Origin of the sequence: Streptomyces sp. NPDC007164 (assembly GCF_040634135.1) — a bacterium.
In the GTDB taxonomy this organism is placed as follows: domain Bacteria; phylum Actinomycetota; class Actinomycetes; order Streptomycetales; family Streptomycetaceae; genus Streptomyces; species Streptomyces sanglieri.
The window spans coordinates 1-44,569 of the sequence record NZ_JBEYFB010000049.1 but is presented as its reverse complement, the minus strand read 5'-3'; the positions used below and the strand labels follow the sequence as shown (position 1 = coordinate 44,569).

General features: G+C 71.9%; 38 protein-coding genes and 1 pseudogene. 20 read left to right on the top strand and 19 right to left on the bottom strand.

Annotated features, from left to right (window positions below):
* Positions 1 to 186: 186 nt before the first annotated feature.
* Positions 187 to 1,296: pseudogene (locus ABZ622_RS35320) on the top strand (site-specific integrase); the annotation flags it as partial.
* 52 nt (positions 1,297 to 1,348) lie between these two features.
* Here the strand turns inward: ABZ622_RS35320 and sodN are convergent.
* On the bottom strand, positions 1,349 to 1,744 hold the full coding sequence (sodN, locus tag ABZ622_RS35315) for a superoxide dismutase, Ni (RefSeq protein WP_072483792.1): 396 nt from the start codon (positions 1,742 to 1,744) through the stop codon (positions 1,349 to 1,351).
* 180 nt (positions 1,745 to 1,924) lie between these two features.
* Between sodN and sodX the strand changes: the two genes are divergently transcribed.
* On the top strand, positions 1,925 to 2,383 hold the full coding sequence (sodX, locus tag ABZ622_RS35310; protein ID WP_360550369.1) for a nickel-type superoxide dismutase maturation protease: 459 nt from the start codon (positions 1,925 to 1,927) through the stop codon (positions 2,381 to 2,383).
* On the opposite strand, the gene ABZ622_RS35305 is transcribed toward sodX, so the two are convergent.
* On the bottom strand, positions 2,287 to 2,916 hold the full coding sequence (locus ABZ622_RS35305) for a CGNR zinc finger domain-containing protein (protein ID WP_360550367.1): 630 nt from the start codon (positions 2,914 to 2,916) through the stop codon (positions 2,287 to 2,289). The genes sodX and ABZ622_RS35305 overlap by 97 nt on opposite strands.
* Positions 2,917 to 3,005: 89 nt before the next feature.
* On the opposite strand from ABZ622_RS35305, the gene ABZ622_RS35300 reads away from it, so the two are divergent.
* The 3 genes from ABZ622_RS35300 (at position 3,006) to ABZ622_RS35290 (ending at position 5,151) form a co-directional block, all read left to right on the top strand.
* The gene (locus tag ABZ622_RS35300) at positions 3,006 to 3,767 is read left to right on the top strand and encodes a class I SAM-dependent methyltransferase (RefSeq protein ID WP_360550365.1); all 762 of its coding nucleotides are present in this window, start codon (positions 3,006 to 3,008) and stop codon (positions 3,765 to 3,767) included.
* A gap of 146 nt (positions 3,768 to 3,913) precedes the next feature.
* The gene (locus ABZ622_RS35295) at positions 3,914 to 4,402 is read left to right on the top strand and encodes a SigE family RNA polymerase sigma factor (protein ID WP_360550363.1); all 489 of its coding nucleotides are present in this window, start codon (positions 3,914 to 3,916) and stop codon (positions 4,400 to 4,402) included.
* Complete coding sequence (locus ABZ622_RS35290) at positions 4,399 to 5,151, top strand: hypothetical protein (RefSeq protein ID WP_360550361.1); 753 nt, start codon at positions 4,399 to 4,401, stop codon at positions 5,149 to 5,151. Before ABZ622_RS35295 ends, ABZ622_RS35290 begins: the two co-directional genes overlap by 4 nt.
* Positions 5,152 to 5,234: 83 nt before the next feature.
* On the opposite strand, the gene ABZ622_RS35285 is transcribed toward ABZ622_RS35290, so the two are convergent.
* From ABZ622_RS35285 to ABZ622_RS35275, 3 genes are read right to left on the bottom strand one after another with little or no spacing between them, the layout of a single operon-like run.
* The gene (locus tag ABZ622_RS35285; protein ID WP_360550359.1) at positions 5,235 to 6,002 is read right to left on the bottom strand and encodes an amino acid ABC transporter ATP-binding protein; all 768 of its coding nucleotides are present in this window, start codon (positions 6,000 to 6,002) and stop codon (positions 5,235 to 5,237) included.
* Positions 5,999 to 6,949, bottom strand: a complete 951-nt coding sequence (locus ABZ622_RS35280) for an amino acid ABC transporter permease (RefSeq protein WP_360550357.1) — start codon at positions 6,947 to 6,949, stop codon at positions 5,999 to 6,001. Before ABZ622_RS35280 ends, ABZ622_RS35285 begins: the two co-directional genes overlap by 4 nt.
* A 29-nt stretch (positions 6,950 to 6,978) precedes the next feature.
* Entirely contained in the window at positions 6,979 to 7,926 is a 948-nt protein-coding gene (locus tag ABZ622_RS35275; RefSeq protein WP_360550353.1) for an ABC transporter substrate-binding protein, read from the bottom strand.
* A 522-nt stretch (positions 7,927 to 8,448) separates the two neighbouring features.
* On the opposite strand from ABZ622_RS35275, the gene ABZ622_RS35270 reads away from it, so the two are divergent.
* The 5 genes from ABZ622_RS35270 to ABZ622_RS35250 all read left to right on the top strand — a co-directional run bounded on the left by ABZ622_RS35270 (position 8,449) and on the right by ABZ622_RS35250 (position 13,257).
* Complete coding sequence (locus tag ABZ622_RS35270) at positions 8,449 to 9,660, top strand: NADP-dependent malic enzyme (RefSeq protein WP_360550351.1); 1,212 nt, start codon at positions 8,449 to 8,451, stop codon at positions 9,658 to 9,660.
* A gap of 313 nt (positions 9,661 to 9,973) precedes the next feature.
* Positions 9,974 to 10,939: a zinc-binding dehydrogenase gene (locus tag ABZ622_RS35265; protein ID WP_360550349.1), complete on the top strand. Its 966-nt coding sequence runs from the start codon at positions 9,974 to 9,976 to the stop codon at positions 10,937 to 10,939.
* 56 nt (positions 10,940 to 10,995) lie between these two features.
* Entirely contained in the window at positions 10,996 to 12,390 is a 1,395-nt protein-coding gene (locus ABZ622_RS35260) for a cellulase family glycosylhydrolase (RefSeq protein ID WP_360550375.1), read from the top strand.
* 82 nt (positions 12,391 to 12,472) lie between these two features.
* Complete coding sequence (locus ABZ622_RS35255) at positions 12,473 to 12,682, top strand: sigma factor-like helix-turn-helix DNA-binding protein (RefSeq protein ID WP_114249297.1); 210 nt, start codon at positions 12,473 to 12,475, stop codon at positions 12,680 to 12,682.
* Positions 12,682 to 13,257 (top strand): Clp protease N-terminal domain-containing protein, encoded by a 576-nt coding sequence (locus ABZ622_RS35250; RefSeq protein ID WP_360550346.1) that lies wholly within the window; start codon positions 12,682 to 12,684, stop codon positions 13,255 to 13,257. Before ABZ622_RS35255 ends, ABZ622_RS35250 begins: the two co-directional genes overlap by 1 nt.
* A 110-nt stretch (positions 13,258 to 13,367) precedes the next feature.
* On the opposite strand, the gene ABZ622_RS35245 is transcribed toward ABZ622_RS35250, so the two are convergent.
* Together ABZ622_RS35245 and ABZ622_RS35240 are read right to left on the bottom strand one after the other, a co-directional pair.
* The gene (locus ABZ622_RS35245) at positions 13,368 to 14,399 is read right to left on the bottom strand and encodes a helix-turn-helix transcriptional regulator (RefSeq protein WP_360550344.1); all 1,032 of its coding nucleotides are present in this window, start codon (positions 14,397 to 14,399) and stop codon (positions 13,368 to 13,370) included.
* A 1-nt stretch (position 14,400) separates the two neighbouring features.
* Positions 14,401 to 15,258: a DUF4097 family beta strand repeat-containing protein gene (locus ABZ622_RS35240; protein ID WP_360550342.1), complete on the bottom strand. Its 858-nt coding sequence runs from the start codon at positions 15,256 to 15,258 to the stop codon at positions 14,401 to 14,403.
* 278 nt (positions 15,259 to 15,536) lie between these two features.
* Between ABZ622_RS35240 and ABZ622_RS35235 the strand changes: the two genes are divergently transcribed.
* Positions 15,537 to 16,436, top strand: coding sequence for a hypothetical protein (locus tag ABZ622_RS35235; RefSeq protein ID WP_360550340.1), 900 nt, complete (start codon positions 15,537 to 15,539; stop codon positions 16,434 to 16,436).
* On the opposite strand, the gene ABZ622_RS35230 is transcribed toward ABZ622_RS35235, so the two are convergent.
* Positions 16,437 to 16,619 (bottom strand): DUF6104 family protein, encoded by a 183-nt coding sequence (locus ABZ622_RS35230; protein WP_019075209.1) that lies wholly within the window; start codon positions 16,617 to 16,619, stop codon positions 16,437 to 16,439.
* 229 nt (positions 16,620 to 16,848) lie between these two features.
* On the opposite strand from ABZ622_RS35230, the gene ABZ622_RS35225 reads away from it, so the two are divergent.
* From ABZ622_RS35225 to fxsT, 8 genes are all read left to right on the top strand, one after another.
* Complete coding sequence (locus ABZ622_RS35225) at positions 16,849 to 17,343, top strand: CU044_2847 family protein (protein WP_360550338.1); 495 nt, start codon at positions 16,849 to 16,851, stop codon at positions 17,341 to 17,343.
* A complete protein-coding gene (locus tag ABZ622_RS35220; RefSeq protein WP_360550336.1) occupies positions 17,340 to 19,406 on the top strand; it encodes a trypsin-like peptidase domain-containing protein in 2,067 nt (688 codons plus the stop codon). Before ABZ622_RS35225 ends, ABZ622_RS35220 begins: the two co-directional genes overlap by 4 nt.
* An 89-nt stretch (positions 19,407 to 19,495) precedes the next feature.
* Complete coding sequence (locus tag ABZ622_RS35215) at positions 19,496 to 20,527, top strand: MoxR family ATPase (RefSeq protein ID WP_360550334.1); 1,032 nt, start codon at positions 19,496 to 19,498, stop codon at positions 20,525 to 20,527.
* 7 nt (positions 20,528 to 20,534) lie between these two features.
* Entirely contained in the window at positions 20,535 to 23,969 is a 3,435-nt protein-coding gene (locus ABZ622_RS35210; RefSeq protein ID WP_360550332.1) for an SAV_2336 N-terminal domain-related protein, read from the top strand.
* 306 nt (positions 23,970 to 24,275) lie between these two features.
* The gene (gene fxsA / locus ABZ622_RS35205; RefSeq protein ID WP_360550330.1) at positions 24,276 to 24,485 is read left to right on the top strand and encodes an FxSxx-COOH cyclophane-containing RiPP peptide; all 210 of its coding nucleotides are present in this window, start codon (positions 24,276 to 24,278) and stop codon (positions 24,483 to 24,485) included.
* A 250-nt stretch (positions 24,486 to 24,735) separates the two neighbouring features.
* The gene (locus ABZ622_RS35200) at positions 24,736 to 25,881 is read left to right on the top strand and encodes an FxsB family cyclophane-forming radical SAM/SPASM peptide maturase (RefSeq protein WP_360550373.1); all 1,146 of its coding nucleotides are present in this window, start codon (positions 24,736 to 24,738) and stop codon (positions 25,879 to 25,881) included.
* The gene (locus ABZ622_RS35195) at positions 25,878 to 27,287 is read left to right on the top strand and encodes an HEXXH motif domain-containing protein (RefSeq protein WP_360550328.1); all 1,410 of its coding nucleotides are present in this window, start codon (positions 25,878 to 25,880) and stop codon (positions 27,285 to 27,287) included. Before ABZ622_RS35200 ends, ABZ622_RS35195 begins: the two co-directional genes overlap by 4 nt.
* Positions 27,288 to 27,377: 90 nt before the next feature.
* A complete protein-coding gene (gene fxsT, locus ABZ622_RS35190; protein WP_360550326.1) occupies positions 27,378 to 30,371 on the top strand; it encodes an FxSxx-COOH system tetratricopeptide repeat protein in 2,994 nt (997 codons plus the stop codon).
* Between the two features lie 78 nt (positions 30,372 to 30,449).
* On the opposite strand, the gene ABZ622_RS35185 is transcribed toward fxsT, so the two are convergent.
* The 9 genes from ABZ622_RS35185 to ABZ622_RS35145 form a co-directional block, all read right to left on the bottom strand.
* On the bottom strand, positions 30,450 to 34,274 hold the full coding sequence (locus ABZ622_RS35185) for a multifunctional oxoglutarate decarboxylase/oxoglutarate dehydrogenase thiamine pyrophosphate-binding subunit/dihydrolipoyllysine-residue succinyltransferase subunit (protein ID WP_360550324.1): 3,825 nt from the start codon (positions 34,272 to 34,274) through the stop codon (positions 30,450 to 30,452).
* Between the two features lie 257 nt (positions 34,275 to 34,531).
* Positions 34,532 to 35,608 (bottom strand): ATP-binding protein, encoded by a 1,077-nt coding sequence (locus ABZ622_RS35180; RefSeq protein WP_360550322.1) that lies wholly within the window; start codon positions 35,606 to 35,608, stop codon positions 34,532 to 34,534.
* Entirely contained in the window at positions 35,605 to 36,342 is a 738-nt protein-coding gene (locus ABZ622_RS35175) for a response regulator transcription factor (protein ID WP_124716425.1), read from the bottom strand. The genes ABZ622_RS35180 and ABZ622_RS35175 overlap by 4 nt, the downstream gene beginning before the upstream one ends.
* A 223-nt stretch (positions 36,343 to 36,565) precedes the next feature.
* Positions 36,566 to 37,258 carry a spermidine synthase gene (locus ABZ622_RS35170; RefSeq protein WP_360550320.1) on the bottom strand — a complete coding sequence of 231 codons (693 nt, stop codon included), beginning with the start codon at positions 37,256 to 37,258 and terminating at the stop codon, positions 36,566 to 36,568.
* A 130-nt stretch (positions 37,259 to 37,388) separates the two neighbouring features.
* Complete coding sequence (locus tag ABZ622_RS35165; RefSeq protein ID WP_360550318.1) at positions 37,389 to 37,994, bottom strand: hypothetical protein; 606 nt, start codon at positions 37,992 to 37,994, stop codon at positions 37,389 to 37,391.
* On the bottom strand, positions 37,991 to 39,292 hold the full coding sequence (locus tag ABZ622_RS35160; RefSeq protein ID WP_360550316.1) for a hypothetical protein: 1,302 nt from the start codon (positions 39,290 to 39,292) through the stop codon (positions 37,991 to 37,993). The genes ABZ622_RS35165 and ABZ622_RS35160 overlap by 4 nt, the downstream gene beginning before the upstream one ends.
* Entirely contained in the window at positions 39,289 to 40,092 is an 804-nt protein-coding gene (locus ABZ622_RS35155; RefSeq protein ID WP_360550314.1) for an ABC transporter ATP-binding protein, read from the bottom strand. Before ABZ622_RS35155 ends, ABZ622_RS35160 begins: the two co-directional genes overlap by 4 nt.
* A gap of 10 nt (positions 40,093 to 40,102) precedes the next feature.
* Positions 40,103 to 41,170, bottom strand: a complete 1,068-nt coding sequence (locus ABZ622_RS35150; RefSeq protein ID WP_360550312.1) for a zf-HC2 domain-containing protein — start codon at positions 41,168 to 41,170, stop codon at positions 40,103 to 40,105.
* Entirely contained in the window at positions 41,167 to 41,772 is a 606-nt protein-coding gene (locus tag ABZ622_RS35145; RefSeq protein ID WP_360550310.1) for an RNA polymerase sigma factor, read from the bottom strand. The genes ABZ622_RS35150 and ABZ622_RS35145 overlap by 4 nt, the downstream gene beginning before the upstream one ends.
* Before the next feature lie 137 nt (positions 41,773 to 41,909).
* Here ABZ622_RS35145 and ABZ622_RS35140 point away from each other — a divergent pair, with 137 nt between their 5' ends.
* Positions 41,910 to 42,791 (top strand): rhomboid-like protein, encoded by an 882-nt coding sequence (locus ABZ622_RS35140; RefSeq protein ID WP_360550308.1) that lies wholly within the window; start codon positions 41,910 to 41,912, stop codon positions 42,789 to 42,791.
* Here ABZ622_RS35140 and ABZ622_RS35135 read toward each other — a convergent pair.
* Together ABZ622_RS35135 and ABZ622_RS35130 are read right to left on the bottom strand one after the other, a co-directional pair.
* Positions 42,718 to 43,557 carry a nucleotidyltransferase gene (locus ABZ622_RS35135; RefSeq protein WP_360550306.1) on the bottom strand — a complete coding sequence of 280 codons (840 nt, stop codon included), beginning with the start codon at positions 43,555 to 43,557 and terminating at the stop codon, positions 42,718 to 42,720. The genes ABZ622_RS35140 and ABZ622_RS35135 overlap by 74 nt on opposite strands.
* A gap of 73 nt (positions 43,558 to 43,630) precedes the next feature.
* Positions 43,631 to 44,281 carry a DNA alkylation repair protein gene (locus tag ABZ622_RS35130; RefSeq protein ID WP_360550371.1) on the bottom strand — a complete coding sequence of 217 codons (651 nt, stop codon included), beginning with the start codon at positions 44,279 to 44,281 and terminating at the stop codon, positions 43,631 to 43,633.
* Between the last annotated feature and the right edge of the window lie 288 nt (positions 44,282 to 44,569).

Below are 44,569 nucleotides of genomic sequence, written 5' to 3'. Positions count from 1 at the left end.
TCCACGGCGGCCTCCCCGGCCTCGATGTCACTCATCACGTCAGTCATCAACTGTCGCTTCCAGCTCGGGAGTTACACCGTTGACCGTACAGACCCCCTCATGGGCGACGAGCGGGACGCCCGCGTCCTCAGCGGCGACATCGAGGACGGGGGCCACTACTGACAACCAGCACGAAGGAGAAGCCACTTGGCGAACATCCAGAAGCGTCCCAACGGCAAATGGCGGGCCCGATACCGTGACCTCGACGGCAAGGAGCACGCCCGCCACTTCGATCGGAAGCTCGACGCCCAGCGCTGGCTCGACGAGGTCACGGCCAGCGTGGTCACCGGTCAGTACGTCGACCCGCGTGCCGGTCGCATTACCTTCGAGAAGTACGCCGAGAGGTGGCAGGGCTCGCTCATTGCGAGCGAGGCGGGTGAGCGCATCACGGACAATGCGCTGCGGCTCCACCTCGTACCGGCGTTGGGCGCCCGCTCGCTGGCGGCAATACGCCGCAACGACATACAGGTGCTCTTCAAGCACCTGTCCGACCAGCTCGGCCCCGGTAGCGTCCGGAACGTCCACGACGTCCTCGTACGCGTCATGACGGCGGCCGTGGACGACAAGGTCATCGCCTCCAGCCCGTGCCGCCGGATCACCCTTCCGGTCATGCCGGACGAGGAGGTCACCCCGCCCACCGTCGCCCAGGTCGAGGCCATGGCGCGCGTGATGCCGCCGTACATCCGCGCGGCTGTCGTCACGCTTGCCGGATCAGGTCTGCGGATAGGGGAGTTGCTCGGCCTCAAGGTGTCGGACGTCGACTTCAAGTCCGGCAGCATCCGCGTGGAGCGGCAGCGGCTCCAGTCGGGGAAGGTCGGTCCGCCGAAGACCGTCAAGTCGCGGCGGACGGTTCCGGTCGGGGAGGTTGTCACCGACGCGCTCCTCGGGCACCTCGCCGCACGCCCCTCCACGGAGTGGCTGTTCACGATGGAGGAGGGGAAGCCGCTCAACTACCGACGTTGGAAGACCGAGTGGAACTGCGCCCGCAGGGCGCTCCAGGCGGAGGAGAACAAGGTGGCCGGGCGAGCGGAGCGCAAGTCCGTCACGTTGCCGCACCTGGTGACGCACGACCTGCGGCACTTCTACGCCTCCGCGCTCATCGGCGGCGGGGCCAGCGTCAAACAAGTCCAGCTCGTCCTCGGCCATGCGTCCGCCGTCATCACCCTGCGGATTTACGCGCACCTGTGGCCGGGCGAAGAAGACCGCACCCGGGCCGTCATGGACGCCGTGCTCGGCGGCCTGCGGACCGGGTGCGGACAGGTAGGCGACATGACCAGCGAAACCGCAGGTCAGACGGCCTGGCCAGAGATCAAGCCTTCTTGGTCTCCCAGAAGATCTTGTCGATCTGGGCGATGTAGTCCAGCGCCTTCTGGCCCGTCGCCGGGTCCGTGGAGGCCTTCGCGGCCGACAGGGCCTTCAGGGCGTCGTTGACCAGCTGGTGCAGCTCCGGGTACTTCTCGAAGTGCGGGGGCTTGAAGTAGTCGCTCCACAGCACCGAGATGTGGTGCTTGGCGAGCTCGGCGCGCTGCTCCTTGATGACCACCGCGCGGGCCCGGAAGTGCGGGTCCTCGTTGGCCTGGTACTTCTCCTGGACGGCCTTGACGGACTCCGCCTCGATGCGGGCCTGGGCCGGGTCGTACACGCCGCAGGGCAGGTCGCAGTGGGCGCTGACCTTCACCTTGGGGGCAAACAGGCGGGAAAGCATTGAGCTGTCCTTCCTCGTGATCGTCTTCTCAGGTGGGACATTACTCCGTGAGAGACGTGTTTTCGTGGGTGCCCCCATGGGCTTAGGCCAAAAGTCCAGGGCGAGGATGGGACCAGTGGCCGAATGTACGTAACGCTGTACGGGACGGTGTACTGGACGGATCGGGGAGGTGCCGGAGAGATGCGGGAGGTGCCGGAGGTGCCTGAGCTGACGCAGGAGCAGCCCGGGCGAGGGCTGGCTGCGCGTGTGCCGTTCCAGGTGGTGGAGGTGACCGGGCCGTCGATGGTGCCCACGCTCCATCACGGGGACTGGCTGCTGGTGCAGTACGGGGCGGCGGTGCGCCCCGGGGACGTGGTGATTCTGCGGCATCCGTTCCAGCAGGACCTGTTGGTGGTCAAGCGGGCCGCCGAACGCCGCCGGGGCGGCTGGTGGGTGCTGGCCGACAACACCTTCGCGGGCGGGGACAGCACGGACTACGGGACGGTGCCCGAGGAGTTCGTACTGGCCAGGGTCCGGGCGCGCTACCGGCCGCTGAAGAAGGATCAGCGCTCGGTGCTGGGCGTGGTGGCCTGGGTGGTCTCCGCGCTGCGGCCGGTGTCGGCCGCCCGTTCCGTCTCCAGGCGCTTGCGGGCCCGGTAGGCGGCCACATTGGCGCGGGTCGCGCAGCGGTCCGAGCAGTAGCGGCGGGACCGGTTGGTCGAGGTGTCGAGGTAGGCGTTGAGGCACGGCGATGCCTCGCAGAGGCCGAGCCGGTCGACCCCGTACGAGGTGAGGTGGAAGGCGAGGCCCATCGTCGCGATGGCGGCGTACCCGGCCGTCGCGTTCGACGGATGGTCGGCCAGGTGCATGTGCCAGTCCGGCTTTCCGTCCTCGTCCCGGGTCTCGTGGCCGGAGATCTGCGGGCTGACCGGGAACTCCAGCAGCAGTGAGTTGAGCAGGTCGACGGCGAGTGTCTCGTCCCCGCCGTCGGCCGCCTCGAAGACCGAGCGCAGCCGTGCCCGTACCGACCTGAAGCGGGTCACGTCCGCGTCGGTCGCCCGCCGGGCCGCCTGGCCGTTGGCGCCGAACAGTTCGCGGACCGCGTCCACGGAGGTGAGGGAGTCCTTGTTGCGGGCCGGCTCCTCGGTGTTGACCAGACGCACGGCGTAGTCCGAGTAATAGGCCAGTTCCACTTGTAGTCCTTACGGCGTCGGTCTATGGTCGTTGCAGCGAGCGATGTAATGGGCCTTTTCGGGTCCAGGGTATTACATGGAGGTTCCTGGTGGCTGAGACATCGACAGGTATGGACTGGCGGGCCTGGCAGGAGAGCTGGGACCGGCAGCAGGAGTGGTACATGCCCGACCGCGAGGAGCGGTTCCGGGTGATGCTGGACATGGTCGAGGCCCTCGTCGGGCCGCGGCCGAGGGTGCTCGATCTCGCATGCGGTACGGGAAGTATTACGGACAGGCTGCTCAAGCGGTTCCCGGAAGCGACCAGTACCGGTGTGGATCTCGACCCGGCGCTGCTCGCCATCGCGCGCGGCTACTTCGACGGCGACGAGCGCGTCACCTTCGTCACCGCCGACCTCAAGGACCCCGACTGGGCCGGGCGGTTGCCGTACGACTCGTACGACGCGGTCCTCACCGCCACCGCCCTGCACTGGCTGCACACCGAACCCCTCACCGCGCTCTACGGGCACATCGGCGGGCTCGTCCGGGACGGCGGGGTGTTCATGAACGCGGACCACATGATCGACACCGCGACACCCCGGATCAACGCCGCCGAACGCGCCCACCGGCACGCCGTCATGGACCGCGCCAAGGCCGCCGGCGCGGTCGACTGGGCCGACTGGTGGGCGCTGGCCGCCAAGGACCCGGTCCTCGCCGGGCCGACCGCCGAACGGTACGAGATCTACGGCGAGCACGCGGACGGCGACATGCCCCCGGTGCGGTGGCACATCGACACCCTGCGCGGGGCGGGATTCGGGGAGGCGCGGACCGTCTGGGCGTCGCCCTCGGACACCCTGGTGCTCGCCGTGAAGTAGCGGCGTAGGAGGAGGCATGGGCGGTACGGCCGGTGGCCGTACCGCCCATGATTTATTTCCTGGCGTTGCCGCAACCCGCCGTGCACCCCACCGCACTGGAAGGGTGAGACGGTCCGCACCCGCGGACCCGGAGAGGGGCGCCGACGATGCGGATCGAAGACGATGCCGCGCTGCACGCCTTCGTGGAAGGCAGACGTACCGCGCTGTTCCGCAGCGCGTATCTGCTCTGCGGCGACCGGCACGAGGCCGATGACCTGGTCCAGGCGACATTGGTCAAGGTGGTGCTCGGGGGGCGGCGGTACGGACGGCTCGACAACATCGAGGCGTACGCGCGCAAGACGCTGGTCAACACCTTCATCGCATCCCGCCGCAGGTTCTGGCGGCGCGAGCAGTCCTACGGCGAACTGCCCGACCGCGCCGGCCGGGCACCGGACACGGACACCGGGCTGGCGGTGCGGGCGGCACTCGCCCGGCTCACCGACAAGCAGCGGGCCGTACTGGTCCTGCGCTACTGGGAGGACCTGAGCGTCGAGGCCACGGCCGGGCTGCTCGGGATGCGGGAGAACACGGTCAAGAGCCACGTGGCTCGGGGGTTGGCGGCGCTGCGCGCCGAGATGGCGGAGGAATTGGTATGAGCAACGACGTGCACGAGCTGCTGGGGCGGGCCGCGGACGACGCGGGACAGCCGGCCACCACCACCCGGACGGTGTACGCCGGGGCCGCCCGGGTGCGGCTGCGGCGGCGGGTCACCGTCTCGGTCGCGGCGGTCGCCGCGGTCGCGGCCGGAGCCGTCGCGGTGCCGAACCTGGCACCGAAGGGCGGCGAGACGCAGGAGACCACCGTGGCCGCGCCGGTCGAGCTCGCGGGGAACAGCGGCCGGGCGAAGCAGCTGGCGAAGGTGCTGCCCGAGAGCGTCGGCGACATCGATCAGGTCTCGCTGTCGGTCGTCATCAAGGGCGACACCTCCGAGCGGGAGATGCCGCACCTGGAGGGACCGTTGGACGGGCACTTCTCGGTACGCGAAGACGGTGGTGTCGGCTACCTCGTCATCGGCTACATGAAGACCGGCAGCCCCGTCGCGGGGGACAACCCGTGCAAGCCCGACCACGGGGTGCCGGCCATGCCGGACTGCGTGAACGAGAAGCTGCCGGACGGACGGGTGCTGACGATCTGGAGCGACCCGATGAACTACGAGGGCAAGCCGCAGTGGGGCAGGGAGCTGACCGGCCGGGTCACCTTCAAGGACGGCGGCGTGCTGTCCGTCCGTGACAGCACCGGCTTCAAGGGCGAGCGGGCGCAGGGCCCGCTCCTGAAGACGCCGCCGCTGACCCGCGCCCAGCTGCGGGCGCTCCTGCTCAGCCCGGAGCTGCTGCCCAAGAAGTAGGGCAGAGGGAGTAGGGAAGAGGGAGTAGGGAAGAGGAAGAGGCGGTGCGGAGGTGTCCTCCGTACCGCCCTCTCTCCGCGCCGCTACAGCACCTTCGACAGGAACGACTTCGTCCGGTCGTGCTGCGGGTTGGTCAGCACGTCGCGCGGGTGGCCCGACTCGACCACCACGCCGTCGTCCATGAAGACCAGCGCGTCGCCGACCTCACGGGCGAAGCCCATCTCGTGGGTCACCACGATCATCGTCATGCCGTCCTCCGCGAGGCCGCGCATGACGTCCAGGACGTCGCCCACCAGCTCCGGGTCGAGCGCCGACGTCGGCTCGTCGAAGAGCATCAGCTTCGGCTCCATGGCCAGGGCGCGGGCGATGGCCACCCGCTGCTGCTGGCCGCCGGAGAGCTGGGAGGGGTAGTTCCTCGCCTTGTCGCCGAGGCCGACCCGGTCCAGCAGCCGCTCGGCCCGGGCCCTCGCGACGGCCTTGGACTCGCGCCTGACCTGGACGGGGGCCTCCATGACGTTCTCGATCGCCGTCATGTGTGGGAAGAGGTTGAAGCGCTGGAAGACCATGCCGATGTCCCGGCGCTTGCGTGCGACTTCGCTGTCCTTGAGCTCGTAGAGCTTGTCGCCCTTCTGGCGGTAGCCCACCAGCTCGCCGTCGACGTACAGCCGGCCGGCGTTGATCTGCTCCAGGTGGTTGATGCACCTCAGGAACGTCGACTTGCCGGAACCGGACGGGCCGATCAGACAGAAGACCTCCCGCGGGGCGACTTCCAGGTCGATGCCCTTGAGGATGTGCGCGGCGCCGAAGGACTTGTGTACGCCCTCGGCCTTGACCATGGCGGTGGCGGTCATGCCATGCCTCCCTTCGGGCGGCCGAGGGACAGGAGGTTGGCCCTGACCTTCTGGAACGGGGTGGGCGGCAGGTTGCGGCTCGAACCGCGCGCGTAGTACCGCTCCAGGTAGTACTGGCCGACGCTCAGCACCGAGGTCATGATCAAGTACCAGGCCGCGGCCAGGAAGTACATCTCGACCGGGGCACCGGATCCCTGCCCGATGTCCTGGGCGTACTTGAACAGCTCGTAGAACTGCACGGCCGCCACCAGCGACGTGGTCTTGAGCATGTTGATCACTTCGTTGCCCGTCGGCGGCACGATCACCCGCATCGCCTGCGGGATCACGATGCGGCGCAGGGTCCTGCCATGGCTCATGCCCAGCGCGTGCGACGCCTCCGTCTGGCCCTCGTCGACCGAGAGCAGACCCGCGCGGCAGATCTCGGCCATGTACGCGGCCTCGTTCAGACCCAGGCCGAGCAGCGCCGTCAGCAGCGGCGTCATGAAGCTCGACCAGTAGTCCTTGTAGATCGGCATCAGGTTGATGTACTCGAAGACCAGGCCCAGGTTGAACCAGACGAACAGCTGGACCAGGACCGGGGTGCCGCGGAAGAACCAGATGTAGAACCAGGCGATCGACGAGGTCACCGGGTTCTTCGACAGCCGCATCACGGCCAGCAGAACACCGCCGACGATGCCGATGACCATGGACAGCGCGGTCAGCAGCAGGGTCTGGGTGACGCCCTTGAGGATGCGGTCGTCGAAGAAGTAGTCCGGGACCGCACCCCAGTTGATCTTGCCCTGGCTGAAGGCGTAGACGATCGCGACGAGTGCCGCGATGGCGATGACGGCCGAGACGTACCGGCCGTAGTGCCGGACCGGAATGGCCCGGATCGTCTCGGGTCCGGACGATGGGGTGCGAGGTATGGGCGGCTGGTCGGCCGGGCCCGTCTTCTCGATGTCAGTCACAGGAAGAACCTTTCAGCGCCGGTGCCTGCTCAGGATCCGCCGTTCAGCTTGGCTTCGGTGACCGCTCCGGCCTCCACGCCCCACTTCGAGATGATCTTGTCGTACTCGCCGTTCTTGATGATCGCGTTCAGCGCCGCCTGAACGGCCTTGGTCAGCTGGTCGTTGCCCTTGGCGACGGCGATGCCGTACGGGGCGGCCTCGACCTGCTCGCCGACGATCTGGAAGTCCTTGCCGCCGCCCGAGGTCTTCACCGCGTACGCGGCCACCGGGAAGTCGGAGGAGCCGGCGTCGGCGCCACCGCTGCGCAGCCGGGTCTGGGCCTCCAGGTCGTTGTCGAAGGTCTCGATCGCGATCGACTTGCCGGCCGGGCACTTCTTCGACTCGGTCTTGGCGAGGTCGTGCGAGACGGTGCCGCGCTGGACGGCGATCTTCTTGCCGCAGAGGTCGGCCCAGTTCTTGATCCCCTGGTCGTCGCCCTTCCGGGTGTAGATCGAGACTCCGGCGCTGAAGTAGTCGACGAAGTCGACGCCCTCGCCGACCTTCTTCTTCGTCTCGGAGTCGATGCCCTCCTGGCGGTCCTTGGTGTCGGTCATCGAGGACATCGCCAGGTCGTAGCGCTTGGAGCGCAGACCGGTGATCAGCGTGTCGAACGTGCCGTTCTGGAACTGGAAGGTCACGCCGAGCTGCTTGCCGAGCGCGGCGCCGATGTCGGGGTCGATGCCGACCGTCCTGCCGGACTTGTCCTTGAACTCGACCGGCGGATACGCGATGTCCGAACCGACCTTGATGACGCCCTTGTCCTTGATTTCCTTGGGCAGGAGGCCGGCGAGCGGGGCCTGGGCCGACGCCGAGTTCCTCGGACCGTTCTTGGTCTGGTCGCCGCAGGCGGCCAGCAGCATCGTGCCGGCGACCGCGATGGCGCAAACCGCTGCGATCCTGGACTTCGCGGCCGTGCGACGAGTGGAGCTTGCGGTCATGATCGGGTTGCCTCCGGCAGGTGAGGGATGGTGTTGCCAGGCGGTATGGACACACGACTTCGGATGTCGCCCCCCTGTGGGATTAGGGCATCTTGCCATTCGGACTGGCTAAATCTGGTCGCTGATCATGTCAAAATCGGATAACGGGCGATCCCCGAACCTCACGAGGCCGGTACGCGGGGCCGGACCATCTGTGGGAGTTCCATCATCACGCCGGAAGATCTGCGGCGCGTCTCGACTGGTGGACGCTTTCTTCGCTTGGCGGACTTGTCCAGATATTCGACTATGAGTCACGTCACCGAACCGATATGGACTCGTCCATGAAGCGGTTCGTCCGGTAAGAAAGACCTTTACACCCCTCATCCGGGGCTCAGGGCGCGTGTGCGGCGCGCCCGCGCGTATGTATTTCCCCCTGCCGGTGCGGGCCAACCGCCGACGCAGGGAACGTACGCGGTGCCCGCCCACCCCTCCTCAACCAGGAGTGGCCACCCTCAAACGATGAAGACTTAAGGGGTCAACACCATGGCAGCGGAGATCGTCAATCCTCGCAGCGACAGCACCACTGACAGCACCACCGATGAGCCGTTCGATCCGGCCTTCGCTCTCCACCGCGGGGGGAAGATGGCCGTGCAGGCCACCGTTCCCATCCGCGACAAGGACGACCTGTCCCTCGCGTACACGCCCGGCGTCGCCAAGGTGTGCAGCGCCATCGCGGAGAATCCCGAGCTGGTCCACGACTACACCTGGAAGTCGCAGGTCGTCGCCGTCGTGACGGACGGCACCGCGGTCCTCGGCCTCGGTGACATCGGACCCGAGGCCTCCCTTCCGGTGATGGAGGGCAAGGCGATCCTCTTCAAGCAGTTCGGCGGCGTCGACGCGGTGCCGATCGCGCTCGCGACCACCGACGCGGACGAGATCGTCGAGACCGTCGTCCGGCTCGCGCCGTCCTTCGGGGGCGTGAACCTGGAGGACATCTCGGCGCCGCGCTGCTTCGAGATCGAGCGCAAGCTCCAGGAGCGGCTCGACATCCCGGTCTTCCACGACGACCAGCACGGCACCGCCGTCGTGACGCTCGCGGCCCTGCGGAACGCCGCGAAGCTGTCCGGCCGGAGCCTCGGCGACCTGCGCGCCGTCATCTCCGGCGCCGGCGCCGCAGGCGTCGCCATCGCGAAGTTCCTGCTGGAGGCGGGGCTCGGCGATGTCGCCGTGGCCGACCGCAAGGGCATCGTGAGCCGGGACCGCGAGGACCTGACCGAGGTCAAGCGTGAGCTGGCCGAGCTCACCAACCGGGCCGGGATCTCGGGCCCGCTGGAGAGCGCGCTGGCGGGCGCCGACGTCTTCATCGGCGTCTCCGGCGGTACGGTCCCCGAGGCCGCCGTCGCCTCGATGGCACCCGGCGCGTTCGTCTTCGCCATGGCGAACCCGAACCCCGAGGTCCACCCCGACATCGCGCACAAGTACGCGTCCGTCGTGGCGACCGGGCGGTCCGACTACCCGAACCAGATCAACAACGTGCTGGCCTTCCCCGGCATCTTCGCGGGCGCCCTCCAGGTCCGGGCCTCCCGGATCACCGAGGGCATGAAGATCGCCGCGGCGAACGCGCTGGCCGATGTCGTGGGCGAGGAGCTCGCGGCGGACTACGTGATCCCGTCGCCGTTCGACGAGCGGGTGGCCCCGGCGGTCACCGCCGCGGTGGCGGCCGCCGCGCGGGCGGAGGGCGTGGCCCGGCGCTGAGCCGATGGGGTGCGGGTGGGGGTACGGGTTCCCGGGTGCGGGGTGATGCGCCTGCGGCGGGCTTGTTCCCCACCCCGCCCCTTCCCGTGACCGGGGGCGCTGCCCCCGGGCCCCCGCTCCTCAAGCGCCGGAGGGGCTGGGGTGCGTGGTGCGCTGCCCCGGACTTCCGCTCCTCTAGCGCCGGAGGGGCTGGGGTGCGTGGTGCGCTGCCCCGGACTTCCGCTCCTCTAGCGCCGGAGGGGCTTGCATTCGCGGCGCGCGTCACACCGGTGACCGGTTACGTCCGGCCCGTGCCCGGCCTATCGTCGGGGCCATGTTCGCCGCCTACGCATCCCGCATCGACCGCGACCAGCCCCTCAACGGCCTCGATCTGGGCGAGCGCCCCGCTCCCGAGACGCGACCCGGCTGGACCACCGTCAACGTCCGGGCAGCCTCCCTCAACCATCATGACCTCTGGTCCCTGCGCGGCGTCGGCCTCGCCGAGGACAAGCTGCCGATGATCCTCGGCTGCGACGCGGCCGGGACCGACCAGGACGGCAACGAGGTCGTCCTGCACTCCGTCATCGGCCAGACCGGCCACGGCGTCGGCCCGGAGGAACCCCGTTCCATCCTCACCGAGCGCTACCAGGGCACCTTCGCCGAGCAGGTCACCGTCCCCAGCTGGAACGTGCTGCCCAAGCCGAAGGAACTCACCTTCGAGCAGGCCGCCTGTCTGCCGACCGCCTGGCTCACCGCGTACCGGATGCTTTTCACCAATGCCGGGGTGCGCCCCGGCGACTCGGTCCTCGTCCAGGGGGCGGGCGGCGGTGTCGCCACCGCCGCGATCGTGCTCGGCCGGGCGGCCGGGCTGCGGATCTACGCCACCAGCCGCGACGAGGCCAAGCGCAAGCGGGCCGTCGAGCTCGGCGCCATCGAGGCGTTCGAGCCGGGCGCGCGGCTGCCGCAGCGTGTCGACGCGGTCATCGAGACGGTCGGCGCGGCCACCTGGTCCCACTCCGTGAAGTCGCTGCGCCCCGGCGGCACGCTCGTCATCTCCGGCGCGACCAGCGGCGACCGGCCCTCGCACGCCGAGCTGACCCGGATTTTCTTCCTGGAGCTGAAGGTGGTCGGCTCCACCATGGGCTCCAAGGACGAGCTGGAGGACCTGTTGGCGTTCTGCGCGGCCACCGGCGTGCGGCCCGTCATCGACGAGGTGCTGCCGCTGGACCGGGCCCGCGAGGGGTTCGAACGGCTCGCGGCGGGCGACCAGTTCGGAAAGATTGTGCTCACCTGCTCTTGAGGAGTACGGGGTGAGCTGCTCTGATCTGCGCCATGCGAATACGGACGCGGACGCGGATGCGGATGGGCAGCGTACTCACCTCGATCGTCACTTCGTTCGTACTCGCGGCGGGGGCCCTCGCCCCCGCCGCCGACGCGCACCCGGCGCCACCCGAACGGACCGGCATTCCCCGGCTCACCGACGATCTGGGCCGCACGCTCACCCTGCGCGGATGGAACGTCGAGGACAAGGCGAACAGCGGTGACCGGGCGCTGACCGCCATCACCGAGAAGCACTTCCGCGATCTGCACGCCAAGGGCTTCAACTTCGCCCGGCTGCTCATCTTCTGGGACGACCTGGAGCCGACCCGGGGCCGGTACAGCACCGAGTATCTGCGCCGCATCGACCGGGTCCTGGACTGGGCGCGGAAGTACGACATTCAGGTGCTGCTCGACGCCCACCAGGACGTCTTCGGCCCGGCGTTCGGCCATCGCGGCATCCCGGCCTGGGCGACCCGCACCGACGGGCTGCCCTTCACCCCGCACCCCGACGACTGGTTCTCGGAGTACTTCGAGCCCGCCGTGCAGCGCGCCTTCACCCACCTCTACGAGGACCCCGACCTCCAGCGCGCCCAGGCGCGGATGTGGCAGGTCCTCGCCGAGCGCTTCGGGCGCCACCCCGCCGTCCTTGGCTACGACCTGATCAACGAGCCGATGGGGGAGCTCCGGGAGGGCGAGGAACTGCCGGCGGCCGCCCGCCGCATCGAGGCGCAACAGCTCACCCCGATGTACAACCGGCTGGCCCGTGCGGTCCGTTCGGCCGACCGCACCAACTGGCTGTTCGTCGAGCCCACCCCCATCGTCGGCGAGGGCGTGCCCACCGGACTGGGCGCGATCAGGGACCACCGGACCGTCTATGCCCCGCACTTCTACAACACCGCGATGGAGGCGGGCGCCGACTACGATCCGGCGGCCGGCTGGATCGAGTCGTACGAGGCCGCCGTCACGGAGTACCCGAAGCAGCGGAGGATCCCGGTCGTCGTCGGCGAATGGGGCCCGCTGAACAACCGGCTCCCGCGGATGGGCCGCTTCTACCGGGACGCGATGGCCTCCCTGAGCCGCTACAGCTCGGGCTGGGCGGGTTATGTCTGGTGCTACGGCGGTGGCTACTGCGCCCTGGACGAGAACGGGGCCTTCGCCGCCAACAAGGACCGGACCGCCACGCCGTACGCACCCGCCGTCGCCGGAACCGTCCACTTGGACACGTACGACGACAATGCGCGCGTCTACCGGCTCACCTACACGGCGGGCCGCCGCGGCACCACGGAGATCTCGCTGCCGCCGGCCGCCGGGCGGTGGCGGGTTTCGGTGGACGGCCGCGCCGAGGCCCGCAGACACGGGGGAGAGGTGCGCGTTCACGCCCGCAAGGGGGCGCGGGTCACGGTGACGGTGACCGGGGCGGCGCGCGGCTGAACGGTCCGCACGGCGCACCCCGCACACCCCTGCCTGTCAATCACGGTTGACAGGCAAGGGTGTGTCAACCTATGTTGACGTCATGACTGAAGCGACGGATCTCGCCGCGCGTGCCGGTGACCGTGACCCCCGGGTGGGGCTGCGGGCGGTCGCCGCGCTGCGCCGGCTGCTGGAGCAGCTCGAAGCCGTACAGGTCAGGAGCGCCCGCGTGCAGGGCTGGTCGTGGCAGGAGATCGCGGCCGAACTGGGCGTCAGCAGGCAGGCCGTGCACAAGAAGTACGGGAGGCAGTGATGTTCGAACGATTCACCAGGAGCGCCCGGGAAGTCGTGACCAGCGCCGTGACCCATGCCGAACGGACCGATGCCGCATCGGTCACCGAGGAGCACCTGCTGCTCGCGCTGCTGGACCGGCAGGAGGGGCGGGCCGCCTTCGCCGCCGCCTCGCTCGGGCTGGTGGACCGTCGCGCGTCCGTCGAGGCCGAGCTGGCCACGGCCCGCCGCCACGGCGGGCTGACCCGGGCGGACACCGACGCGCTCGCCGGTCTCGGCATCGATGTGACCGAGATCGTCGCCCGCGTCGAGGAGGCGCACGGGGAGGGAGCGCTCGACCGGGCCCGGCGACGCGGTGCGCGGCGCCGCCCGTTCGGTCGCGGGGCGAAGGGCATCCTGACCCGGTCGCTGCGGATCGCGGCCGGGCGCGGGGACCGCTTCATCGGCGACGAACACCTCCTCCTGGCGCTCACCGCCTGCCCCGGCGTGGCCGCCGAAGTGCTCGCCGCGCACGGCGCGACGTACGGGACGGTGAACCGCGCGCTGTACGGGGGCGGGGAGGAAGGGGAGGGGGAGCGGTTCAAGAAGGCGGGCTGACCCCCGTCCAGCCCGGTCTCGAACCCGGTCCCCGGTCCCGGTCTCCGATCCCGAACGCGAATCCGAACCCGGTCCCCGGTCCCGGTACCCGGACCACCGGCCCCGCCCCGTCACTTCGGCCCGTCGTTGCCTTTCCGCAGCAGTGTCCCGATGTGGGCCGCCGCCGTCGACAGCTGGCGGCGGGTCTCCGTCAGCTGGTCCTCCGTGACGCCCTTGTCCCGGGCCGTGTCACGGATGTCGTCGCGGAAGCGGTCGAGCAGCCGGTCCAGGTCGCGGGCCGGGTCGCCGGTGCGGGGGATGTCCTTGCCCCAGTCGGTGTCCGTGTCGGTGTCGGTGTCGGCCGGCTCCGGCTTTGCGTACGGGGGCCATGTGCCCGTCCTGGCGAAGCCGCCGAGCTGGCCGGTGATCTCGGCCAGTCCCTCCCGTACGCCCGAGGGCCAGTCGCCCCGGGTGAAGTGCTCCTGGACCTGCCGGGCGGCGTTCTGCATCTGCTCGCGCGCCCTGTCCTGGGCCTCCTTGGCCTGGCGGCGGGCCTGCTGGGCGTCCTCGCGGGCGCGGCGGGACTCGTCCTTCGCCCGGCGGGCCTGCTCCTTCCACTCCTGCTTGGCCTTGCGCAGCTCCTCCTTGGCGGCGCGCCAGGCCTCCTTGTCGCCGAAGTCCCCGAGGTCGCCGAAGGCGGACTCCCAGTCGCCCTTGGGGCCCGATCCCGATCCCGATCCCGAGTCGGCACCGGCACCGGCACCGGCACCGGTGTGCCGGGTCTCGTGCGCCGCGGCCCGCATCTCGCTGCGCAGCTTGCCGGCGGCGCCGCGCACGTCGTCCCGTATCTCGGCGGCCAGCTCGGCGACCGAATCGCGGATCTCCAGCTCCAGATCGGCCAGTTCGCCCGTGCGGCCGGCCAGCTCGGCGCGGCCCGCGTCGGTGATCGAGTAGACCTTGCGGCCGCCCTCGGTGGCATGGGTGACCAGGCCCTCGGCCTCCAGCTTGGCCAGGCGCGGGTAGACCGTGCCCGCCGAGGGGGCGTACAGCCCCTGGAAGCGCTCCTCCAGGAGCCGGATCACCTCGTAGCCGTGGCGAGGGGCCTCGTCGAGGAGTTTCAGCAGGTAGAGGCGGAGGCGGCCGTGGGCGAATACGGGGGGCATGTCAGAGCACCTTTCCGGTCGGCTCGGGATCGTACGGACCGTCCTCGGCCGGTGGGCGGCGCAGCAGGGCGATCGAGCCCGAGACGGTCGTCGCGCGCAGTTTGCCGGTCCCGGCGCCGAGCGTGCCGGTGATCTTCTTCGCGCCCCACTGGCCGCTGACCCGCAGATCCTCGAACCCGTTGGAGACGGAGCCGCTCGCGGTGTTGGCCTCGACCGTCGCGTCCGCCGGGTGCGGCAGCCGGATGGCGACCTCGCCGGAGACCGTGGTCAGCCGGATGTCCGTGGGCTTACCGGTCGGGTTCAGGTCGAGCACCATGTTGCCGCTGACCGACTCCGCCCGTACCGAGGCCCCGGCGCCCTCGACGACCGTCAGATCGCCCGAGACCGAGTGGAAGCGGAGCTCGCCGGTGACCGACTGGGCCTCCATGCTGCCGGAGACCGTCTCGGCCAGCACCGGCCCCGCCAGCCCGACCAGCGTGGTGTCGCCGGTGACGCCCCGGACGTCCGTACGCCCGCGGATCCCGGAGACGACGGCGCCCGCGCCGACGACGCCGACCTCCACCGCCGCGCCGGTCGGCACGGCGAGCGAGACGACCGCGCTGCGGTGCCAGCCCTTGCGGTCGAACCACTTCAGGAAGCCGTGCCAGGGCAGGTCCTCGTACGCGACAGTGAGTGTGCCGTCCTCCAGGGTCACTATCAGCGGTGGACCCTCGATCCCGGAGACCTCCAGCCGGGCGGTCGGCTCCTCGGTGCCGACGACATTGACGGCGCCCCCGACGATGCGCACATTGAGCGACGTCACGGGGGCGTCGAAGGTCAGTTTCTGGGGCTCGGCGATGGCCCATGTCGACGCAGGCACGGATCTGACCTCCCGGGGAGTGCGGCGTGACGCAACATATCGCGTCTCTTGAACAACACGATATATCGCGGAACGGGGAAGTCAAGGCGCGTCGCGATGTCCTCCGTGGCTCATCGGGGAATCGCCGCTCCAGGTCGTCGGCCGGTCGTCAGGCAGTCCTCGGCCGGCCGTCAGGCGGTCCTCGACCAGTCGTCAGGTAGTGCTCGGGTGGCCCGTCAGGCGATCCTCGGGGGATCAAAGAGCGCCTAATGTGGGCAAATTGCCCTAGCGTGTGAGACATGAATGCGACATCTCCCGCGGGGGCGCTGCTGCTGTGCCGGGCCGAACCGGAGGCCGTACGGCCGGTGGCCACCCTGTTGCGCGAGCGGATGCTGCTCGCCCCCGCCGGAGACGGGTGGTCCGTCCTCGTACCCGAGGGAAGGCCTTGGCGTGGGCCCGGTCCCGGCGTCGGCCGCGGTCCCGGCCCCGGCCCCGGTATCCGTGTCGCGGACGTCGCGGAGCCGGTCGACCGGGTCGTGTCCGGCTGGGCCACCGCGCTCGCGGTCGGCTCGACCTGGCCCGTGCTCGCCCTGTGGTGGGACGGCGACCGGGCCGGCTGCACGCTCGCCGCCGGCTTCCGCCGCCCGGTCGGCTACGTCTGGCTCGCGGACGGCACCCCGGCCGGTGAGGACGAGGCCATGCGCACGTTCGCCGAGCGCCTCGGCCTCGACCCCGTACTGGACGTCCAGGCGCTCGAAGAGCTGACCCGCCCGGACCCGGACGTCGACGCGCGCATCCGGCTGCGCGGGCTGCTCGCCGTACTGACCCGGATCGGGCTGGTCCTGCCGCCCGGCCTGGACCCGGACACGCCCGGCGACCGGCTGTACGCGGCGGCCGACGACCGGCCCGAGGCGGAACCGGTTGCCTGGACCGGTTGGCGCGGGGCGGTGCGGGCCGAACTCGACGCGGTCGAGAGCAGTCGCCTCGGCCCCTGGATGCGCGGCCCCAGGGCCCGGATGCTGGCCGGTGCCCAGCTCGCCGCCGGACTGCCGCTGGTTCTCCGGGGGATCAGACACCGCGGCGGCGGATGGGTGCTCGCCGGGGCGCTGCTGCTGGCGCACGGGGCGCTCGGGCTCGCCTACGACCGGATCAGGGGTGCCGGGGAAACGGTGGACGGGCGCGAGTGGCCACGCGCGTGACTATTCGTCGTCGTCCTCGTCGTCGAGCCGGGCCAGCCAGGTCGCGAGGCGCTCGACCGGCACCTCGAAGTCGGGATTGAGATCGACGAACGTACGGAGCTGCTCGGCGAGCCACTCGAAAGTGACCTCTTCCTCGCCTCGCCGCTTCTCCAGCTCCTCGATACCGCGGTCGGTGAAGTACATGCGGCAAGCCTAATGCCTGGTGACAGCCCTCCGAAGGCCGGGAGCGGGTCCCCGGACCGTACGTCGCGGCGGTTTCGGGACCCGTCCGGACCGGCCCGCACCACCCCCGCGATCCCGCCGAGAACCGGCCGGCGTCACCCCCGCGTCCTGGTCCGCGTACCCGTCCATGTACCTCGCATCGGACGCGGACTGCCGTTAGCCTGCGGGTAGTTGGGGAACGGGGGGTTTCATGGGTGACAGTGACGCCCGTATTACGCGCATTGAGATGCCCGACGGTACGGAGGTCTGGGCGCGGATCTCCGGCGCCGAGGAGCTGGCGCAGCCCGGACCGGGCCCGTCGTTCACGGACATCGGCGCCGGGAACATCGCCGATCGGGTGCAGGCCCGGGTCGAGAGCCTGCAAGGGGTCGTGACCAGCGTGGCGCGTTCGCTCGCCGAGCCGCTGCGGTCCGTGCGGCCCGACGAGGTGAGCGTCGAGTTCGGCATCGAGCTCACCGCGAAGTCCGGCAAGGTCGTCGGGCTGCTCGCGGACGGCGAGGCCAAGGGGTCGATCAAGGTCACGCTGACGTGGAACGGCGGCGGACCGCCGCTCGACCCACCCTCCTCTCCCGTTCCTGCCACCCCACCGGCGGCGCGGCCCGCCACCGATCCGGCCGCCGGGGCATCCACCGGCGCACCGGCGCACGCGGGCGGTACCGCGCCGGACGACGGAAGCGGATCGTGACGCAGCCGCCGGGCGGGGGCGCGTGGCAGGGGCCGAACGGGGCGGAAGCCGCGCTGATGAGCCTCGTGAAGGACGCGACGGTGCGCATCCATCGTCCGGAGCCCGGGTATGCCCCTGAAGGATCCGACGGCGACTTCCTGGGGAGCGGCTTCTTCATCGCTCCGAGCTGGGTCCTCACGTGCGCGCACGTGGCGATGGAGGGGAGGGGGCGTCTGGTGAACGTGGTCTACAAGACCGCTCGCGGCGGCGATGCCGTCCGGGTCGGGGGCACCGTCGTGGCGGCCCTGCCCGAGGAACGGCCCGGCACGGGCGGCTGGCCGGCCCCCGATCTCGCGCTCATCCAGCTGGTCCGGCCCGTCGAACACCCCTGTGTGTACCTCAGCGAGCGCTCCACGGGCATGAACCGCGGCGCGTACTACTTCGCGGGCTGGGCGGCCGGCGGAGCGGGGGCGCTCAAGCGGCTCGGCCGGGAGTGTCGGGTGGTGGGCACCGTCGACGACTGGGCCGACGGCGACGAACAGGTGCTGATCGAGGCGAGCCAGCTGTACGCGGGCATGTCCGGCGGACCCGTGGTCGACCTGGCCCGGGGCGAGGTCGTCGGCGTACTCAAGTCGCGCTCCACCGACACCGACGGCGGTACGGCGATCGGTGTGGAGCGGCTGCGCACGCTGCCCGTGCCGGTCCGGGCCGCCACGGCCGAGTCCGACGACCCGTACCAGGCCGTGTTCCACGCCCACGACCGCTACCACGCCGACCGGCACAACAACCCCGTGGACGACGAGGAGACCTGGGCGGACGTCCAGCGGGACCTGGGCGCGGTGGCGGGCCCGGCGCTCACCCCGCAGCAGCGCGTCGACCTGCTGGGACGGCTCGCCAAGCTCCCTCCGCCGGTCAGCACCCGCAGCCTGCTCGACATCCTCGGCGACCTCGGGTACGGATACCGGACCGTCGGCGTCCCGGCCCCCCGGGGCTGGCGCGACGGGCTGGGCGTCCTGTACGACGCACGCGAGGGCGACGAGGCGCTGGAGCGCGTCCTGCGCTACTGCATGAGCGCCATCTCCGCCGAACGCCCCTATGTGGTGCCCTCCACCCGGCTCGCCGAGGACGCCCTGTGGGACTGGGTGCGGGAGACCGCGGAGGACCGGCTGCGGCGGCCGTTCCGCCGAGAGATGGCCAGGCTCCGGAACCAGGGCAGGTACGCCCCGGGCACCGGGCACCTGCGTACGCCCGAACCGGCCGACGAGCCGGTCCGGCCACCGAAGGCCCCCACATTCGTCGTGCTCCATCTGGAGCCCCGCGCATGGCAGCCGGACCACTACGACTGGCGGGTCGTCGCCCGCCTCTCGGCCGTCGATCTGCCCGTCACCGAGAACTACCAGGGCACCAGGGCCGACGAACTCCCGGCCAGGCTCGGCGCCTCCCTCGGGAAGGCGTTCCGGATGTGCGACGAGCCCGACAACCCCGCGATCCTCCAGGTCGTGGTGCCCTCGGGGCTGTTCGACCTGGAGGTCGAGAAGTGGCAGCTGCCCGCGGACAGCCTGCCCCTCGGAGTCCTGCGGCCGGTGGTCGTACGGTGCACGGACAGGGGCCCCGACCCGTCCGACGACGCGGTCCCGGAGCGCGAGGCCCGCTGGAACCGCCTCCGCAGCGGCCCGACCCGGGCCGCCGTCCTCGACTGCGACGACGAAATGCGGGTACCCGTGCCGGTGCCGGCGAAGCTGCGCGGACTGCCCTACGAGACCGTCCCGGTGCTCTGCCGGTACGGCGGCCGGCACGACACCCAGAGCGTCGCGGGGGTCGCGCGGGTGCTCGACGCCGGGTTCGGCGTCGTCCTGTGGCGGCGCCCGAAAGCCGAACGGCCCGCGTCCTGCACGGAGTTCCACCTACGGGTCGTCGACACTGTCGACGGGGCGGTCGTGGCCGACCGGCTTCCGAGGAAGATCCAGGAGCTGAGGAAAGGGGTGCGGGACGGCCGCCCCGACATGTTCTGGTCGGACGGCATCGCGCTGGTCTACGGAGATTCGCAACCGCCCCCGCCCGGCCCGTTGTTGCAGGCCCCGTGAGCCCCCTTACGAGGGTTGTCCCGGATGACTACGGTGAACCACGTTCGACTGCTGCCCCTGGCCGGACGAGTGATGACGAGGAACACGTTATGAGTGAACCCAGCGAGTGGCTCATCTACCGAGGGGCCGGCGAACCGCACGAAGGCATCGAGCAGTTGCCACCGCCGCCGCCCTGGCGCGACTTCGCGAGCCGTGCCGCCCCGGCCCCCGACGAGCCCGACGGCGACGGCTCCGCCGACCGGCGTCTCGGCGGCCACCGGCACATCGCCGAACTCCACCGGCCGGGCGCCGAGGAGCTCGAAATGATCAACGCCGCGCTCTATCTGCGGCGTCCACTGCTGGTCACCGGCACCCCCGGCGCCGGAAAGAGCACCCTGGCCCACTCGGTCGCCCACGAGCTGGGGCTCGGCCGGGTGCTGCGCTGGCCGATCGTGAGCCGTACGACGCTGCTGGACGGCCTGTACCACTACGACGCGATCGCCCGGCTCCAGGACGTACAGATCGCCGCGCACAGCGCCGCGGCCGACCCGGACGGGGCCCGCGCCGCGGACGACGTGGGCAGCTACATCCGGCTCGGACCGCTCGGCACCGCGCTGCGGCCCTCGGACCGGCCCCGGGTGCTGCTCATCGACGAGCTGGACAAGAGTGACATCGACCTGCCGAACGACCTGCTGAACGTGCTGGAGGAGGGCGAGTTCGGCATTCCCGAGCTGGAGCGGATCGCCGACCGGCTGCCCGACGGAGAGGCGCAGGTCCTTGACGACGACGGCAACAAGGTGAAGGTGCGGGGCGGCCGGGTGCAGTGCACCTCCTTCCCGTTCGTGGTGCTCACCAGCAACGGGGAGCGGGACTTCCCGGCGCCCCTGATGCGCCGCTGCATCCACCTGGAGCTCGGACGCCCCGACCACCAGCGCCTCGCGACCTTCGTACGCGCCCATCTCGGCGACGAGGCGGCACGCTCCGGGGACGACCTCATCGCCCACTTCCTGGAGCGGTCCCGCAGCGAACTGCTCGCGACCGACCAGCTGTTGAACGCGATCTATCTCACCGACGCCGCGGCCCCGGCCGGCCGCGACCGCCTCGCGGACCTGCTCATCCAGCGCCTCGACCGGCCGAGGTGATGTGCTGATGGCGGGCGCGGTGCCCGAGGGCACCCCCGACGCGCGTGGCGCCGACGACGCGGGGCTCTACCCCGCCTTCGTGGCGCGGCTGCGCGAGGCCGGGCTCGACCCCGACGTCGAGCAGCTGCGCGACGCGCTCTGGCTGGCCCGCTGGGCCCGCCACCCGGACGCGCCACCGGCCGATGCCGACGGGCAGGGGTACATCGCGGCCGTCGGCCTCCCCCCGGAACGCCCGGACGGGCGGCCCGACGCCCCCGACCCCGCCCCCGTGCAGCCCGCGCACGACGTGCCGGGCGACGAACCCCCGCCGAGGGCGGACCCCGGGGACCCGGACCGGCGGATCACGCTCTACCCCGTACCACGCACCGGCCCCGCCGGCCGCGCACACCCCGGCGGCGGCCCGTCCGGCACGGGGCCGGGCGGTGCCCGGAAGGGGCGCACGGCCGAGCTCACCTTCGGTGTGCCCGCCGCCCCGGCGCTGCCCGCCCCCCTCCAACTCCAGCGGGCACTGCGGCCGTTGCAGCGCTACCACCCCGCCTCGCCACCCCTGCGCAACACCCTCGACGAGACGGCGACCGCCGAACTCAGCGCCCGCGCCGGGGGGCTGATCCTCCCGGTGTTCCGCGGTGTGTCCCGGGGCGAGGCGGTCCTGCAGTGCGTCATGGACGCCTCGTCCTCGATGCTGGTGTGGGACCGAATGTTCAGTGAACTCCAGCAAATATTCGGCCAGTTGGGGGCATTCCGGGATGTCCAGGCGCGCTATCTGCACCAGGGCCCGGACGGCGCGGCCGCGGTGAGCCGCAGTCCCGACCCGGCCGCGGCGCCGCTGAACTCCGCGGACCGGCTGAGCGATCCGACCGGCCGCCGCGTCACCGTCCTGGTCAGCGACTGCGCCGGCCCGCTCTGGCACAGCGGCCGGGCCCACCGGCTGCTGCACCAGCTGGCCGCGCAGGCCCCGGCCGCAGTGCTCCAGCCGCTGCCGCAACGGATGTGGAACCGCACCAGGCTGCCGGTCACCTACGGTTCGCTGTCCCGGGGCGACGGTCCCGGCGGAGCCGCCGTGCTCAAGGTCGTGGAGCAGCCGGGGATGGGCCCCGCCGTGCATCCCGGAGCCCTCGCCGTACCCGTACTCCCGCCGGTGGAAGGGGCATTGGCGGCCTGGGCGCGGCTGCTGTCCGGCGCCGGATCGGGGCAGATCTCCGGCGCGGTCGGCTGGGTGCGGGCCGATCAGCCGGCGGCGGCCGCGCAGCGTGCCGGCGACGGACTCTCCTCGCTCCAGCTGGTCAGCCGCTTCCGCTCGGCGGCCTCACCGGCCGCCGGGCAGCTGGCCGTCTACCTCGCGGCGGCCCCGCTGCACCTCCCGGTGATGCAGCTGGTGCAACGCACGATGCTGCCCCACTCGGGCCCCTCCGAACTCGCCGAGGTGCTGCTCAGCGGACTGCTGACGCGCAGCAGGAACGAGGACGGCGGGGAGCACGACGGTCAGTGGTACGAATTCGTGCCCGGCGTCCGGGAGGCGCTGCTCGGCCCGCTGGGCCGCGACGAGGCACTGCTCGTGCTCAAGCACTGTTCGCAGTACATCGAGCAGCGGTTCGGGAAGGGCGGACCGAACTTCCCCGCCCTGGCCTTCGCCCAGCTCGGTGAACGCCCGCGCGCACGCGGATACCTGCCGTTGCCGGCCGGTTCCGGCGCGGGCCCCTCGGAGAACGGCGCACCCGACGGGGAGATCGAGGAGGGTGGTGAGAACGGGGAGAGCGACGCAAGCGGCGGGTCGCGCGTCCCCCACCCCTTCGCCGAGGTCGCGGTCCGCGTACTGGAGCGTTTCATGCCCCTGCCCGAGCAGTTCGTGACGCAGACCGGACGCGGCGGCCGTCCGGGCCCCCTCCGGACCTCGAACGCGGCGGTGGCGAGCGCCCGCGCCCTCCTGCGGCAGTTCGAGGCGGACAGCATGGTGCAGTACCTCATCGACGCGGTGCAGCTGCTGCGCGGCGCCGCCGAACGCGAGGAGGAGCCGGGCACCGACCCCGGGCTGTGGGCGGAGTACTCCCGCTGCGTACTGCGGCTGTGGGAGGTCCAGGGCGACGCCGAACTGCTCCGCGAGGCCGAGTACGCCGCCGAACGGGCCGCCGCACAACCCGCCGCGGTACGCGAACGGGCCGTACTGGCCAAGGTGTTGCACGCCGCGGCCGACGACCGGCGGCGGCGCGGCGACCGTCGCGGCGCACTGGAACTGCTGCGCCGAGCCGACCGCGAGTACACGGCCGCCTGCTCGGCCCCCGGCCTGGACCCCGCCGAGGCCCTCCGGCTGACCCTGGAACGGGTCCGGGCCCTGGAGGCGCAGTGGCGGCTCGACGGCGACACCGCCCTGCTCCAGGCCGCGTGCGGAATGCTGGAGGCGTTCGCCGATGCCTGGCCCGACCAGGAGAACCGCCCCACCACCCTGCCCCTGGCGCACGGACGGACCCTGCTGAAGCTGGCCGGTGCCACCGCCGACCCCGAACAGTCCCGGGTGTACGCGGGCCAGGCCGCCCGCTCCCTGCGCACCGCCTTCGGACAGGGCGGCGGCCGGCACACCCTCGGCACCGAGGTGCGCATCCTGCTGGACCTGGTGGACGCCCTGCTCGGCTCCGGCGAGGAGCCGGACGAAGCCGCGACACTCGTCGAGCAGGCCCTGGCGACCGTACGCGACCAGCGGCAGCTCGCCACGCTCCGGATCAGGGCCGGCCGGATCCGCGTCGCCCGGTACGAGCACACCGGGGAGCCGGACGAACTCGTGTCCGCCGCCGACTGGTTCGCCCAGGCCGCACGGGGCGTACCCCGCGACTCGCGGGCCCACGCCGACCTGCTCGCCGAATGGGGCGGCACCCTGCTGCGCCGGGCCCGGCTGCCGGACGGCCGCCCGCACATCGGCGCCGCGATCCGGGTACTGCGCGACTGCCGTACGGAGACGCCTGCGGGCAGCACCCGCCAGGCCGGGCGGCTCCTGATGCTGGGCCGCGCGCTGATGCTCCGGCACCGGGCCACCGAGGACCGGGTCGACCTCCGCGAGGCCGAGCACCTCTTCGGCCTCGCGGCCCAGGAAGCGGCCGACCCGCTGACCGAGGCGAACTGCTGGCTGGAACTGGGCCGCTCCCACCTCGACGCCGCCCGGGTGCTCCGGCGCCCGGCCCGGCTCGACGAGGCGGCCGAGGCGTTCCGGGGCGCGGCGGAGGCGGCGGGCACGGCGGAAGAGGAGCTGGACAGTCCGCAACAGGTCTGGCAGGCCATCGAGTTGGGGGCCACGGCCAACCACTGGCGGGGCATGACGTACGAGCGAGCGGGACGCCCCCGGGCGGCCCGCGAGGCATACCGGGCGGCCCGCCAGGAATGGCGCAAGCTGCCGGACGGCGGCGGATCCGCGGGCGAGTCGACCGCCGAGCGGCTGGCGGAGCTGGAGCGTTGAAGCCGACCGCCGACCGCCGACCGCCGACCGCCGACCGCCGAGCGGCTGGGCGGCTGGGCGGAGCTGGAGCGCTGAAGGGGAAGCGGGCGGCGTGAGGAGTGCCGCCACCGTGGGACCGGCGTACGACCGACGCCGGGTGGACGGCACGTCCGGCAAGGCGTAGCCCGGGTCCTGCGGGGCATCCGTACATTGGCGGCCGTACGCGGAATCCGTGTCGGCGCACAGACCATCAGGCACGCGGGCCCGACCGGGCGCTCAAGGGCGAGCGCGCCGGCTCGGGCGCGAGGGATGTTACGGGGAGGCGTGATGAGCGAGACGGTGCACAAGGACATCCCGGACGGCGGTCCGTCGGGTGTTCCCTCCGGCGGACCGGAGGCGCTGCCGGACCTGCTGGCGCTCGATCTGGAATCGCTGCGGACACTGGACCATCCGGTGCTCGCCGAGGTCGTCGCGGATCTGCGCGGACGGGTCGAACAGCCGCGGGAGATGCTGTGGGGGTTCAACAACTCCTTCTGACGCCCGCAGTCTCCCTCCGCTCGCGGCCCGGCCCCGGAAGAAGGGCGCCGCGGCCGCACGATTCAGGTCCGGGGGCCCGGTTGAACAGGACATCGTGACAGGGCACGGGTTTGTCGCCGCCACAGGCCAGGGATACTCGCCCCGGGGCGGCGACGGGGGCCGTGCCGGCGGATGCGAACGGCACGGGGGTGCGGGAGTGTCTCGACAGGCGACGCCGAAAACGCCCCCGTGCCCCGACGGCCACCGACTCCTGCCCGCCTTCGGGCAGTTCATCGTCAAGATGCACGGCCGCTGCAATCTCGCCTGCCGCTACTGCTACCTCTACGCGGGCCCCGACCACACCTGGCGCGACCGCCCGGCCGCCGCCGCACCCGCCGTCCTGGACCGCACCGCGCACCGCATCGCCGAACACGCGGCGGCCCACGGACTGCGCGAGGCCGCCCTCGTCCTGCACGGCGGCGAACCCCTCCTCGCGGGCGCCGGCCGGCTGGCCGCGTTCGCCGACCGGGTACGTGCCCTGGCGCCCGCCGGCTGCACCGTCCACACCACCGTCCAGACCAACGCGACGCTGCTCACCGAAGCGCGCACCACCACCCTCGCCCGGCACGGCATACGCATCGGCATCAGCCTCGACGGCGGCCTGGCCGCCCACAACACCCAGCGCACCGACCACGCGGGACGCCCCTCCTGGCCCGCCGCCTCGCGTGGCGCCCGGCTCCTCGCCGACCGCCACCCCGACGCCTACGCGGGCATCCTCACCGTCGTCGACCCGCGGACCGACCCGGTCGAGATGTACGAATCGCTGCTCGCCCTGCGCCCACCGGCCCTGGACCTGCTGCTGCCGCACGGCAACTGGACGAACCCCCCACCGGGCCTGCCGCGCGCGGACACCCCGTCCGGCCGCCCGACCCCGTACGGCGACTGGCTCACCACCGTCTTCGACCGCTGGTGGCGCAGCGGACGGCGGGAGACCCGGATCCGGCTCTTCGAGGAGTGCATCGCCCTGCTGCTGGGCCTGCCCGCCGCCACCGAATCGCTCGGCCTCGACCCCGTCGACGCGATCGTGGTCGAGACCGACGGGGCGATCGAGCAGGTGGACTCCCTCAAGTCCGCCTACGACACCGCAGCCGCCACCGGGCTCGACATCTTCCGCCACACCTTCGACGACGCCCTGCGCCACCCCGGCGTCGCCGCCCGCCGGGCAGGCGCCGACGCGCTGGCCGCCACCTGCCGGGCCTGCCCGCTGCTGACCGTCTGCGGCGGCGGCCACTACGCACACCGCTACCGCGCAGAGAACGGCTTCGCCAACCCGTCCGTCTACTGCGCCGACCTCGAACGGCTGGTACGCCATGTCGCGGCCCGGCTGTCCGACGCAACCGCAGGAGAACGCCGATGATCCCCCCACTCCCGGACCACATGCTGCGTCAACTCGGCCGCACCGAGGGCGACGCCGACACCCTCCGCGTACTCGTACGCGATCAGGACACCCGTCGGCTCGTGCTGCTGCGGGCCCTGCTCGACGCGGCCGGGGCGGCCCCCACGACCGTCTGCCCGCCCCGGGCCCTCGACCGCCTCCGCCAGGACTGGGCCCTGCTGGAGAAGGCCGAACGCGCCGACCGGACCGCCGTACGCACCGTCCTGCTGCACCCCCTCGTGGGCCCCTGGGCGCAGCGCTGCCTGCGCGGCCTCGCCGGACCGGGCCCCGCGCCCGGCCCGCCCCCCGGCCCCGAACTCCGGGAAGATATGGATCACTTGAGCGCCCTGGCGGCCGCGGCGGCGATCCGTGCCGGAATCCCGTTCACGACCCGGCTCACCGCACACGACGGGCTCCTGCCGCTGCCCACCCTGGGCGCCCTGCGCGCGGCGCCCGAAGGGTCCGGGACGGTCGATGTCACCTTCTCCGACGGTGAACTGACGCTGCGTGACAGCTCCGCCGGGCCGCCCCTCGTCGCACGCACGCACCCGGACGGAACGACCGGATCGGCCGACCCGCGCTGGCTGCCGGTGCTCGCCCTGCCCGCCGCGCAGCACGGCATCGGCCCCGTACCCCTGGACGACGTGGACCCGTACCGCACCGACGGCCGCGGACCGCAACCGCACGGGCTGAGCACCGCCACCCGCGTCGACGACCACGCGCGCAAGACCTGGGCCGAGTCCTGGGCCGGGGTGGCACCACTGCTCCGCATCGGCGGCGAGCACCGGCTCACCGAAGTGGCGGTCCTGCTGCGCTGCCTGGTCCCGCTCGGCCCGCCACCCGGTTCCGGGACCGCCGGCGACAGCGCGGCCCACTGCAGCGGCACCAGGCGGGAAGCGTTCGGCGCCGTCCTCAGCAGCAGGCCGGCCACCCCCGCGTACTTCGCCTCCACCCTCGTCCACGAACTCCAGCACACCAAGCTGGCCGCGCTCTGCGCCCTCGTACCGCTGCACCACGAGGACGCCGGACCGCGCCACTTCGCCCCCTGGCGCCCCGACCCCCGCCCCTTCGACGGCCTCCTCCAGGGCGCCTACTCGCACCTCGCGCTCGCCGACTACTGGCAGCGGTTCGCCCTCGGCGCGCGACGCGTCACCCACCGCGACCTGGCCTGGGCCGAGCACGCCCGATGCCGCGAACAGGTCGGCGCCGTACTCCCCGCACTGGCCGGGTCGGCGGCGCTGACCCGCGAAGGCCGAATACTGGTCAACGAGATGATCGCGCTCTACCACCGTCTGGACGATTGTCCGCCTCCTGCGGGGCACCTCGCGCGCGCGGAGGCGTACGTGGCCACCGCCAAGGTGATATGGCAGCAGAGGAACGGCCCGTGAAGGCCGTCCGAGACCCCGGGATTGTCCGCCGGAACGACCAGGCTCCGGTGTATGTTGACAAAGCTCGAATCGAGGCAGGGAGACGGTTGAATGCCCGGAACGCGTAGGCAAGTTGGAGCAACCGGGGCGCAAACCGTCACCATCAGTTTCGCCGGATTCAACCGAGCCTGGGCGACCTGGATCGGGGACCGCCTGGAGCGCCGCGGAGTGACGGTCGTCCAGCAGCGCTGGGACCCCCCGGTGGAGGTGCCGCTGGAGGAGTCGCTGCGCGACCTGACGCTCTCCAGGGGCCGCGTCCTGCTGATCCTCAGCGACTGGTACTTCCAGCTCGGCCCGCGCGGCCACGACGAGTGGAACCGGGCGCTGCGCGAGGTCGTCGCCCCCGACCAGGACCGCTTCGCCGCGGTCTGCCTCACCACCTCGGCCCTGCCCGGCGCCACCTCCGTCCTCGGCGCCGCCGACCTCACCAACGTCGGCGCCGACGAGGCCGAGCGCCGCCTCCTCGTCCGTCTGGGCCTGCCCACCGACCCGCTGCCCGAGCCGGTCGAGCACCGGCCGGGCCCCCGGTACCCGGCCGACACCCCCGAGGTGTGGGGCGGGGTGCCGCGCCGCAACACCCGGTTCACCGGGCGTGAGGAACTGCTGAACAAGGCGTACCAGGCGCTCCAGGACGCCGGGTCCGGCGCCGGGGTCGTGGCGCTGTACGGCATGTCCGGCGTCGGCAAGACCCAGCTGGCCGCGGAGTACGTCTACCGCTTCGGTTCCGAGTACGACGTGGTCTGGTGGGTGCCCGCCGACCGGCGTGCGCTCTACCGCCAGCGGCTCGCCGAACTCGCCCCCGAACTGGGCCTGTCCACCGGCGTCGAGTACGGCGAGCGGCTGCGCGCGGTACGCGACGCGCTGCGCCGCGGCGAACCGCACTCCCACTGGCTCCTCGTCCTCGACGGCGCCGACGAGCCGGAGAACATCTGGGACCTGGTGCCGACCGGCCCCGGACACGTCCTGATCACCTCGCGCAACCCGGAGTGGGGCGAGCACAACAGCAACCTCGTCGAGGTACCCGTATACAGCAGGGACGAGTCGGTCGCCTTCGTCCGGCGCCGTGCCCCGCGGCTGAGCCCCGCCGAGGCGGACCGGCTCGCGGAGGCGCTCGAAGACCTCCCGCTCCTCCTCGACCAGACCGCGGGCTGGCTGAACGACTCCGACCTGTCGGTCGAGGAGTACATCGAACTCCTCGAAGGCGGCATCGACCAGAACGTCGTCAAGGTCTCCGCGGACTTTCCGCTCGCCTTCCAGACCGCCTGGTCGATACTGCTGAACAAGCTCAAGGACACCGTCCCCGAATCCGTCGACCTGCTCCGCCTGTGCAGCTTCTTCGCACCCGGCTCCATCCCCGTACGGCTGCTGAAGGAGATGCCCGCGGGCGAGCTGCCGGAACAGGTCTCCGGCCTGTTGAACGACCCGCTGCTGTGGAACAAGGCGATCGCCCAGCTCCGCCAGTACTCCGTGGTCCGGCTGGAGTCCCACGAGTCGGCCGTCGAGGAGGCGTCGTCCGGCGAATCGCTCTACATGCACCGCATGGTCCACCAGATCGTCGGCCACGACATGACGGAGCGGGACCGCAAGGAGTTCATCGACGTGGTCCGACGGGCGCTCGCCGCCGCGGACCCCGGCAGGCCCACCGACACCCGCCTGTGGCCCGCCTACGCCGAGATCACCCCGCACCTGAAATGGGCCGACGTACTCCGGAGCACCGACCCGGCGGTGCAGTCCCTGGTGCTCAACTGCCTGCGCTACATGTACCTCTCGGGGGAGTACCGGGCAGGCATCAAGCTGGGCGAGCGCGCCATGCGGGCCTGGCGGGAACTCCTCGGCGAGGACCACCCCAGGATCTGGGACCTCAGCTACCACTACGCCAATCTGCTGCGGGCCGTCGGTGACTACGCCGGCACGGAAGCGATCGAACGCGCCGCCGTGGACCATCTGCGCACCGAGCGCGGCGTACAGGACCTGGAGCACCTGCGTGCCGCCGGGGGCCTCGCCGCCGACCTGCGCGGCCTCGGCCGGTACGACGAGGCGCTGGAGATGTCCGGCTGGGTCCTCGCCGCCTACCGCGAGCTGCTGGGCGACCAGGACTCGCGCACGCTCAACGCGCAGAACAACCTGGCCGTTTCGCTGCGGCTCCTCGGCCGGTACCAGGAGTCGTTGGAGCTCAACCAGCGGACCCTGGAAGCCCGTCGGCAGTTCCTGGGCCAGCGTCACAACTGGACCCTGTCCTCCCAGACCACGTACGCCACCGACCTGCGTCTGCTCGGCCGCTACAGCGACGGGCTGTCGCTCCAGAACCAGAGCGCCCGGGTGCACCGGCTGGTCCTGGGGAACGACAACCCGCAGACGCTGCGGGCCGAGTACAACCTCGCGCTGTGCCACTACCGCTCGGGAGACCGCGCCAAGGCCTCGGCCCTGTTCACCCGGGTCCTGGAGCGATGCGAACGCGTGCTGGGCGAGGACGACCCGCTGACCATGATGTTCGCGGCCGGACAGAGCTGCTTCGCCCGCGAGCACGCGGACATCGACCAGGCCAGGGCCATAAGCGAGAAGGTCGTCGACGGCTACCTGAACATGCTCGGCGAGGAGCACCCCTTCGTGGCGGGAACACGGGCCAACCACGCCCTGATCCTGCGCAACGTGGGCGAGCGGGACCAGGCCCACGCCCTCCTGGAAGGGGCCCTCGCCGCGTTGACGCAGGCCGTCGGCGAGTACCACCCCTGGACCCTGGGATGCGCCATCAACGCCTCGGCGCTGCGCAACCTGGTGGGAGACCCGGAATCCGCGGCCTCGCTGACGGACGCGGTCATCGCCAGGGCGACCGAGACCCTCGGACGGACCCACCCGCTGACCCTCTCCGCCCGGATCGCCCACGCCGCGGACCTGCGTGGCGTACGGGAGAGGCAGCGGGCCGAGAAGGTCGAGAGCGAGGCACTGGGCGACCTGGCGACCACCCTCGGCGCCCAGCACGTCCACACGGTCTCGGCCCGCTCGCGCAACCGCCCGTACTGGGACTTCGAGCCGCCGATCGTCTGACCGGCGCGCCGCGAACCGAAGGGCCCGGCCCCCGCGAGCAACTCGCGGGGGCCGGGCCCTTGTACGTACAGCGACCGGTCAGGCCTCGAAGACCTCGGCGACCAGCTGTGCCTGCTCGGCCTGGTGGCGCTTGGCCGAGCCGACCGCCGGGGACGAGCTGTGCGGGCGCGAGATGCGGCGCAGGCGCTCGCCGTGCGGGACGTCCGCGCCGACGGCCAGGTCCAGGTGGTCGATCAGGTTCAGGGCGATGAACGGCCAGGCGCCCTGGTTGGCCGGCTCCTCCTGGGTCCAGAGGTACTTCTCGGCGTTCGGGTACTTGGCGATCTCGGCCTGGAGCTCGGCACCCGGCAGCGGGTACAGGCGCTCCAGACGGATGATGGCGGTGTCCGTGACGCCGCGCTTCGTACGCTCGGCCTCCAGGTCGTAGTAGACCTTGCCGGCGCAGAAGACGACCTTGCGGACGTCGGCCGGGTTCACCGAGTCGTCGCCGATCACCGGGCGGAAGCCGCCGGTGGTGAACTCCTCCGCCTTCGACGCGGCCGCCTTGAGGCGGAGCATCGACTTCGGGGTGAAGACGATCAGCGGCTTGTGGTGCGGGTTGTGCACCTGCCACCGCAGGAGGTGGAAGTAGTTCGACGGCAGGGTCGGCATGGCGACCGTCATGTTGTTCTGCGCACACAGCGTGAGGAAACGCTCCGGGCGGGCGGACGAGTGGTCCGGGCCCTGGCCCTCGTAGCCGTGCGGCAGCAGCAGCGTGACGCCGGAGGTCTGGCCCCACTTCTGCTCGGCCGAGGAGATGAACTCGTCGACGACGGTCTGCGCGCCGTTGACGAAGTCACCGAACTGGGCCTCCCAGACGACCAGCGACTCCGGACGGGCCAGCGAGTAGCCGTACTCGAAGCCCATCGCCGCGTACTCGCTGAGCAGCGAGTCGTAGACGTTGTAACGGGCCTGCTCGTCGGAGAGGTAGAGCAGCGGGGTGTAGTCCTCGCCGGTCACCTGGTCGACGAGGACCGCGTGCCGCTGGCCGAAGGTGCCACGGCGGGTGTCCTGGCCGGCGAGCCGGACCGGGGTGCCCTCCATCAGCAGCGAACCGATGGCCAGGGTCTCGCCCATGCCCCAGTCGATCGTGCCGTTCTCCACCGAGGCCGCGCGGCGCTGCATCTGCGGCATCAGGCGGGGGTGGACGGTGATCCGGTCGGGGATGTTGACCTGGGACTCCGCGATGGCCTTCACGACCTCCGGGGAGATCGCGGTGGTCACGGCGACCGGGAACTCCGGCTGGACCTCGGGGGTGTGCGCCGGGGCCGGCAGCGAGGTGGCCTCACGGACCTCCGCGAAGACCTTCTCCAGCTGGCCCTGGAAGTCCTGGAGCGCCTGCTCCGCCTCTTCCAGCGTGATGTCGCCGCGGCCGATGAGGGACTCGGTGTAGAGCTTGCGCACCGAGCGCTTCTTGTCGACCAGGTTGTACATCTGCGGGTTGGTGAACTCCGGGTTGTCGGTCTCGTTGTGACCGCGGCGCCGGTAGCAGATGAGGTCGATCACGACGTCCTTGTTGAACGCCTGCCGGAACTCGAAGGCGAGCCGCGCGACCCGGACGACGGCCTCGGGGTCGTCGCCGTTGACGTGGATGATCGGCGCCTCGATCATGCGCGCCACGTCGGTGGCGTACATCGAGGAGCGCGAGGACTCCGGGGCGGCGGTGAAGCCGACCTGGTTGTTGATCACCACGTGCACGGTGCCGCCGGTGCGGTAGCCGCGCAGCTGCGACATGTTGAGCGTCTCGGCGACGACGCCCTGGCCCGCGAAGGCCGCGTCGCCGTGGAGCGCGACGGGCAGGACCGTGAAGTCCGTGCCGCCCTTGTTGATGATGTCCTGCTTGGCGCGGGCGATGCCCTCCAGGACCGGGTCGACCGCCTCCAGGTGCGAGGGGTTGGCGGCCAGCGAGACCTTGATCTGCTCGCCGTCCAGACCGGTGAAGGTGCCCTCGGCGCCCAGGTGGTACTTGACGTCGCCGGAGCCGTGCATCGACCGGGGGTCGAGGTTGCCCTCGAACTCGCGGAAGATCTGCGCGTACGACTTGCCGACGATGTTGGCCAGCACGTTCAGCCGGCCGCGGTGGGCCATGCCGATGACGACCTCGTCGAGGCGGGCCTCGGCGGCGGAGTCGATGACCGCGTCGAGCAGCGGGATGACGGACTCGCCGCCCTCCAGCGAGAACCGCTTCTGGCCGACGTACTTGGTCTGCAGGAACGTCTCGAACGCCTCGGCGGCGTTCAGCCGGCGCAGGATGCGCAGCTGCTCCTCGCGCTCGGGCTGCTGGGCGCGCGGGCGCTCCACCCGGTCCTGGAGCCACTTGCGCTGCTTCGGGTCCTGGATGTGCATGAACTCGATGCCGGTGGTGCGGCAGTACGACTCACGCAGCACGCCGAGGATGTCGCGGAGCTTCATCATCGACTTGCCGGCGAAACCGCCGACCGCGAAGTCCCGCTCCAGGTCCCACAGGGTGAGGCCGTGCTCGGTGATGTCCAGGTCGGGGTGCTTGCGCTGGCGGTACTCCAGCGGGTCGGTGTCGGCCATGACGTGGCCGCGGACCCGGTAGGAGTGGATCAGCTCGAAGACCCGCGCGGCCTTGGTGACGTCGTTGTCGTGCGAGGCGTCGATGTCCGTCAGCCAGCGGACCGGCTCGTACGGGATGCGCAGCGACTTGAAGATCTCGTCGTAGAACTCGTTCTCGCCGAGCAGCAGCTGGGCGAGAATCCGCAGGAACTCGCCGGAGGCGGCGCCCTGGATGACCCGGTGGTCGTACGTCGAGGTCAGTGTCATGACCTTGGAGATGCCCAGCTTGTTCAGGGTGTCCTGGGAGGTGCCCTGGAACTCGGCCGGGTAGTCCATCGCGCCGACGCCCATGATGAGGCCCTGACCGGGCATCAGGCGGGGCACCGAGTGGACGGTGCCGATGCCGCCGGGGTTGGTCAGCGAGGCGGTGACGCCGGTGAAGTCGTCCATGCCGAGCTTGCCGTTGCGGGCGCGGCGGACGATGTCCTCGTAGGCCTGCCAGAACTCGAAGAAGTTGAGCGTCTCGGCCTTCTTGATGGCCGCGACGACCAGCTGGCGGTCGCCGTTCGGCTTCACCAGGTCGATGGCCAGACCGAGGTTCACGTGCTCCGGCTTGACCAGGGTCGGCTTGCCGTCCTTCAGCGCGAAGGAGTGGTTCATCGTCGGCATGGCCTTGAGGGCCTGCACCATCGCGTAGCCGATGAGGTGCGTGAAGGAGATCTTCCCGCCCCGGGCGCGCTTGAGGTGGTTGTTGATGACGATGCGGTTGTCGAAGAGCAGCTTCACCGGGACGGCGCGGACGGACGTGGCCGTCGGCAGCTCCAGCGAGGCGTTCATGTTCTTCGCGACGGCGGCCGAGGGGCCACGCAGCGTGACGTACTCGGGACCGGCCGGGGCCTCGGTGGCCGGCGCGGCCGCGGCCTTGGCCGGGGCGGGCTCGGCGGCCTTCGCGGCCGGGGCCGGAGCGGCCTTCGCCGGGGCTGCCGGGGCTGCCGGGGCTGCCGGAGCAGCGGCGGCGGGCGCGGCCTGTGCGGGGGCCGGAGCCGCGGGGGCCGGGGCGGGTGCGGCCGGGGTGGCCGGCGCGGGTGCGGCCGGCGCGGGTGCGGCCGGGGTCACCGCGGCCGGGGCGCCGGGAACGGGCTTGTCCGCCGTGCCGGACGTACCCGGCTTGTAGTCGGCGAAGAAGTCCCACCAGGCGCGATCGACCGAATTGGGATCCTGGAGGTACTGCTGGTAGATCTCGTCGACGAGCCACTCATTGGGCCCGAAAGCAGCGGCCGGGTTCGAACCCGGGCTGGCTTGGTCGGTCGAGATGCTCGAGTTACTGGGGGACTGAGACGACACGGCGGCAACCGCCCTCTTCCGCTTCACAAGGTGATGGACAGCGGAAATCAAGGCTACGCCTCCCCGGCCGTTCCACGCAGGCCGGGCCGGTCTTCGTCGCGCAAGTCACATCGGAAGGCGGGTTTCGGTGCAGGAATTGGCGGGAAACAAGCACAGTTCCGCTTTGTTTTGGGTACGTCGGACCTCGGCTACGGCCCACTGGGCCGCACCCCTTGAACGGAACACGCAGAACGTGCCCTTCCGGTTCGAACCCTATGTCAACCGCGCTGCTGAGGGATCCCCGGAAGAGTGACCTGAATGCGGCAGCCGCGAACGGATTCGGCCACACCGATGCGTCCACCGTGCAGATCCACCGCCCAGCGGGCGATCGCCAGGCCGAGGCCCGTACCGCCGTCGCTGCCCGGGCCGTGCGGGGAGGGCACCTCGCCGCGGTTGAAGCGCTCGAAGACCCGGTGCCGCTCGGACTCCGGGATGCCCGGCCCCTCGTCCAGCACTTCGAGCATCAGGGACTCCGGCGTGGTCCCGCGCCGGGCCAGCACGGTGACCCGGCCGTGCGGCGGGCTGTGCTTGACGGCGTTGTCGATCAGATTGGCCACCACCTGGTGCAGCCGCTCCGCGTCCGCGTGCGCGGTCAGCTCCGGCGGCGACACGTCCAGGTGCAGATGTACGTCCTTGCGGGTGTGGTTCCCGGAACCGGACGACAGCCGGCGGTGCCCGGCGGCGAGGTTCGCCTCCTTCAGCACACCCGACAGATAGGGCCACACCTCGAAACGGCGGGCCTTCAGCGTGACCACCCCGTTGTCCAGCCGGGACAGGTCCAGCAGCGTCTCCACCAGCCTGCCGAGCCGCTCGGTCTGCTTCAGAGCGGTACGCATGGTCTCCGGATCGGCCGAGGACACCCCGTCCACGACGTTCTCCAGCACGGCTCTCAGCGCCGCGATGGGTGTGCGCAACTCGTGCGAGACATTGGCGACCAGCTCCTTGCGGTGCCGGTCCACGGCCTCCAGATCGTCCGCCATGCGATTGATCGTCTGGGCCAGGTCACCGAGTTCGTCGCGCCGGTCGGCGCCGCTCACCCGCCTGGTGTAGTCGCCGTGCGAGATCGACCGGGCCACCGTCGTCATCTCGTCCAGCGGCGAGGTCAGACCGTGCGCGACGAACTGGGTTATGAGCAGGGTCGCGATCACCGAGAACACCGTGATGAACCGCAGCTCGGTCCTGGTGCGCACGGCCACCATCAGCAGGCCGGTGGTGATGAAGACCGAGACCACGACGAGCGTGCTCATCTTGGCCTTGACCGAGAAGGGACGCAGTCCGGAACCGGGCCGGGTCATGGAGCCGGGGTCTCCAGGGCGTAGCCGACACCGTGCACGGTACGGATCCGCTCCGCGCCGATCTTCCGGCGCAGTGCCTTGATGTGGCTGTCGACGGTACGGGTGCCGGAGGCGTCCGCCCAGTCCCAGACCTCGGCCAGCAGCTGCTCCCGGGAGAGCACCGCACGCGGGGTGTTGGCCAGACAGACCAGCAGGTCGAACTCGGTCGGCGTGAGGTGGACGTCGTCGGCGCGCACCCGGACCCGGCGCTGCGCGTGATCGATCTCCAGCTCGCCGAGGCGCAGTATTCCGCTGCGCGGCGTCACCGCGGCCAGCGCCGCGCGCTCGACCCGGCGCAGCAGGACATGGACCCGGGCCGCCAGCTCGCGCATCGAGAACGGCTTGGTCATGTAGTCGTCGGCGCCCACTCCGAGGCCGACCAGCATGTCCGTCTCGTCGTCCCTCGCGGTCAGCATCAGCACCGGCACCGGCCGCTGGGCCTGCACCCGGCGGCAGACCTCCAGCCCGTCGAAGCCGGGAAGCATGATGTCGAGCACCATCAGATCGGGCTGCCACGCCTCGGCCGCGTCCACTGCCGCGGGGCCGTCGAGTGCGGTCTGCACCAGAAAGCCCTCGGCCCGCAGCCGGGCGGAAATGGCTTCGACGATCGTGGCGTCGTCCTCGACCACCAGCACCCGGCGCTGCGCGCCCGGGGTGGCCGCGACACCGTTGTGGGTGGTGTGTGTCTGTTCCATCGCCCCGCCCCTGCCCGTTCTCGCGGGGGCCATTCCCCCGGACGCACGGTCTTCGCTTGTGGATTTCGTCGGTGATCCCGTTACCGGTCAGCAGCGTAAAGGCAGCGGACTGCTCTCGGCTACGCAGGGTGTAACGCCTCGGACGCAAAGAGGTGGCGGAGTGTCGGTCTTGTGACGCTTGGCCCCCGGACTTCCGGGGGCCGGCGATACCCGGTGGGGGAACTCAGGCCGTCCGAAGTGCGAGATGCACCACGTCGGGAACACCTCGGGCAACATTGACCTCTTCAGTCCTTACCCCATCGAATCCGGCATTCCGCAAGGCCTGTTCGAAGTCGGCGGACGGCTGCGCGGACCACACCGCGAGAACACCGCCCGGCGTCAGCCGCTCCCGGCAGTCCGCCAGACCGGCCGGGGAGTACAGGCCGGTGTTGTCCTCGGTGACGGTCCACTCCGGCCCGTTGTCGATGTCCAGGCACAGAGCGTCGTAACGGTCCGTAGTCGTACGCAGGTACTCGACCAGATCCGTCGTCAGGATCCCGGTCCGCGGATCGGCCAGCGCCGCGCCGGAGATCGCACCCAGCGGCCCCTGAAGATGCCAGTCCACGATCGCCTGCTCCCGCTCGGCCACGACGATCCGCCCCCACCTCGGCCCGTCGGCGGCCCGGACCAGCGAGAAGCCGACGCCGAGGCCCCCGATGAGCACCGACGGAGCGGTCCGGCCGGGCGGCAGCGCGGCCAGCGCCGCGTCGATCAGCAGCCGCTCGGAGCGCCCGTCGGAGGTGTCCATCAGGAAGCACCCGTTGGCGATGATCTCGAAGTCGTCACCCCGCTCCCGCAGCACGACCTCGCCGTACGGGCCTTCGCGGCGGTCGAGCGTGACGGGGGAGGGGGTGTCGGAGCGATGGATCTGGGGCATGGTGCGGGTCTCCGGCGGGTGGCGGGCAGGTTCCCCGCCATCCTGGCCGGTGGGCGCGGCCCGGTGCCAGCGGATTGCCGGATCCGCCCGCTGCCGGATCCGCCCGCTGCCGGATCCGCCCCCTGCCGGATCAGCCGCGCTCCGGGCGTGCGCCGCGCACCACCAGGAGGGCCGCCCCGGCCACGTACGCCGTCACGGCCACCGACCAGGCCGCGCCCTGCGGACCCGGCTGCATCGGCCAGGCCCACACGGCCGCCGCGCCGCCCGGGTCGCGGGGCGCCGCCAGGTAGACGGCGCCTCCGTAGACCGTCATCGGCAGCCAGCTCAGCCGGGCGCCGAGCAGGGCGGCGGAGGCCGCGGCCACCCCCGTCGCGCCGAGCACGTTGCGCACCATGGCCGGTACGCCGAACTCCTCCGGGTGCCCCGGGACCGCCGCCGCGAGCACCCCGGCCGTCACCGCGGTCAGCGCCAGCAGATGCAGCAGCCGGCGCGGCCACCAGCGGCGTACGGCGGTCCGGTCCAGCTCCTCGGAGTGCGAGTGCAGGCCGGTGCCGATCGCCGAGGAGGCGAGCAGCGGGGCCAGCACGACGACCGGGACGCGGGCGGTGTGGTCGAAGTACGGCTGGTCCTGCAGCCAGTCGGCGGCCCAGGCGGCGACCAGGGCGATGCCGGCCAGGGTGGCGGCGGTGAGGGGGAGGGCGCGGGAGCGGATGTAGAGGAGCGGCTGGATGCTCACAGGGCCGGGACCTCCGCGGGCGTGCAGCTCTTCCGGGTGGCCAGGTAGCGGCCGAGCCAGGCCTTGCGCTCGGCGTCCGGCAGATCCTTCAGGCGGGCGAGGTAGCGCGAATCCGGGAACCACAGCGACTCCTCGTCGGCCAGCCAGCTGCGTACCGCGTCGTCCGTGCGCTCCACCCGCGCGGCCTCCTTGCCGACGACCTCGGCCCGTGGCTCCGGACAGTCGCGGCTCACCAGGGTCATGGCGGTGTTCGCGAGGTAGCCGTGGGGATCGGTCAGCTCGTTCCGTGCGATGCCCCAGCCGCGCACCACGTGCCCGAGGGAAGCCTCGCCGTTCTTCGGGCCGAACTCCGGGGTGACATATCTGACCGGTGCGCCCGGCACTCCTTCCAGGCGCGAGAACATTCCCGACAGGGCCTCGGACATCCGGGGCAGCAGCGGAGCGTCGGGCGCCCGCACGCAGAGTTGCGGTGTGCCGGGTGCGGCCGCCGAGCAGACCCGGTGCCGCACGGCCGGGTCGTCCCGGAACAGACCGGTGCCCGTGTGCGCGATCACCGCACCGGCCGTGACCGCCACGGCGAGCGGTACGACGGCCAGGCCGCGCCGCCGGGCCGCGTAGGCCAGCAGCGCGGTGACGGCGATGCCACCCGTCCAGGCCAGCAGGGCCGGTGCGAACCACCACACCGGGACGGACCCGTCCAGCGGGTACTGCTCGGCGGGGCTGAGGAACCGGACGTCCGACTCCATGTAGCCCGGGGCGCCCAGGAGGACGTAGAGACCGGCCGCGAGCACCGGGGCGATCAGCCGCCACCGCACCAGCCGGCCGACGACGAAGCCGACGACGGCGATGGACAGCAGACAGCCGAGATCCGCGACGACGACCGAGAGGGACGGCCCGCCCGCCCCGGTGTACGGAGCCGTCGCCGCGAACACCACGCCCAGCGCGAGCAGATACCCGGCCGCCGCCCACAGCGCGATCGGCGCCGCGGCTGTCGTCGCCTGCGCGAGCCGGCCGCGCGGGACCGAGAGCAGCAGTTCGGCAGTGCGGCGACGGTACTCCCGGCCGCCCTGCCAGCAGGCGGCCGCGGCGACGAGCGGCCCGCCGAGCAGCGCCGTCGCCGCGCGCAGCTGGGTCTGGGTGTCGCCCCAGTTCCCCTGCCACTGGGGTGCCTTGCTCCACAGCGGAACGAGGAGGGTCAGGACCACGGCGAGACCGGTCCACGGAGCGATCCCGCGCCGGAGTTCGGCCCGCAGGGCGGTGTGCGTCAGGCGGCGTACGAGTGCTCCGGGATCCGTCATCGGTTCGCCACCGCCGCCCGGTGCGCCCGCAGCGCGGCGGTGTAGCCGCGCTCGATCGGGTTGCCGTCCGACTGCCGGGCTCCGTCGTCCTCGGCGCCGCCGAGCTCCGTCAGCTCCCGCGTCGTACCCCGGTACGCGATCCGGCCCGCCTCGATCAGCGTCACATCGGTGCAGGCCGCGGCCACGTCCTCGACCAGGTGGGTCGAGACGATCACGGTGGTGGAGCGGCCCAGCTCCCGTATCAGCGCCCGGAACTCGACCCGCTGCTCCGGGTCGAGGCCGGCGGTCGGCTCGTCGAGCAGCAGCAGGTCCGGGGAGTTGACGATCGCCTGGGCGATGCCGACGCGCCGCACCATGCCGCCCGAAAGGGTCTTCACCCGGGCATCGATCCGGTCCGTCAGCCCCACCTGGTCCACCGCGCGTTCCACCGCCGCCGGGACCGCCGCCGCGTCCATCTCCTTGAGCCAGGCCACGTACGACACGAACTCCCGGACCGTGAAGCCCGGGTAGTAGCCGAACTCCTGCGGCAGATAGCCGAGCCTGCGCCGGACCGCCGCCCGGCTGCGGTGGTCCGACCCGGCGCCGACCTCGCCGCCGAGCAGCTCCACCCGGCCGCCGGAAGGCGCGGCGACGGTGGCGAGCACCCGGATCAGCGAGGTCTTGCCCGCCCCATTCGGCCCGAGCAGCCCGTGCACACCGGGCGCGAAATCGAGATCGACGGCGTCGAGCGCGGTCGTCCTGCGGTGCCGGACGGTCAAGGCCCTGACCTCGACCGTGTTCACGGCCTCGGTGCCGCTCATGCGTGCACGCTCACAACGTCTCCAGATGGTCGAAGGATCTACGGCGTACGACGAGCAGCGCGGCGCACACCAGCGCGCCCGCCGCCCAGCCGGCCTGTGCGGTGGAACCCGCGAAGTACCGGGCGCCCCCGGCCGCCGCCGCGAGGGCGGCCGGGGGCGACGTGACGAAGGCCGGCAGGACGACGGCGGCCGCCCAGGCCGCGGCGATGGACGTGGCCCCGGTGCGGCAGCCGACGTACGAGCCGAGGGCGAGCGCCGCCAGCGTCATCGCGAGCCCGGGCAGCAGCCAGGCCGCCGCGCCGGGCCACCCGGCGGACGCGGGCAGCGCCGCCCCGGCGAGCGTGAGCGCCGGGATGCTCACGACGAGCACCGCGGCGGTCCTGGTCAGCAGCAGCCGCAGCCCGCCGGACGGGGTGGCGGCGGTGATCTCGTGCATCGGGTCCGCGTGCCTGCCGTAGGAGAGGCCGACCCCGGCGAGCGGCAGCACCGGCGCGACGACGAGGAGCAGCGGACGGACCGCCTCCCCGGCCCCGGCCCCGTAGGCCAGCGCGACGGCCCCGACGGCCACCAGCACCAGCGCCAGCAGCCACGGTCCGCGCAGCGCGGGCCCGGCGGCCCACAGCAGCCGCCCGGTGCGGGTGGCGGCCCCGGGGAAGCGGAAGGGGGCACTGCGGACCGGCCCCTTCGCGGGTGTACCGCCCGCTGCCGCCGCGTGCGGGGCTGCCACCTGCGCGGGCCCCCGGACCGGACGCCGCGCGGGCGTCCCGTCCCCGGCCGCCGCGTGCGGGGCTGCCACCTCCACCGGCCCCCGGACCGGCCCCTCCACCGGCCCCCGCGCGGGCGTCCCCTGGGCCACCACCGCGGCCAGCACCCCCGCGCGTACCGCGTCCAGCGCCGCTCCCGCCTCCGGCTGCACCCGTACCGCCGCCGACAGCCGGGCCGCGCACCCGCCGCACGTCTCCACGTGCTTCTCCACGGACCAGGCGTCCGTCTCCGGCACCGAACCGGCGGCGTACCGCCCGGCCAGTTCCTCGCTCACATGCCAGTGGGGCATGCCGGCGCCTCCCGTCGTGGTCATGCCATTCCTCCCAGCGGTCCGGCCGCCGGGGCCGACAGTTCCAGCGCGGCCCGCAGCTCGCGCCGGGCCCGCATCGCCCGGGTCTTGACCGTGCCCTCGGGTATGCCGAGGAGCCGGGCCGTCTCGCGGGTCGTCAGCCCGTCGATGACCGTGGCGCGCAGGACCTCCCGCAGCTCGGGGGAGATCCGGTCGAGCGCGGCGCCCACATCCCCGTACTCCAGCCCGGCGAGCACCCGCTCCTCGGCGGACGGCGCGGTGGCGGCCCACTCGTTGCTTCCGGTCCGCTCGGCCCGGTGGGCGAGATCGGTACGGGCATGGACCCGCTGGGCGTCCACCAGCCGACGCGAGGCGATCACCCACAGCCAGCCGCCGACCCTGGCCCCGCGGTGCGACGCGGCGGAGCGCCAGACCGTCACGAAGGTGTCCTGAAGGACCTCCCGTACGGTCTCGGCATCCGCGCACCGTCTGCTCAGCCTGGCCAGCAGCCAGCCGGCGTGCCGGTCGTAGAGCGTCGCCAGGGCCTCCGTATCCCCCTGCGCGACGGCCCGCAGCAGGGCGTCGTCGTCGTTCGGGTCCTCCCCCGAGGGGCGCAACAGCTTCACACCTCTTCTATCGGGGGGCGGACCGCGACCGGTTCACGGGTGGGCATTTGTGGCTTACGCCATAGACGGTGCGGGGGAAGATCAAAGAAGGTAGGGCCTTGCTTCGGGGGGCTTGTCATGGAAAGGGGCCTCGCGCGGTGCATCAGCGTACGGACAGGGCGGTCCGCGAAAAGCCCTTCGTGGCTCCGCTGCTCGACGCCGTCCCGCGCCAGCCCGGCGGCCCGGGCAGCCCCGCCGCTCCGGGCCCGGCCGCCCCGCCGCCGGCCCCGGTCCGCGGGGCCCGCCGATGGCCGCGGCTGCTGCCGACACCCACCGGTACCCCGTTCACCTTCGGCTACCTGCTGGTGCTGGTCGCCACGTCCCTCTTCATGGAGTTCGCCGATCCCGCCACCGTCGCCGCCGTGCTGCGCGAATCGAGCACGGACGTCGTGCACCTGGGCCAGAGGCCGCTGCTCGTCCTGACCGCCAGCGCCCTGTGGGTGGTCGGCGGGCTCGGTTCCCCCATGGTCTTCGTCCTCGCGCTCGTACTGACCGCGCTGGAACGTCGCATCGGAGGATGGCGGACCGCCGGTGTGTTCGTGCTCGGCCATGTCGTGGCCACGCTCGCCACGGAGATCCCGGTCGGAATCTCCGTGGTCGCCGGGCACCTGCCGGAATCGTCGCTGCACCGCCTCGACTACGGCATCAGCTTCGGGCTGATGGCGAGCGTGGGCGCGCTCACCGGACTGTTCACCCCGCTGGTGCGGACGCTGGTGCTCGGCGGGCTGGGCGTGATGCTGGCGAGCGATCTGGTCGAACTGAGCAACCCGCTCACCGACTGGGGCCACCCGCTGGCGCTGCTGCTCGGCATCGCCTGCTGGCCGCTGCTGCGGCGGGCCGGCGCGGTCAGGGAGGCGGTGACCAGGGGAGCGGCGGCCAGGGGCGACGTGATCAGGGGCGCGGTGATCAGTGGCGCGGCGCCTTCTCGCCGTGCACCGCGACGTACTCGGCCGCCAGCCAGGGTGCGAGGTCCTCGATGAGCGTGCTGAGCACGGCCGGATCGGCGGAGGGGTTGCGGCCGGTGTGCGCGGCCAGCCGCATCTGCTCGATCCGCTCCGGGTGGTCCGGGTAGTAGCGGGCGAACACCTCGGCGGACTCGGCCAGGTCACTGGTCCAGCCCCGCCACCGCGGCATGACCAGCGTGAAGCCGGACCGGACGATCCGGCGGCCGGCGCCTCGGCTGAGGTTGCGGCGTTCGGCGTCCGTGGTCGCCTCGGCGGCCCTGCGCCGCCAGCGGGGCAGCGAGAGCACCAGGTCCCCGTTGGTCTCGCGGGCGAGCAGCGGGGTCGGGCGGTAGTGCGGCAGCCGGCCGGCGAGGTCCTCGCCGAGCAGCGGTGTGCAGAGACAGGCGAGGAAGAAACCGAGGTCGTGCCGTTCGAGTTCGCTGGTGACGGCGTCGGTACTGGTGAGGAGGGCGCCGACACCGTCGATCTGCCCGAAGTCGGCGTCCAGACCGGCTTCGACGGCACGGGCCGCCGCCTCGTCGGCCCCGGTCGGCCGGGTACGCAGAACCAGCAGCAGATCCAGATCGGAGACGCCGGGGACGGCCGTGCCGCGCGGAATGCTGCCGTAGATGTACGCGCTGTGCAGCCGCGTACCGTCGAACGCCCCGGTGATCCGGGACCGGGCGGCCGCCACCACGGGGGCGAACGCCGGGGGCACCCGGCCCAGCGAGCCCTCCCGCCGGATCGTCCCGTCCGCGTTCAGCCCTCGGGGAGGTACGTGGCCACCGCTGTCGTCGTCCATGGGCGCACTGTGCCCGTATTTCCGGGACGAGCCGAATGGTTTTCGCGCCCGACGGGGACCACGGGGCGCCCCCTCAGCCCTCCTGCTCCTCCCGGCGGCGCACCAGCTCGGCGATCCAGACCGGCGCGAACGGAGACGTGCAGTTCGGGGGCGTCGGGTAGTCCTTGAGTACTTCCAGGCGCTCACCGATGCCGATCGCGCGGGCGCGGTACTCGGCGTGCTCGATCCCGATCTGCGCCAGACAGTGGTTCATCGCCCACTGCAGACGGTCCGGGGCGTCCTTCATCTCCGCCTCGATGACATCGAGCAGCCCGGGGAGACCGAGCCCCTCGGGCCTCTTCGCCACCCGCTCGGTGGTCAGCGCCCAGCCGGCGCTCGCGACCACCGGATCCGGGTCGGCGGACCAGGCCAGGCGCAGCTCCTCGGCGTGCGGGTTCTTCTTCACCACGTAGTTCACGAGCCAGTCGAACACCTTGGGGGCGCGCGCCTCACGCACCATGGCGTCCAGCTCGTCGCGCCCGAACGCCGTGGGCCGGCAGATCAGGATCGCCAGCAGCCTCGCCGCGGTGTCGTCCGTCGCCCAGAGCCCGACCGCGAGCTCCTGCTGCGTCTTGAGCCGCTTCGCGAGCGCGCGCAGCTTGCCGAGGTTCACCCCGTGGTCGTCGCCGCGCTTCTCGTTCGCCCTGCGCGCCTTCGGGTCGTCGAGCTCAGCCAGTTCGGCCATGACCTGCGCCACCGTCGTCGTCCCGGTCACCCCGGCCTCCCGTCCCTCGTGTCTCTCTCATGTCCTTCGCGTCCTTCGCGCAGGACATTCCAGCGTATGGCGGACGGTTGCCCGGTTGTCCTTTCCGGGCTGAGTCCGCGAGCGTGGTGCTCGGTGACCTGTGGCTCGCAGCCTTTAGACCGACCGGCAATTGGGGGGGGGTGCCTCTATGTCCTTCGTCAAGGCTGCGCCATCGGATTTGTAGCTGTTTGCCTTGGTCATGCGGCGAGGGTGACTGTGCGGGTTCGG

Excerpts from the sequence above, each read along its gene's own strand:
- sodN (WP_072483792.1), bottom strand. The coding sequence starts at position 1,744 with ATGCTTTCCCGCCTGTTTGCCCCCAAGGTGAAGGTCAGCGCCCACTGC.
- sodX (WP_360550369.1), top strand. The coding sequence starts at position 1,925 with ATGCGGGAGGTGCCGGAGGTGCCTGAGCTGACGCAGGAGCAGCCCGGG.
- ABZ622_RS35295 (WP_360550363.1), top strand. The coding sequence starts at position 3,914 with ATGCGGATCGAAGACGATGCCGCGCTGCACGCCTTCGTGGAAGGCAGA.
- ABZ622_RS35290 (WP_360550361.1), top strand. The coding sequence starts at position 4,399 with ATGAGCAACGACGTGCACGAGCTGCTGGGGCGGGCCGCGGACGACGCG.
- ABZ622_RS35285 (WP_360550359.1), bottom strand. The coding sequence starts at position 6,002 with ATGACCGCCACCGCCATGGTCAAGGCCGAGGGCGTACACAAGTCCTTC.
- ABZ622_RS35275 (WP_360550353.1), bottom strand. The coding sequence starts at position 7,926 with ATGACCGCAAGCTCCACTCGTCGCACGGCCGCGAAGTCCAGGATCGCA.
- ABZ622_RS35270 (WP_360550351.1), top strand. The coding sequence starts at position 8,449 with ATGGCAGCGGAGATCGTCAATCCTCGCAGCGACAGCACCACTGACAGC.
- ABZ622_RS35265 (WP_360550349.1), top strand. The coding sequence starts at position 9,974 with ATGTTCGCCGCCTACGCATCCCGCATCGACCGCGACCAGCCCCTCAAC.
- ABZ622_RS35260 (WP_360550375.1), top strand. The coding sequence starts at position 10,996 with ATGCGGATGGGCAGCGTACTCACCTCGATCGTCACTTCGTTCGTACTC.
- ABZ622_RS35255 (WP_114249297.1), top strand. The coding sequence starts at position 12,473 with ATGACTGAAGCGACGGATCTCGCCGCGCGTGCCGGTGACCGTGACCCC.
- ABZ622_RS35250 (WP_360550346.1), top strand. The coding sequence starts at position 12,682 with ATGTTCGAACGATTCACCAGGAGCGCCCGGGAAGTCGTGACCAGCGCC.
- ABZ622_RS35245 (WP_360550344.1), bottom strand. The coding sequence starts at position 14,399 with ATGCCCCCCGTATTCGCCCACGGCCGCCTCCGCCTCTACCTGCTGAAA.
- ABZ622_RS35235 (WP_360550340.1), top strand. The coding sequence starts at position 15,537 with ATGAATGCGACATCTCCCGCGGGGGCGCTGCTGCTGTGCCGGGCCGAA.
- ABZ622_RS35230 (WP_019075209.1), bottom strand. The coding sequence starts at position 16,619 with ATGTACTTCACCGACCGCGGTATCGAGGAGCTGGAGAAGCGGCGAGGC.
- ABZ622_RS35225 (WP_360550338.1), top strand. The coding sequence starts at position 16,849 with ATGGGTGACAGTGACGCCCGTATTACGCGCATTGAGATGCCCGACGGT.
- ABZ622_RS35215 (WP_360550334.1), top strand. The coding sequence starts at position 19,496 with ATGAGTGAACCCAGCGAGTGGCTCATCTACCGAGGGGCCGGCGAACCG.
- ABZ622_RS35210 (WP_360550332.1), top strand. The coding sequence starts at position 20,535 with ATGGCGGGCGCGGTGCCCGAGGGCACCCCCGACGCGCGTGGCGCCGAC.
- fxsA (WP_360550330.1), top strand. The coding sequence starts at position 24,276 with ATGAGCGAGACGGTGCACAAGGACATCCCGGACGGCGGTCCGTCGGGT.
- ABZ622_RS35195 (WP_360550328.1), top strand. The coding sequence starts at position 25,878 with ATGATCCCCCCACTCCCGGACCACATGCTGCGTCAACTCGGCCGCACC.
- fxsT (WP_360550326.1), top strand. The coding sequence starts at position 27,378 with ATGCCCGGAACGCGTAGGCAAGTTGGAGCAACCGGGGCGCAAACCGTC.
- ABZ622_RS35180 (WP_360550322.1), bottom strand. The coding sequence starts at position 35,608 with ATGACCCGGCCCGGTTCCGGACTGCGTCCCTTCTCGGTCAAGGCCAAG.
- ABZ622_RS35175 (WP_124716425.1), bottom strand. The coding sequence starts at position 36,342 with ATGGAACAGACACACACCACCCACAACGGTGTCGCGGCCACCCCGGGC.
- ABZ622_RS35170 (WP_360550320.1), bottom strand. The coding sequence starts at position 37,258 with ATGCCCCAGATCCATCGCTCCGACACCCCCTCCCCCGTCACGCTCGAC.
- ABZ622_RS35160 (WP_360550316.1), bottom strand. The coding sequence starts at position 39,292 with ATGACGGATCCCGGAGCACTCGTACGCCGCCTGACGCACACCGCCCTG.
- ABZ622_RS35155 (WP_360550314.1), bottom strand. The coding sequence starts at position 40,092 with ATGAGCGGCACCGAGGCCGTGAACACGGTCGAGGTCAGGGCCTTGACC.
- ABZ622_RS35150 (WP_360550312.1), bottom strand. The coding sequence starts at position 41,170 with ATGACCACGACGGGAGGCGCCGGCATGCCCCACTGGCATGTGAGCGAG.
- ABZ622_RS35135 (WP_360550306.1), bottom strand. The coding sequence starts at position 43,557 with ATGGACGACGACAGCGGTGGCCACGTACCTCCCCGAGGGCTGAACGCG.
- ABZ622_RS35130 (WP_360550371.1), bottom strand. The coding sequence starts at position 44,281 with ATGGCCGAACTGGCTGAGCTCGACGACCCGAAGGCGCGCAGGGCGAAC.